At 43.0% G+C, this 57,671-nt stretch carries 46 protein-coding genes and 1 pseudogene (1 of these 47 running past the window's edge); 29 read left to right on the top strand and 18 right to left on the bottom strand.

From position 1 onward, the window contains the following. The 3 genes in view from LZF95_RS06690 to LZF95_RS06680 are tightly spaced (at most 3 nt apart) and all read left to right on the top strand, a layout consistent with a single transcriptional unit that may run on beyond the window. A protein-coding gene (locus LZF95_RS06690; RefSeq protein ID WP_233754208.1) for an ABC transporter substrate-binding protein crosses the window boundary here: on the top strand, nt 1–1,012 show its 3' portion. The gene continues 149 nt to the left of window position 1, outside the view; only the last 1,012 of its 1,161 coding nucleotides appear in the window; its start codon lies beyond the left edge, outside the window; the stop codon is at nt 1,010–1,012. Next, on the top strand, nt 999–2,030 hold the full coding sequence (locus tag LZF95_RS06685; RefSeq protein ID WP_233754207.1) for an iron ABC transporter permease: 1,032 nt from the start codon (nt 999–1,001) through the stop codon (nt 2,028–2,030). The genes LZF95_RS06690 and LZF95_RS06685 overlap by 14 nt, the downstream gene beginning before the upstream one ends. A 3-nt stretch (nt 2,031–2,033) precedes the next feature. Continuing rightward, a complete protein-coding gene (locus LZF95_RS06680) occupies nt 2,034–2,999 on the top strand; it encodes an ABC transporter ATP-binding protein (RefSeq protein WP_233754206.1) in 966 nt (321 codons plus the stop codon). A gap of 114 nt (nt 3,000–3,113) precedes the next feature. Here LZF95_RS06680 and LZF95_RS06675 read toward each other — a convergent pair whose 3' ends face one another. Both LZF95_RS06675 and LZF95_RS06670 read right to left on the bottom strand, forming a co-directional pair. Next, nucleotides 3,114–3,452, bottom strand: a complete 339-nt coding sequence (locus tag LZF95_RS06675) for a type II toxin-antitoxin system PemK/MazF family toxin (protein ID WP_233754205.1) — start codon at nt 3,450–3,452, stop codon at nt 3,114–3,116. Between the two features lie 103 nt (nt 3,453–3,555). Beyond that, on the bottom strand, nt 3,556–3,801 hold the full coding sequence (locus LZF95_RS06670) for a hypothetical protein (RefSeq protein ID WP_233754204.1): 246 nt from the start codon (nt 3,799–3,801) through the stop codon (nt 3,556–3,558). A 201-nt stretch (nt 3,802–4,002) separates the two neighbouring features. On the opposite strand from LZF95_RS06670, the gene LZF95_RS06665 reads away from it, so the two are divergent. From LZF95_RS06665 to LZF95_RS06655, 3 genes are all read left to right on the top strand, one after another. Further along, nucleotides 4,003–5,496: a DUF5687 family protein gene (locus LZF95_RS06665; protein ID WP_233754203.1), complete on the top strand. Its 1,494-nt coding sequence runs from the start codon at nt 4,003–4,005 to the stop codon at nt 5,494–5,496. Further along, nucleotides 5,493–6,188 (top strand): ABC transporter ATP-binding protein, encoded by a 696-nt coding sequence (locus LZF95_RS06660; protein ID WP_233754202.1) that lies wholly within the window; start codon nt 5,493–5,495, stop codon nt 6,186–6,188. Before LZF95_RS06665 ends, LZF95_RS06660 begins: the two co-directional genes overlap by 4 nt. A 239-nt stretch (nt 6,189–6,427) precedes the next feature. Continuing rightward, nucleotides 6,428–7,540 carry a Fic family protein gene (locus tag LZF95_RS06655; RefSeq protein ID WP_233754201.1) on the top strand — a complete coding sequence of 371 codons (1,113 nt, stop codon included), beginning with the start codon at nt 6,428–6,430 and terminating at the stop codon, nt 7,538–7,540. 87 nt (nt 7,541–7,627) lie between these two features. Here LZF95_RS06655 and LZF95_RS06650 read toward each other — a convergent pair whose 3' ends face one another. From LZF95_RS06650 to LZF95_RS06605, 10 genes are all read right to left on the bottom strand, one after another. Continuing rightward, nucleotides 7,628–9,067 (bottom strand): TolC family protein, encoded by a 1,440-nt coding sequence (locus LZF95_RS06650; protein ID WP_233754200.1) that lies wholly within the window; start codon nt 9,065–9,067, stop codon nt 7,628–7,630. Further along, nucleotides 9,060–12,227 (bottom strand): efflux RND transporter permease subunit, encoded by a 3,168-nt coding sequence (locus tag LZF95_RS06645; protein ID WP_233754199.1) that lies wholly within the window; start codon nt 12,225–12,227, stop codon nt 9,060–9,062. The genes LZF95_RS06650 and LZF95_RS06645 overlap by 8 nt, the downstream gene beginning before the upstream one ends. Nucleotides 12,228–12,257: 30 nt before the next feature. Then, nucleotides 12,258–13,346, bottom strand: coding sequence for an efflux RND transporter periplasmic adaptor subunit (locus LZF95_RS06640; RefSeq protein WP_233754198.1), 1,089 nt, complete (start codon nt 13,344–13,346; stop codon nt 12,258–12,260). A gap of 170 nt (nt 13,347–13,516) precedes the next feature. Next, nucleotides 13,517–13,927 (bottom strand): hypothetical protein, encoded by a 411-nt coding sequence (locus LZF95_RS06635; RefSeq protein ID WP_233754197.1) that lies wholly within the window; start codon nt 13,925–13,927, stop codon nt 13,517–13,519. Nucleotides 13,928–14,138: 211 nt separating this feature from the next. Beyond that, complete coding sequence (locus LZF95_RS06630; RefSeq protein ID WP_233754196.1) at nt 14,139–14,606, bottom strand: GAF domain-containing protein; 468 nt, start codon at nt 14,604–14,606, stop codon at nt 14,139–14,141. A 313-nt stretch (nt 14,607–14,919) separates the two neighbouring features. Further along, a complete protein-coding gene (locus LZF95_RS06625) occupies nt 14,920–15,999 on the bottom strand; it encodes a 6-bladed beta-propeller (RefSeq protein ID WP_233754195.1) in 1,080 nt (359 codons plus the stop codon). Further along, nucleotides 15,956–16,960 (bottom strand): YncE family protein, encoded by a 1,005-nt coding sequence (locus LZF95_RS06620; protein ID WP_233754194.1) that lies wholly within the window; start codon nt 16,958–16,960, stop codon nt 15,956–15,958. The genes LZF95_RS06625 and LZF95_RS06620 overlap by 44 nt, the downstream gene beginning before the upstream one ends. A gap of 248 nt (nt 16,961–17,208) precedes the next feature. Then, complete coding sequence (locus LZF95_RS06615) at nt 17,209–17,418, bottom strand: hypothetical protein (RefSeq protein ID WP_233754193.1); 210 nt, start codon at nt 17,416–17,418, stop codon at nt 17,209–17,211. Between the two features lie 166 nt (nt 17,419–17,584). Continuing rightward, nucleotides 17,585–18,751, bottom strand: coding sequence for a sugar MFS transporter (locus LZF95_RS06610; RefSeq protein ID WP_233754192.1), 1,167 nt, complete (start codon nt 18,749–18,751; stop codon nt 17,585–17,587). A 141-nt stretch (nt 18,752–18,892) separates the two neighbouring features. Beyond that, nucleotides 18,893–19,351 (bottom strand): DUF1330 domain-containing protein, encoded by a 459-nt coding sequence (locus tag LZF95_RS06605; RefSeq protein ID WP_233754191.1) that lies wholly within the window; start codon nt 19,349–19,351, stop codon nt 18,893–18,895. A gap of 328 nt (nt 19,352–19,679) precedes the next feature. Between LZF95_RS06605 and LZF95_RS06600 the strand changes: the two genes are divergently transcribed. The 6 genes and pseudogenes from LZF95_RS06600 to LZF95_RS06575 all read left to right on the top strand — a co-directional run bounded on the left by LZF95_RS06600 (nt 19,680) and on the right by LZF95_RS06575 (nt 22,602). Then, nucleotides 19,680–20,456: a DUF3050 domain-containing protein gene (locus LZF95_RS06600; protein ID WP_233754190.1), complete on the top strand. Its 777-nt coding sequence runs from the start codon at nt 19,680–19,682 to the stop codon at nt 20,454–20,456. Nucleotides 20,457–20,477: 21 nt separating this feature from the next. Continuing rightward, nucleotides 20,478–20,915, top strand: a complete 438-nt coding sequence (locus LZF95_RS06595) for a GNAT family N-acetyltransferase (protein WP_233754189.1) — start codon at nt 20,478–20,480, stop codon at nt 20,913–20,915. After that, the gene (locus LZF95_RS06590) at nt 20,905–21,351 is read left to right on the top strand and encodes a GNAT family N-acetyltransferase (protein ID WP_233754188.1); all 447 of its coding nucleotides are present in this window, start codon (nt 20,905–20,907) and stop codon (nt 21,349–21,351) included. Before LZF95_RS06595 ends, LZF95_RS06590 begins: the two co-directional genes overlap by 11 nt. A gap of 42 nt (nt 21,352–21,393) precedes the next feature. Beyond that, nucleotides 21,394–21,579, top strand: coding sequence for a hypothetical protein (locus LZF95_RS06585; protein WP_233754187.1), 186 nt, complete (start codon nt 21,394–21,396; stop codon nt 21,577–21,579). Between the two features lie 12 nt (nt 21,580–21,591). Then, nucleotides 21,592–21,972 (top strand): annotated as a pseudogene (locus LZF95_RS06580) (serine hydrolase domain-containing protein); the annotation flags it as partial. 51 nt (nt 21,973–22,023) lie between these two features. After that, nucleotides 22,024–22,602, top strand: a complete 579-nt coding sequence (locus LZF95_RS06575; RefSeq protein WP_233754185.1) for a YdeI family protein — start codon at nt 22,024–22,026, stop codon at nt 22,600–22,602. Between the two features lie 210 nt (nt 22,603–22,812). Here LZF95_RS06575 and LZF95_RS06570 read toward each other — a convergent pair whose 3' ends face one another. Beyond that, nucleotides 22,813–23,541, bottom strand: coding sequence for an RDD family protein (locus LZF95_RS06570; protein ID WP_233754184.1), 729 nt, complete (start codon nt 23,539–23,541; stop codon nt 22,813–22,815). 108 nt (nt 23,542–23,649) lie between these two features. On the opposite strand from LZF95_RS06570, the gene LZF95_RS06565 reads away from it, so the two are divergent. The 6 genes from LZF95_RS06565 to LZF95_RS06540 are packed head-to-tail and all read left to right on the top strand — an operon-like array spanning nt 23,650 to nt 29,701. Then, nucleotides 23,650–24,630, top strand: coding sequence for a stage II sporulation protein M (locus LZF95_RS06565; RefSeq protein WP_233754183.1), 981 nt, complete (start codon nt 23,650–23,652; stop codon nt 24,628–24,630). Then, on the top strand, nt 24,606–25,436 hold the full coding sequence (locus LZF95_RS06560; RefSeq protein ID WP_233754182.1) for a hypothetical protein: 831 nt from the start codon (nt 24,606–24,608) through the stop codon (nt 25,434–25,436). Before LZF95_RS06565 ends, LZF95_RS06560 begins: the two co-directional genes overlap by 25 nt. Continuing rightward, nucleotides 25,429–26,181, top strand: a complete 753-nt coding sequence (locus tag LZF95_RS06555; protein WP_233754181.1) for a DUF4129 domain-containing protein — start codon at nt 25,429–25,431, stop codon at nt 26,179–26,181. The genes LZF95_RS06560 and LZF95_RS06555 overlap by 8 nt, the downstream gene beginning before the upstream one ends. Continuing rightward, nucleotides 26,178–27,404: a DUF4350 domain-containing protein gene (locus LZF95_RS06550; RefSeq protein ID WP_233754180.1), complete on the top strand. Its 1,227-nt coding sequence runs from the start codon at nt 26,178–26,180 to the stop codon at nt 27,402–27,404. The genes LZF95_RS06555 and LZF95_RS06550 overlap by 4 nt, the downstream gene beginning before the upstream one ends. Further along, nucleotides 27,376–28,365 (top strand): MoxR family ATPase, encoded by a 990-nt coding sequence (locus tag LZF95_RS06545; RefSeq protein ID WP_233754179.1) that lies wholly within the window; start codon nt 27,376–27,378, stop codon nt 28,363–28,365. The genes LZF95_RS06550 and LZF95_RS06545 overlap by 29 nt, the downstream gene beginning before the upstream one ends. Before the next feature lies 1 nt (nt 28,366). Continuing rightward, entirely contained in the window at nt 28,367–29,701 is a 1,335-nt protein-coding gene (locus LZF95_RS06540; protein WP_233754178.1) for a DUF58 domain-containing protein, read from the top strand. Nucleotides 29,702–29,750: 49 nt separating this feature from the next. Here LZF95_RS06540 and LZF95_RS06535 read toward each other — a convergent pair whose 3' ends face one another. Continuing rightward, on the bottom strand, nt 29,751–30,086 hold the full coding sequence (locus LZF95_RS06535) for a HopJ type III effector protein (RefSeq protein ID WP_233754177.1): 336 nt from the start codon (nt 30,084–30,086) through the stop codon (nt 29,751–29,753). A 298-nt stretch (nt 30,087–30,384) separates the two neighbouring features. After that, nucleotides 30,385–31,518: a VCBS repeat-containing protein gene (locus LZF95_RS06530; RefSeq protein WP_233754176.1), complete on the bottom strand. Its 1,134-nt coding sequence runs from the start codon at nt 31,516–31,518 to the stop codon at nt 30,385–30,387. Nucleotides 31,519–31,723: 205 nt separating this feature from the next. Here LZF95_RS06530 and LZF95_RS06525 point away from each other — a divergent pair, with 205 nt between their 5' ends. The 3 genes from LZF95_RS06525 to LZF95_RS06515 all read left to right on the top strand — a co-directional run bounded on the left by LZF95_RS06525 (nt 31,724) and on the right by LZF95_RS06515 (nt 34,897). Beyond that, nucleotides 31,724–32,695, top strand: a complete 972-nt coding sequence (locus tag LZF95_RS06525; RefSeq protein ID WP_233754175.1) for a GlxA family transcriptional regulator — start codon at nt 31,724–31,726, stop codon at nt 32,693–32,695. 65 nt (nt 32,696–32,760) lie between these two features. Beyond that, a complete protein-coding gene (locus tag LZF95_RS06520; protein ID WP_306422285.1) occupies nt 32,761–33,825 on the top strand; it encodes a DJ-1/PfpI family protein in 1,065 nt (354 codons plus the stop codon). Between the two features lie 22 nt (nt 33,826–33,847). Then, nucleotides 33,848–34,897 carry a hypothetical protein gene (locus tag LZF95_RS06515; RefSeq protein WP_233754173.1) on the top strand — a complete coding sequence of 350 codons (1,050 nt, stop codon included), beginning with the start codon at nt 33,848–33,850 and terminating at the stop codon, nt 34,895–34,897. A 373-nt stretch (nt 34,898–35,270) separates the two neighbouring features. Here the strand turns inward: LZF95_RS06515 and LZF95_RS06510 are convergent, their stop codons facing one another. The 3 genes from LZF95_RS06510 to LZF95_RS06500 form a co-directional block, all read right to left on the bottom strand. Further along, nucleotides 35,271–38,420, bottom strand: a complete 3,150-nt coding sequence (locus LZF95_RS06510) for a PVC-type heme-binding CxxCH protein (protein ID WP_233754172.1) — start codon at nt 38,418–38,420, stop codon at nt 35,271–35,273. Between the two features lie 431 nt (nt 38,421–38,851). Continuing rightward, nucleotides 38,852–40,354 carry a RagB/SusD family nutrient uptake outer membrane protein gene (locus LZF95_RS06505; protein ID WP_233754171.1) on the bottom strand — a complete coding sequence of 501 codons (1,503 nt, stop codon included), beginning with the start codon at nt 40,352–40,354 and terminating at the stop codon, nt 38,852–38,854. 18 nt (nt 40,355–40,372) lie between these two features. Beyond that, nucleotides 40,373–43,474 carry a TonB-dependent receptor gene (locus tag LZF95_RS06500; protein WP_233754170.1) on the bottom strand — a complete coding sequence of 1,034 codons (3,102 nt, stop codon included), beginning with the start codon at nt 43,472–43,474 and terminating at the stop codon, nt 40,373–40,375. A gap of 431 nt (nt 43,475–43,905) precedes the next feature. Between LZF95_RS06500 and LZF95_RS06495 the strand changes: the two genes are divergently transcribed. The 8 genes from LZF95_RS06495 to LZF95_RS06460 all read left to right on the top strand — a co-directional run bounded on the left by LZF95_RS06495 (nt 43,906) and on the right by LZF95_RS06460 (nt 57,510). Then, a complete protein-coding gene (locus LZF95_RS06495) occupies nt 43,906–47,004 on the top strand; it encodes a TonB-dependent receptor (protein WP_233754169.1) in 3,099 nt (1,032 codons plus the stop codon). 45 nt (nt 47,005–47,049) lie between these two features. Continuing rightward, entirely contained in the window at nt 47,050–48,558 is a 1,509-nt protein-coding gene (locus tag LZF95_RS06490; protein WP_233754168.1) for a RagB/SusD family nutrient uptake outer membrane protein, read from the top strand. Nucleotides 48,559–48,846: 288 nt separating this feature from the next. Continuing rightward, the gene (locus LZF95_RS06485; RefSeq protein ID WP_233754167.1) at nt 48,847–51,528 is read left to right on the top strand and encodes a c-type cytochrome; all 2,682 of its coding nucleotides are present in this window, start codon (nt 48,847–48,849) and stop codon (nt 51,526–51,528) included. 8 nt (nt 51,529–51,536) lie between these two features. Beyond that, nucleotides 51,537–52,340 (top strand): DUF1080 domain-containing protein, encoded by an 804-nt coding sequence (locus tag LZF95_RS06480; protein WP_233754166.1) that lies wholly within the window; start codon nt 51,537–51,539, stop codon nt 52,338–52,340. A 261-nt stretch (nt 52,341–52,601) separates the two neighbouring features. Continuing rightward, entirely contained in the window at nt 52,602–53,660 is a 1,059-nt protein-coding gene (locus LZF95_RS06475) for an aldose 1-epimerase family protein (RefSeq protein WP_233754165.1), read from the top strand. Between the two features lie 84 nt (nt 53,661–53,744). Next, on the top strand, nt 53,745–54,956 hold the full coding sequence (locus tag LZF95_RS06470; RefSeq protein WP_233754164.1) for a hypothetical protein: 1,212 nt from the start codon (nt 53,745–53,747) through the stop codon (nt 54,954–54,956). Between the two features lie 208 nt (nt 54,957–55,164). Continuing rightward, on the top strand, nt 55,165–56,193 hold the full coding sequence (locus tag LZF95_RS06465; protein WP_233754163.1) for a sugar phosphate isomerase/epimerase: 1,029 nt from the start codon (nt 55,165–55,167) through the stop codon (nt 56,191–56,193). Between the two features lie 150 nt (nt 56,194–56,343). Next, the gene (locus LZF95_RS06460) at nt 56,344–57,510 is read left to right on the top strand and encodes a Gfo/Idh/MocA family protein (protein WP_233754353.1); all 1,167 of its coding nucleotides are present in this window, start codon (nt 56,344–56,346) and stop codon (nt 57,508–57,510) included. Nucleotides 57,511–57,671: the final 161 nt, after the last annotated feature.

The raw sequence follows: 57,671 nt of genomic DNA, 5'->3' as shown, positions 1-57,671 counted from the left end.
GGGAAATGGTTTTTGGCAGCTTGATGTTACACAGGCTTGGACTGGATCGGATAGGATATTTACCTATTTGGTTTTGGAAGAAAACACCGAAAAACCTGAAGGTGATTTCGATGGGGTCATTCAACTTCCTATCGAAAAAGTCATTCTGACTTCCACTACTCATATTCCGCATTTGGATATACTGAATGTGACTGAAAAATTGATAGGGTTTCCAAATTTAGATTTGATTTCTTCTGAGAAAACCTGGGCACAGATAGACGCAGGTCGAGTGGAGGATTTGGGAGCCGGACCTTCGGCAAATACGGAAATGGTGATCGATTTAGATCCGGATTGGATTATGATTTCCACCACGGGAGATAACCTGAAGTATCTGGATTTGCTGGAGCAAGCTAAAATCCCTGCAGTGATCAACGGTGAATATGTGGAGCAGCATCCCCTGGGCAGGGCTGAATGGATCAAGTTTACGGGGGTGCTGTTGGGAAAATACGAGGAAGCTGCGGTCGCTTTTGATAAGGTTGAAAAGGATTATTTGGAAGCTGAGAAATTGAGTGATTCCATCATTGACTCCCTTCGTCCTACGGTACTGAGTGGAGTGCTTTATCAGGATATTTGGTATGCTCCCGGAAGTGAAAGCTGGGGAGCGAATATCCTCGAAAATGCCGGAGGGAACTATATTTTCTCAGATCAGAAAGGAACAGGAAGTGCGCAGTTGAATTATGAGTTTGTGCTGGAAAATGCACTGGAAGCTGATTTTTGGGTAGGTTCTGCTGATTTTCCTGATTTGAAAACCATGGGGGATTCGGAGCCCAGATACAAAGCTTTCAAAGCTTATCAGTCCGGTAATGTGTTTTCTTATACTCAGAAGCGGGGGAGAGCAGGCGGACTGGAATATTTTGAGTTGGGATACATGCGGCCGGATCTGATCCTCAAAGATCTGATCAAAATCCTTCATCCGGCTTTGCTTCCAGGCTATGAGTTGTATTTTTATCAACAACTCAATGAAACTAAATAGTCCATTTCTTCTGCTTATCGCCGCACTGATTCTTTTGGTGGTCAGTTTTCTGCTGAATGTCAGTTTGGGATCAGTTTCGATTTCGCCAAGTGAGATTCTTACTGGCATTTTCACCGGAGATTGGGTAAAAGCCTCCAGGGAACAGATAATTATGAACTATAGAATCCCCAAGGCTTTGGTGGCAATCTTGGCTGGAGTTGGCTTAAGCATCAGTGGCCTTCAGATGCAGACTTTTTTTCGAAATCCGCTTGCAGGTCCATTTGTACTGGGTATTAGTTCCGGTGCAGGCCTTGGTGTGGCGATTTTAATGTTGGCCGGCTCGGCCTTTGGCTTGTCTGCCTTTGGCGGGGCTATCAATCCTTGGGCGATTGCGACTGCGGGTACGTTAGGCGCAAGTTTGGTATTGCTTACCGTGAGTTTGGTTGCCTGGAAAGTCAGGGACAGCATGACCCTTCTGATCGTTGGGTTGATGTTTGGATCTGCGGTTTCGGCGGTTATTTCGGTCTTGTCGTATTTCTCAGGGGCCGAGGCACTGAAACTGTTCACTATTTGGTCTATGGGAAGTTTAGGAGGCTTGGTTTGGAATCAGGTGTTGGTGTTGGGATTGGTAATGTTAATAGGGATTATTCCCGTCATTGCTTCGGTCAAATCCTACAATGGAATGCTTCTTGGAGAAAGCTATGCGAAAAGCATGGGGGTCAACCCTGATCGTCTGCGCTGGTTGATGATTCTCAGCACGGGCTTATTGGCAGGGAGTATTACTGCTTTTTGTGGGCCGATAGCATTTATAGGAATTGCAGTGCCACACTTGGCTAGGATGGTCTGGAAGACTTCAGATCACAGGATACTTTTTCCTGCTTCAGCGCTGATCGGGGCAAGTTTGTTGCTCTTGTGCGATGCAGTCGGTCAGTTGCCGGGATCTGCTCAGACGCTGCCTATCAATGCGGTGACATCACTGGTAGGAGCTCCGATAGTGATCAGTTTGGTGCTTCGCAAAAACTTCAGCAAAGAATTTTAGGCTATGGCAAAGGCATCAATCATCGGTAAGAATCTAGGTCTTGGATACACCAAGGGAAAAGCGAGGAAGGAGATTTTAAGCGGATTGAATTTTGAACTTTTGGTAGGTGAAATGACCTGTTTGCTTGGCCCGAATGGGGTAGGAAAATCAACTTTGGTCAAAGCTATTTTGGGACAGTTACAGCCATTCCAAGGGGAAGTGCAGCTGAATGGAAAGCCTATTCTGTCCTACGCTAAGGAAGTCTTGGCCAAAGAGCTGTCGGTCGTGCTGACGGAGCCCTTTCTTCCCGGTAATATGACAGTGGGCCAGTTGGTGGCGATGGGGCGGATTCCGCATACCAATTGGACAGGAAAGCTGACAGACGGCGATCGGGAAGTAGTCGAAAACGCACTTACGGCCACGAAAATTGAATATCTACGTGATGAGAGACTTTCCGAAATAAGTGATGGTCAGCGGCAAAAAGCATTGATCGCAAGGGCTTTGGCGCAAGATGGAAAGGTGATGGTATTGGATGAACCCACTGCTCATCTGGATTTGGTGAATCGCTATGAAATCATGCACTTACTTCGGGAGATCTCCAAGAGCCAGGTGAAGTCAATTCTTGTGGTAACACATGATCTGGAGATTGCACTGGAAACAGCCGATAGATTTTGGTTACTCAATTGCGGGACACCACTGATTTCAGGTTTGCCGGAGGATCTGGTGATTTCGGGACAGATCAATCAATTATTGCCTGGAGAGAATTTTCGGTTTAGCGTGGCAAAAGGAAGAATTGAATCGAAAGCTGAAGAATTGAAATTTGAGATTTCCGGGTCAAGTGAATTGGCTACATGGATTTCAAAAGCACTGGAAAAAGCAGGGGTTAAGGAGTTGTCGGGTACAATAGAAGTTAGTGGATATCCGTTTTCTTTAAATTATAAGGGAGGTATTTATAACAGTGTTGAGGAGTTTATCGAGGATAACCTTTGAGGTCTTTTTTTGACCTCGAAGGTTTAATGTTTTGATTTTACTTATAGTTTCGAATGACGAATGGCCAATGATGAATTTCGAAGTTTCGAAAACTAACCGCTTTCTAATAGTAGTCTAGAAATCCAAAACCGCTTTTATTTTGCTTCTAATATCTACAATTTCTTGTTGGCCTAATTCGCCTATCTTTTCTAGGAATCTGCGGTTGTCCAAAGCTCTGATTTGATCAATAAGAATCTCAGAATGCTTCTCTAGCCCATAATTTCCTTCATTTACACGCACACGAAGAATATTCTCCTTGGGAGTTAGCTGTGTGGTAAGTGGACACACCATTGTAGAAGGGTGATCAACTTGATTGAGGAGATTGGTTTGAACAATTACGACTGGACGGATCTTGCAAGGCTCAGTTCCTTTGGAGGGATTCAAATTGGCAAGCCATATATCATATTGTTTCATGTGTTTATAATTTGTCTTTCAAAGGCCACATGGAATCTCGCACGGTAAATAATCATCCCTCCGTGTGACGATTAGGTCATGCCTGTGTGTATTCTAAAGGGTCTCAGGTAGGCTCGATTTCATCTTCCTCGATTAAGGCATCAAATTCTGCGATAATTTCAGAAGAGCTTTCATGGGCTAAGATGGAAGCTTCGGCAAATTCAACACTCAATTTCTTTCGCTTTTGATACCTGTTATAGAATTCAAGTGCCTGATTGATATACCTGTTTCTTGGAACCTTTTTATCCTTAATGATTGCCTCCGTTTCTTCGAAGATATCCCTGTCCAGTTTTAAAGAGAGTGTTTTCATAATCATGAGTATATACTATAAATATATACTATTTTCAGACAGTTCCTTTTTATTTGATTTAACAGTTTTATATATCACCTTCCAACAAAATTCTCCTCCAAATCCCTTCAAAACTCATTAATTGCATATTAAGGCTATGATTGAAGCATCTTTTTCCTATATTTTGGGTTAAAATTTAGACTGTCAATTATTTAAGACTTTATGTTATTTGAACTGATCCGTCTGGAACTCCTAAAAAGTTTCCGATCTACGGCATTTGCCAAAAGCCTGATGGTGGCTATTTTTCTCGGTTTTCTGGCAATTATGTTGTTGGGATATCTGTTGATGGCCGGGATTTTTCTGAGCAAAATTTTGGGAGAGCTTGCTGAGGGCCAAGACCCTATTCAGGTGCTCAACGCAGGTTTGATTTTCTTCTTTTTGGTGGAGTTTATGTATAGATATTTTCTACAGCAACTTCCTGTAATTGAGCTGGAAAGTCTCTTACACCTTCCTATTTCGAAGAAAAAAATCATGCATATGCTTTTGGGAAGATCGTTTTTCTCCCCACTTAGTATCATAGCCTTGGTGCTTTTCGCTCCATTTGCATTTTCCGAAATAGCTGCTGGGTACGGTATTTCAGGCGCAGTGTCTTGGCTGGGAACGGTGGTGTTTACCAGTTGGTCTTTGCATTGGTTTATGCTTTGGTTCAAACAGCGTTTTGAGGACAGTCTGATCGGCGTGGTGATTGTATTTATTATTCTTCTGCTGGGTGGAGGATCCACTTACATGGGTTGGTTCAATCTGGGTGAACTGGTAGCTCCGTTTTTCACATTTGCCATGAGTAGTTTTCTTCCCTTGGCTGTGATGCTGGTTGTTTGCTTAGTGGGGTATTATCTCGCTTTCTCTTATTATCTGAACAATGCTTATCTGGAGGATTTGGCAAAGGAAGAAGAAGCACGTTTCGTAAACCAATCGGTAGGCTTCTTTTCGAGATTTGGAATGGCAGGCGAGCTTGCCAATCTAGAATGGAAGCTGATCATACGGCACAAAAAGAGCAGGGCTTTTTTGATGCTAAGCGCATTCTTTTTGCTTTACGGAATGATTTTCTACAACAATCCACAGTATAATGACTCTGCAGACGGTAGTTTTAGTTTTATTTTCATTTTTGTAGGAGTATTTATCACAGGGATATTTATGATCCAGTATGGCCAGCTGTTCTTGAGCTGGAATTCAGGTTATTTTGATTTTTTTCTTAATCGAAAAGACGGGGTAAAAAATCTGGTAAGAGGGAAATACCTGCTGCTACTATCGATCTCCTTATTGTGCTTTTTGCTGTCAATACCTTACGTCTATTTTGGATGGAAATTCTTATTGATCCACTTGGCCACCTTCCTTTTCAATGCGGGTGTTCTGATTCATTTGATTGTCTATCTGGCTATTTGGAAGCCCAAACCAATGGATCTGAATAAGGGAGCAATGTTCAATTACGAAGGGGTGGGAGCAGCTCAGTTTCTGATGATTATCCCTATGATGGTGGCTCCCTACGTGATATATGTTCCTTTTGCACTGCTTTTCAATTCCTATGTGGGACTGCTGGCTCTGGGTACCATAGGCGTGGTGGGAATCTTATTCTTCAACAAGCTTTCAACTATTAATGTAAATCGGGTATTGAAAAACCGATACGAAATTTCATCTTCATTCCGTCAAGAGTTATGATCCAAGTTACTGATCTCAAAAAACAATATAAAGAAGCCGTTGTCCTAGATGTTGCCAATCTAACCATTCCCAAATCTGAGTGCTTTGGATTGGTAGGGAATAATGGCGCCGGGAAAACAACTTTATTTAGAATTATGCTTGATCTTGTTCGGGCTTCACAAGGTAAGGTGGAAATAGACTCTCGGGATGTGAGTAAATCTGAAGAGTGGAAGAAAAGCACTGGAGCATACTTGGACGAGCATATGCTCCTGTCTTACCTGACTGCCGATGAATATTTTCAGACGCTTCGCAAAATCTATGGCCTATCCGAGGCTGATTTGCAACTTCACCTGAGCAAGTTTACAGAGCTGTTCAATGATGAGATCGTGGGGAAAAAGAAATATATCCGTGATCTATCGAAAGGTAATTTGAAGAAAGTGGGGATTGCGGCTGCACTGATGGGAAATCCTGAGGTAGTGTTTCTTGATGAGCCATTTGAGAACTTGGATCCCAGCTCTCAGATCCGATTGAAGAAGCTGATCCTTCAGGAAAAGGAGAATTCTCAGGTTACCTTCTTGATATCCAGCCACGATTTGAACCATGTGACGGAAATCTGTGATCGAATTGTCTTGCTTGAAAAGGGTAAAATCATCAATGACCTGAAAGACAAATCCGCCATGCTGGCTGAATTGGATGCTTATTTTACAGGCTGAATCGGGAAAACATGTTCATTTTAAAGTAATAAGATGAACATGATGTAGAAAAAGTCACTTTTTCTGAACAGGTTTCACATACGTGTCCATAATTTATTTAAATCTGGACATATAGTCAATATGTGTTCAGTAAATGGACTTATAATCGATATATGTCCATTTTTATGAAAAATATGAACATGTTTATTTTTTCATGTTCATATAATTGGTAAATTTGGACACGATAAAGAACGTGTTCTATGCCTTATGATCGAAATATTCCCTTTAATGACTTGCCTTTACTTCCTCTATCGAAGGAAGTGGAAGAAGATATTACGATTCTAAAAAAACTGGTTACTGCATCGAGAGCACTGGCTTCTGTGAATGCAAGCGTACTTCGCTTGCCAAATCCAACGATGCTGGTAAATACCATCGCCCTTCAGGAGGCCAAGAGTTCTACTGCCATTGAGAATATTTTCACTACGGAAGATGAGCTGTATAAAGCGGTTTCAGACTTGATCCAAGAGGAAAGAGCGGATTCGGCGACAAAGGAAGTGCTGCGGTATAGAGAAGCACTCTGGGAAGGATATGCAACCATGAAAGACAAGTCTAGTATTAATCAAGACGTCATATTGGGGGTGTTCAGAGAAGTGAAAAACACAAATGCAGGTTTTAGATCTCCTGCGACACAGACGATTATCAAGCGGGGGAATAGTGAGTTTCGGTCGGGCGAGACAGTTTATACTCCACCCAGGGGAGAGAAGCTGCTTCAGGACTTGATGGATAACTGGACGGAATATCTCGGGAATGACGATGATTTCCCGACTGATCCGCTGCTGAAGATGTGCATTTCCCACTATCAATTTGAAGCGATTCACCCATTTGCAGATGGAAATGGGCGAACGGGCAGAATATTGAATCAGCTCTATTTGGTCAACAAAAAACTACTTGATCTTCCCGTGCTGTATCTGTCAAAATATATCATAGTCCATAAAGAAGACTATTATTATCATCTGGGTGGGGTCACACAGCGAGGTGACTGGAAGACCTGGATCTTGTTTATGCTGGAAGCGGTGGAGAAAACTTCAATTCTAACTGAGGATTTAATCCGTCAAATCATTGTTCAGATGGAAGCTACGCTAGAGCATGGGAAGTCAAAAATCAAATGGTATTCGAAAGAGGTGAATGAACTGATTTTTTCCCAGCCGTATCTGAAATCTAAATCGCTGGGGGAATTGATGGGAGTGAGCTCAAGGACAACGTTGACAAAGTATTTCTCAGAACTGGCAGAGGCGAAAATCCTTTACCCTAAGAAGGATGGGAAAGAAGTGTATTATGTGAATGAAGAGCTGGTAAGAATATTAGGAGATTAAAAAAGTCCCTCCAAACGTTCAGAGGGACTTTCCACATTTCTATCCATATCATTGAATGGATAGCCGTTCAACCTTTAATCAACCAATTTATTTCCATCCGCCGCCAAGGGCTTGGTATATATTCACTTTGGCATTCATTTGTTTCATCTTGGTCTCGATCAATTCAAATTTGGATTCCAGCGCATCTCTTTGTGTCAAAAGCACTTCCATGTAATCCGCTCTTGCAGACTTGAATAATTCATTGGAAATGTCAACAGAAGAAGTAAGCGCCTGAACTTCCTGCGATTTGAGATTATAGGTTTGATCAAGATTCTGGATATTGGAGAGTTGATTGGCTACTTCTATGTAAGCGTTCAAAATGGTTCTTTCATAGTCATAGATAGCCTGAATCTGCTTGGCATTTGCTGTCAGATATTTTGCTTTAATTGCATTTCTATTGACCAGAGGAGCTACGAGTTCACCTGCAGCAGAATAAATCAGAGACTGGGGAGAGGTGAATATATAGCTAGGATTGAAGGCATTAAAACCTAGCCCTGCCGTGATAGCCAGCGAAGGATAGAAGTCAGCTTTTGCCACTGAGATGTCAATTTTAGAAGCTGCCAATTCGAGTTCAGCCTGTTTGATATCAGGGCGGTTTGCCAACAGTTGGGAAGGAATGCCAGCCTGAATTGTCTCAGGAATCAGGTCTCCGAAGGCGTTTGAATTTCTCTCCACCCGCTGCGGAAATCTACCTACCAGAAAGTTGATTCGATTCTCGACCTCTATGATATCTTGTTGAATGCCATATTGCAGGCTTTGGGTATTGAGTACCTGTGCCTGAAATCTACGCACCGCCAGTTCTGTCACCCGGGCTGCATCTTTCTGATATTTTACAATCTCCAAGGCATTGTTTTGAATCTCGATATTCTGCTTTACAATAGCCAGCTCATTGTCCAGTGCCAGCAATTCGTAATAAGAGTTGGCGATCTCCGAGACCAGATTTGTCACCATAAAGTTTTTGCCTTCCACACTGGCCAAATATCGTGTCATTGCAGCCTTTTTGGCGTTTCGGAGTTTATGCCAAGTATCAACCTCCCAAGTAGCGTATGCGCCCAGCATATAGTCTTGCAGTGGATCTGGCATTTCCTTTCCAGGTTTGATATCCGTGTTGGCATCGTTTGCGCCTTGGCTGGTATATCTTCCCACTTTGTCCACGCCCGCAGCTGCCCCGATATTTACCGACGGCAGGATTTCTCCCTTGCGTACCCTCACTTCGTTTTGGGCGATCTGAATTTCCTGTAAGGTGATGTTCAGTTCCTGATTGTTGCTCAGCGCAGTGTCGATTAGTGCCTTTAGGTATGGATCGGCAAAATAGTCTTTCCAATCTACAGATATTACAGTATTTGAGGAATCCTGAGAAGCATTTGGATAGCTCTGAGGCACTGCATTATTTACATCTTTCTGGATTAGTTCCGGAGTTTTGCAGCCAGTCGCCGCGGCCATGATAGCCGCTGCTCCCAGGCATATATATGTTATTCTCTTAAGCATGTGAATGGTGTTTTTGTTCGGACAATGGAGTCTCATCCTGATTCTTGATCATTTGACGTCCATCGGCAAGATTGCCGAATATGAAATACAGCCCTGGCACGATGATCACCCCGAAAACGGTACCGAATAACATACCGCCAAGTGCGGAGGCTCCAATGGTATGGTTACCGATAGCCCCAGCTCCCGATGCCAAAATCAACGGAATCAAACCTGCAATAAATGCAAAAGACGTCATTAAGATAGGTCTGAAACGCACCTTGGCACCTTCTATGGCCGCATCAAGAATACTTAAGCCTTCCTGACGTTTTTGCACTGCAAATTCCACGATCAGTACGGCGTTTTTACCCAATAGACCCACTAGCATAATCAGTCCGATCTGGGCATAGATGTCGTTGTCCAGTCCCATCATTTTCAGAAGGAAAAACGAACCAAAAACGCCAGCTGGAAGCGAAAACACCACGGCAAGTGGAATGATAAAGCTCTCATACTGGGCAGATAGGACGAAGTACACGAATATCAACACGATCATAAAAACATAAAGGGCTTCGTTTCCCCTGTTGGATTCGTCATATGAAAGTCCTTCCCAAGCAATGTCGTAGCCTTTAGGCAGCGTCTGGACAGAGACTTCTCTGATCGCATGGATCGCATCTGCGGTCGTGTATCCCGGAGCGGGCAGTCCTCGGATAGAGGCTGAATTGTACATGTTGAACCGGGTGATTTCATTCGGTCCCTGGGTCTTCTTCATGGTCATGAAAGCTGAGTAGGGAACCATTTCTCCTGAGTCATTTTTTACAAACAGATTCAATACATCCGAAGGAAGTCTCCTGAATGCAGGGTCTGACTGAACATACACTTTAAAGAATCTACCAAACCGGATAAATCCCTGCTCGTAGGTGCTGCCTATGAGAATGTTCAGGTTTTCCATCGCATCTCCAATGGAAACCCCTTTTTGCATGGCCTTATCGTTGTCTATTTCCAATTCATATTGGGGGTAGTTGGCTGCAAAGAAGGTGAATAGTCCGGTCAGCTCTTTTCTCTGGCTGAGATCATCCATGAACTTTTTATTGATCTCATCAAATTCCTGGTAATCCGTAGTGTTAGTCTGGTCAAGCAGGCGCATGGAGAAACCTCCAGATGATCCGAATCCTGGAATTGCCGGAGGCTCGAAGAATTCTATTACGGCTCCAAGCCCTCTGGATTCTTCTTCCAGTTCTTCCATGATTTCTTTCACGGTATGCTTTCGATCTCCCCACGGCTTTAAGTTGATCAGGCAAGTACCGGCATTGGAGCCACGGCCTTCTGTCATGATCTCGTAACCCGCCAGAGAAGAGACGGATTCTACACCGTCTATCTCTTCACATATTTTCTGTAGCTTCTGGGAGACCTGATTGGTTCTTTCCAAAGTAGCACCCGGAGGTGTTTGGATAATGGCATAGATGGTTCCCTGGTCTTCACTTGGGATAAAGCCCGAGGGTAGAATTTGGTTTTCGAAAACAATCCCTGCACCGAAGAGTAATAGGATCCCAAATGTAAGCCACCTTCTGCTTACCATGGATCTGAGCAAGCTTACGTATTTCCTTGTCAATTTATCAAAGCCGCTATTGAAGCTATCCAGCCCTTTCGTCATTAGATTTCCCTTCTTCTCTTTACCATGATTGTTTTTCAACAACATGGCGCAAAGTACCGGTGTCAGTGTCAGTGCAATGATGGCGGAAATCACTATGGAACTGGCCATGGTGATGGAAAATTGCCGATAGAATGTGCCCACAGGACCACTCATAAATGAGATCGGCAAGAACACCGATACCATGACAGCGGTGATCGCGATGATTGCTCCGGATATTTCCCCAAGCACTCTTTTTACCGCCTGATAGGGCGTCAGGTGAGGGAATTCCTCCATCTTGGCATGTACCGCTTCTACCACCACAATGGCATCATCCACCACGATGCCTATTGCCAAAACGAGGGCAAACAGGGTAATGATGTTGATGGAGAGTCCAAACATCTGGAGTACAAAGAATGCTCCTATGAGTGAGACGGGCACTGCAATGATCGGTATCAATGTGGATCTCCAGTCTCCCAAAAAGATGAATACGACCAAGGCAACCAGAATAAACGCATCGCGTAGAGTATGGATAACCTGCTCAGTAGAGGCATCAAGGAATCGGGAAACATCATAACTTATTTTGTAATCCATTCCTGGAGGAAAAGAGGCTTTCATTACCTCCAGTTTAGCCTTTACCTCATCGATAACATCACTGGCATTGCTGCCATAGTTTTGTTTCAATACTATAGCAGCGGATGGATGCCCGTCCAGGTTGGAATAAATATCAAAGAATTCACTGCCGAGTTCTGTTTTTGCGATGTCCTTTAAATGGATACTTTCCCCATCTGGGTTTGCCCGGATGATGATGTTGTCATATTCTTCAGGTTTATTGAACCATCCCTTATAGGTCAGCACATACTCCAGAGATTGAGCTTCAATACCAGAGCTTTGGCCTATTCTACCTGGCCGACCTATAATACTTTGTTCTTGCATTGCTTCCATCACCTCATCTACAGAGATATTGTAAGCCCGCATACGGTCAGGGTTTAACCAAACGCGCATGGCGTAGGTACGGCTTCCTAATATCTGAGATCTGGCTACACCTTTGATCCGGTTGATTTCAGGGATCATGTTCACATTGGCATAGTTGTACAGGAATTTTTCATCCATGTTTTCGCTCGTAGAATATAAGTTGACATACATCAACATGCTAGGTTGGATAGGTGTGATGACCACCCCTTCTCTCTGTACCAGTTCGGGGAGCAGGGGCATGACCTGATCTACTCTGGTTTTCACCCGGATTACGGCTTCATTGGGATCTGTACCCGGCTCGAAGATGATGTTGATGGTGGCTTCACCTGCACTGGTGGCATCTGTAGCCATATACCTCATATCCTGCACCCCGTTGATGGCGTTTTCCAGGGTGATAAGCGTGGACTTTACCAGTACATCCGCACTGGATCCAGGATAGGCTATGAAAATACTTACCGTAGTGGGGGCGATCTGGGGAAACTGGGAGATAGGCAGCTGCTTTATGGCAAGCGAACCTACAAACACGATCATAATAGAAATCACAATCGCCAGAACTGGTCTTTTTATGAATGTAGTAAACATTATGAATTCTGGTTTAGGAGAGAGAAAGGGTTACTCTGCATACAAGTCTAGCTGAGACAGCGCGGTCTTTGGCTGCACAAAGTCATATTGGATTTCGTCATTTTCCCGTACCAGTCTAAGCCCATCCAAAAGGATTTTATCCCCTTGTTCCAGTCCTTCGGAAATCACATAAATATGTGGCAATTCTGCTGCGATGGTCACTTCTCTGGAGCGGATTTTGTTTTCTTCATCCACCACATACACATATTTTTTCTCCAGCACTTCAAAGGTCGTTTTTTGGGGAATCAATAAGGCGTTCTTGAGCGGGGTACTCATTTCGATGTTACCAGTCTCCCCATGTCTCAACAGCCCGTCTGGATTTGGGAATGTTGCCCTGAAAGCGATATTGCCTGTTTCATTATTGAAATCAGCTACTATTGTCTCTACTATTCCTGAATAAGCGAAGTGTTTGTTGTTCGCCATTTTTAATCTGACTACCACGTCCCCATCATTTTTAACTTCGCTTTTGTATTCCAGATATTCTGCTTCCGGTACGTTGTAGTACACCCACATCTTACTATTGTCTGCAAGTTCGGAGAGCAATTCCCCTTCGTCCAGTAAACTTCCTTCTCTCACCCGAAAACGGCCGATAATGCCATCAAACGGGGCCCTGATTTCAGTAAACTGTAAGTGGACTTCTGCCAGTGTAAGCTCTGCCTGAGCTTTCGACAGCTTGGCTTTCGACATTGCCAGCTCATTGGGCGCTACAATATTTCTATCAGCTAGCGTTTTAGTGTTTTGATACTCGATTTCTGCAAACTCCACCTCTGCGGCAGCACGCTGCTGTTCTGCTTCATAAAGCTTAGGCATGATTTTGAAGAGTAGTTGGCCTTTTTTTACAAACTGGCCTTCATCTACATAGATCTTCTGCAGATACCCTCGCTCTTGTGCGCGAAGCTCAATATGCTGTATGGAATGGATTTGGGATACGTAGTCTTTGGTGATCAAGGTATCCATAATGAGAGGGCTCGTTACCTGAAAGTTGGTTTCTGCCTCATGATGCTCTTCATTGTGTGACTTGCAGCTTGTAGTCCACAATATGACGCACAGGCTTAAGAACATGAAAATTTGATTTTTCATAGGTTGATTTAGTAAAGGCGATACTTGTTTTCGAATGATTTTGAGAACTTGTGTATATGAAATACACAGATCCCATTGAACAGCATGAGCTTTTGGCTGATGGTTCTAGGTTTAAATAGGAATTGGGGGAGGTTTAGGCAAAAGTGTGTCTATGCCTCAAAAAAATGGTATTATATTCTAAATACCTGGATGATTACATGTTTACGGACTGAGCCAGTAGATGGGATATACTTGCTGAAATGCAAGTCATGGGAAGATTCTTTAAAAAGAAAATTAAATAGCTGCGTGAAATGAACAGCGTTTAAATGATCGCTATTTAAAAGACTCTTATTGGAGACAAATTCATCGTCTTCCTCCTCTACCTTGGAATTATTTACGGTGAAAATATCAGCTCCGTGTTCCTTAGCCTTGGATAAAGTAAGCGGGTGCTGGCGTGAGCTATTGGCGCCAACTGCGGTTCCAAATGAGTTTCCTAGGTCTTCAAAAGTAGATTCACTATCGAAACTGGCATAGATAGTACTATACCCACTTGATAGAAGGATACTAAAAGCTAAGATTAACCTGACTAAGTACTTTGTCATTTGGGGGCAAACTTAGAGAAGTCATTGGTGATTGTCAAGTGCTTTTGGTTAAATGTTCTCAATGATCTGTCTGTTTTTTGTCAGGAATGCCCTTTTGTTTCATTAAGTTCTTCCATTCACTAAATATATATGCGTACTTGACTTGGGGGTGAAAAGGTCATATGAGGCAAACCAAAAAATATAATCCCTTATAATTCAATAGGATTAAGATCTAGCTCTTAATGCTTCTGGCAATTTCCTCGCCTATAGTTAGCAATGCATCGCTTTCTGCCTTGGTGAAATCATAAGGTTCAGATTTTGCGATGCCTAAGGTTCCATACAGTTGCCCATCCAGTATCATTGGCACTGCAATGGATCCTTCCACTTTTGTTTCTTTTGCGGCTGGACGGGCTACCCCGGAATCATCGGTCTGCAAATTACACATTTCTACCGGTGCCTTCCGCTCAGCAGCGATTCCTGCCATTCCCTTGCCGATAGGAATTGAAGACATCTTTGGTAACAGGAAGTCTGGAATTCCTTTTTGGGATTTGAGCATCAATAGATTGGTAGTAAGGTCTAGCGTGTGGATAGTCCCTGTAGTGCAATCGAAGGATGAAATAATTGTTTCCAGCAATTCTTGCCAATTGGGTTCGCCTGATGTTTTTTTGATGGAATTGATGATGAAATCTGTATTGATCATGGGTTCAGTTGACTGGTTAGAATGTATTTATGGATCGGTTTCGGTTTTCAAAGATAGCTTTTTGCGCTTCTTGGGTTTACCTTGAACGGAATAAATCCAACTCAAATGAACAAGGGGATTACATTCATCCTGCTTCTACAGATCTTCGAAATTGGGAAAACATAGGCCGATTTTCAAAGAGTGGAAAGATGGTAAATACAGCAATTCGGAATCCTAATCCGGCACAAGCATCACTGAACTAAAAGACGGAGAGTTGACGGACGTAAAAACCAGAAATCAAAAGCTATCATTTTTTTACCTGGCCAAACAAAATTCAATTAAGGATTACGATCCCAATCATAGGATTCAATTCCTCTTCTGAAACATCAGAGTAATTGTAGGTTTTGACAAAATAGAATTGATCCTGAGATAAATCTAGGGGTCTTAAGACAACAGTTTCTCCATTATCAATAGAAATCCCATTATTCAAGTTGATCGAGGAATCATTCCTCCTGTCTCCAATGAAAAACATATTTTTTCCTTCTCTATTGTATTCACAGATAAGAAAATTTTTGGATAAGATCATATTCTTGATGAGAATGAGTTTATTGCCATCTTTATTGAGCAATGGAGGGGCAAAATCAAGCTTTGTTGATGGATTAAGCACTAAACCATCAATCTTAAATAAAGTGTCTCTAATTATACTTTCATTTGTTAAAACCGGGGTATAAATATATTTTTCTTCTTCAATAGTAGAAATAAAATTCTTATATGGATAGCTTGCTCCGGTCTGTTCATTCATTTCCCTATAAATAAGCGGAATTGAATCTACAATTTCCAAGTCGGAATTGATTTTAAACAATGAACGTTGGTTTACAAATTTGTCTCCGGATTTTACGCCATCTTCTCCTGCTACAAGATTTATGCTTTTGTCGATTATTTCTATATAGTCTATAAAAAAGGGAAAGGTTTTCTCAGTTATATATTCATTGTCCAGTGAGTAGGATATCAATCTTCTGCCGGAAGCTACAAGCAGTGTTTTTGAATCATCATCTATTGTGAATGAGGAGAGGTTATGGAATTCACCAGGCCCTTCTCCCTCGACCCCTATTTGCTGAATAAACTTGCCATCTTTATCAAAAACGAGGATTCTGCCGGGGAAATCCACTACATAGAGTCTATCCTTATAGGACTTTACATCTTGAACTAAACTTAAATAAGACGCTTCACTCGTTTCTAGAGAAATGTATTCAACTGACTTTGCAATCTCGGAAAGCTGAAATTCAGATTCCGCCTCTTTGGGCACAGCAAAAGATGTGAAGCCCTTATCATTTGAAGAAGAACATCCTAGGGGGAAAAGAAGCAAGAATTTAAGACTTGATCTTAAATAAAAGAACTGAGATTTTTTGATCATTTGAATTATGTCTTTTGTAGGAAAACATGTAGTCATTTGAATTGGTGAAGAAAGGCGTGTAGTAGCCGGAATTAGTTACATCATCATAAACGCCAGAGCTAATACCGGTTTTACTAAGGAATTGCTGGTTGGTTTTTTGATCATAAAAGTACACGTACTGATTATTTCTGTACCTGAACCCGGTAGTTACAAATTTCCCGACCATTCCCTGTCTTAAAGAAAATATAATATCACCATCAGTTGGTCTGTTTTTGTAGATGTTTTTGAAACTTATTGTAGGATCTTGGAAGCCATCATTCGAAGAGTAGATCTCATTGACCTCTCCCATGGATAATAATAAGTTATTATTACTTGTGGATAAAGTGGGGAATCTTGAAGCATAAAAATATTTGTTGTTTTCGGCCTTGTATCTCATTTCTTTTTCAATCTTTATCAGCTTTAAGCTTGAGGGATCATAAGATTCCAGAAAGTAGCTTTTTGATTTGTCTGAGGTTGCTAAACTTGCAAGGTAAAGTTTGTTGTTAAATATTTTTGCACCGTGAATACTCTTATCAAATTTGACTTCCTTGATTATGGAGTTATTGGTAAGGTTAATGGTTATAATCCTATCATTATGCGCTACGAATACTGTATTTTTGGAAGGATCATAAGCAATGTCCTGTATGAGACTCCCTTCTTTGGATCTATAAATCTCATTTATGTAATTGCCTGATTTGTCCAGTTTTGCTATTGAAGTCGCAAATCCCTTTGATTTTTCTTCACCGGGGGATATTAGGTAAGAATCCTTGCTGATTACCATATGTCTAATGTTGATATAATCCTTTTTCAGATCAAAAGTTTGGACTTGGTCAGCTATAGCCGTAGCATTGATGCGATCAAGATATAGGTGCTCGACGACAATTTCTTTTGGGTTTACAAAACTGAAAAGGCCGATTAGAAATGGAAGAATAAGGGATATCATGATTTTTATTTTAAAAGTGGAGGATTGATGATTAAAAACTAGATAATTATTTTATACAAGCTTTATTCGACTGACGCTTCAATTTACCTAAATTTATCTTTTACGCAATACGTGTTTTTTGAATTTATCTGTAAATTAACTGTATTACGTGTTCATTGAAATATGTCAATTTATCTCATTTATAATTTTTGATGTGTTAGGACTCAGACCAAGTGATGTAGTGGTTGGTCATCCGGGTAATTTATTTTCTACTTCAGTTTCTCCGCCAAATAAAGATATTGAACAGGAAGATGATGCTGCCAGATATTTTTAGTGTCTGCTTCGTTGGAGTACCAGTTGAAATACGCTTCATCCGGTCTTAGCACAAGGGTGGTTCCTGTTCTGACATAGTAATTTGACTGGACGTATTGTGGAGGCGTGAAGGCAGGAAGTTGTTTGGTTACACCTTTAGAGATCATTTTGCCCAAGTATTTTTCGTACTGTTTTTGGGCTTTCAGTCCCGATTTGCTGAGTTGATTGTATGCATGGTTTAAGGCTATATTCTTGGGGAACTTTTGTTTTTTGATCGGTGCTAACGCCGTGGTCTGTGGCTACACAGACCACAAACGAATTTCAAGATTCCAGTCAAGCCATTTTCTTTCCGGTTTTTTGAAATAAGACTCTAGTAAGAAAAGCCATGAGTAAAAGGAATATTCCCAAAAATGAAACTAAAGAAGCGTATCCCAACATCGTGGAGATTTTCCCGAAAAGGAAAGGCATCAGGGTAATTCCTACATAGGCACTGGCCATTTGCATTCCCATGATTTTATGGGAGTGGGTTTCTCCAAAATTCACCGGAGTTTCATGTAAAAGACTTGGAAAGATCGGCGCACACCCTAATCCGACCAATAGAAACCCCGGCAAAAGCGTTGCATTATAGGGCATAAACAATAACACCAAGCCAATGGCAATGATACCCTGCCCCAGATACACCAATTGACGGTTAGTGAAATAGGCAGTCATGAAGCCGGAAAACATTCTTCCGGCGGTAATACCCACGTAATAAAGCGAAACCAGTCTTGCCGCCTGATCTGCGGCGAAGCCTTTCTCAAAAACCAGGAAACTTGCTCCCCATAACCCGAAAGTTGCCTCAATAGTACAATAACAAAAGAATATGAAAAGCGCCTGCTTCAGACCTGGAGCTGTTTTCAATAAGGTGAACAGGTTTTTAGAGTTTCCTTGGGTTGTGTCATATGATGCCTGTTTTTTCGTCCATAGGGGAATCGATATTACCAAGATTATCACCAAGCTGATTTGGATCCAGGCCACCGTGTGATAGCCTTGCGTCCAGGATTCTCCTTTAGCTAAGTAGCTGGCCATGATCATTGGCCCAAGCGCAGCGCCCACCCCCCAAAAGCTATGAAGCCAATTCATATGCCTGGCTTGGTAATGAAGTGCCACGTAATTGTTCAGTGCGGCATCCACACTGCCCGCTCCCAAACCCAGCGGAATGGCCAGCAAGCAGAGAAATAGAAAGTGATGGGAATAAGCAAATCCCATAAGCGCGAGTGCAGTGAGGAGTACACTGAAAGTAGTCACTTTTGCTTCTCCAAACTTCTGGATCAGATGACCGCTGAAGAGGCTGGAAACAACGGTGCCTGCCGCTACAATCATCGAAATAATCCCCGCATAATCCGCAGGGACATTCAAATACTCAAACATGGCCGGCCAGGCTGAACCTAGCAATGCATCTGGGAGCCCAAGGCTGATAAATGCCAAATAGATGATGAGAAGGAGAAGTAGCTTTTTCAAGTTGATTAACGGTAGCTTAAATTATAAAAATCAATAAGAGGGAGGTAGCGCCTGGATCTTTAGCGTAACTGCACCTAGGCCTGTCGGCCGCAGACTATATTCTGATAATTTCCGGGCTAGCGGTTTAATCCTGATCCAGGTCTATACAGATAAATTGACCGCTTTCTCAAGTGTGTCTACAAAGTTGCTTTTGATCATTGGAAGCAGACGTGAATCTTCTAGAGCAGCTGTCCTATGCCCTGCATAGTTGAGGTATTCTTTGCTGTTGGCAAATTCCATAAACTTAGCTACCGACTCATGTTCGACAAGTAACACATCATCCCATTTCTCATCATCTGGGCCAATTAGGAAACTTCTACTAGACCCATAGAAAATGATTCTGCTTCCAGCTGCTTCCAATAGTGGCAAAGTATGGTCGAGATAGCGTCTGTAGGCCTGTTTTCCTGAAAGTTGTTTCTTTGGCCGCAATTCCTCTGATATGGAATAATCTGCTATCTGCCTATAGCGAAGTAAATTCAGCATAACAATTCTTCCTTTCTGATGGAAGTTCCGATAAAATTCTTTTCCCGAATCAGGGGTTGCTTCAATATACTGCTTCATGTAAGTTTTCCTTCTGATAGTTTATCTATGATCCATTTTTCCAGTTATCGGTATATCTGCTTTTTTACCAGTTAAGAAAGCAGAGCGACACAAGATATGGTAAACTTTAGCGGTAAGGCTACTTCGGTTACCGGTCTTCCAACTTACTTATAAAGTAAGAAAAATATCCTCTCAAAGCCTAGTTGTGAATAGTCGGAAAAGGAAGCAGAAGGGGAAAATTCATACTATTTTTTTGCAGTTTTGCATCCGTATAAATCAATTGGTCCGTAAGGAAATTTAACGAAACCGGACTCTTCATTTAGAGCTAAACGAATAAGATCAAACCGACATGGATAGAATAGCATATATTGAGCAGGAGATCTCAGGATTGAGAGAGGAGTTAAAATATCATTCACTTTATAAAAATCTTCAGAACCTGGGTGATATCCGGCTTTTTATGGAGAACCATGCCTTTGCAGTCTGGGATTTTATGTCCTTGCTGAAAGCCCTACAAGTCCAACTGACCAACGTGAAGATTCCCTGGACTCCGAGCCAAAATCCCAGGCTGGCACGTTTTATCAATGAGATTGTCCATGGAGAGGAGAGCGATATCAATGAACTCGGTGAGGCCAAAAGCCACTACGAAATGTATCTGGATGCCATGGGGCAGATTGGTGCCAATACCGATCAGATAGTGGATTTCGTCCAGCGTATAAAGCAAGGGGAATCAATCGATGAAGCCTTTTGCCAAATTGAGACTGATCGAAAAGTGGAGGATTTTGTGAAATTTTCCTTTCAGGTTATTGCCACCCAAAAACCGCATTTGATAGCCTCTGCATTTACATTCGGTAGGGAGGATGTGATTCCGGATATGTTTATTTCTATCCTAAAGCAGGCGGATGCAGAAAATGTGCGGTACAATAAACTGCGATATTACCTGGAGCGGCACATTGAGTTGGACGGTGATGAGCACGGCCCGTTATCGCTCAAAATGATCTCCGAACTCTGCGATAACGATGAGGAAAAGTGGGAGGAAACCTTGCAAATTGCCAAGCAGGCACTTCAGCAAAGAATCTCGCTTTGGGATTGCATTTCAGAGCAATTGGGTAAAGAAAATTTGGTTTAGGTTTTTCAGTATATATGGCAAATGGAAATACAGATGAATGGCTTTCTGATCTCAACAGACAAAGAAAAATTGGACAGAAAGCTTATCCACCGCTTTTTAAGTACCGAATCTGGCTGGGCAAATGGAATCAAGTTCGAGACGGTGAACAAGGCCATAGATAATTGCCTTAACTTTGGCGTCTATGACGGGGACGAGCAGATCGGTTATGCCAAGGTGATTTCTGATTTTGCGACCATAGCCTATTTGGGCGATGTTTTTATCCTGGATAAACACCGTGGTCTCGGTCTGAGTAAGTGGCTGATGGAGAGCATCGTTTCTCACAAAGAACTGCAAAATCTGAGGCGTTGGATTCTTCTGACCAATACGGCTCCTTGGCTCTATGAAAAATACGGTTTCACCAAACTTGCCAATCCTGATTTCTATATGGAGCGACACAATCCCAAAGTCTATGAAGTATAAGATTACTGAAATTACCTTATCCGAATATCCAGAAGTGGTGGAATTGTGGGAAGCCTCCGTGCGAGCCACCCATGATTTTTTACCGGAAGAGGATATCGTGTTTTTTAAGCCATTGATTCTGAATGAATATTTAAAAGCAGTAGAGTTGAACTGTGTGCGAGCTGACTCAGGTAAGATCCTGGGCTTTTCCGGAGTGGCAGAAGGAAATCTGGAAATGCTCTTTGTCCATCCTGATCAAGCTGGAAAAGGTATTGGAAGAGCGTTGTTGAGCAATGCTATTGAAAATCAAGAGGTGAGCAAAGTGGATGTCAACGAGCAAAATCCTGAGGCTTTGGAGTTTTACCGCAAAAATGGTTTTAAAATAATCGGCAGGTCAGAATTAGATGGTCTAGGCAAGCCCTATCCGATTTTGCATATGGAGCTTGAGCCGGAATAGAACCAAAATCAGGTATTAATTGAATAACTTAAAAGCTGTCTAATGAAATTGTATATCCCGCTTTTCCTCCTGCTGTTTTCAAATTCTTTTCTTTCCAAAGGACAGGGTGAAAATGGAGACTATTCTGAATTATTTGCAAAAATAGACATCATTATCGATGACAGCGATTTTAATGGTACCGTACTTTTAACCGTGGGTACTGAGACTGTTTTCCATAGGGCTAAATGATATTCCGATTTTGAGGAGAAAGTCTTGATGGAAAAAGCTGATCAATTTGTCATCGGATCAATAAGCAAGCAAATAACGTCCGTCTTGGTGCTGCGGGAGTATGAAAAAGGAAATCTTAGCCTGAATGATAAAATCGCGACGTATCTGCCTTCGATTGATCAAAGCTGGTCTAAAAGTGTAACGATTCATCATCTGCTGACACATACACATGGGGTAGTGGATGTGAACCAACCGTTGGGATTTGAGCCGGGAGCCCAATTCCAATATTCTCAGCTGGGCTTTGCTTCCGCTTGTTACTATTATCCTCATGCTGATTTGAGTTTAGTAGTGTTGGAAAACACGACTAGAGACTTGGATGATATCAAAAAGACTTTTAAATACACACCCAATTAATGGAAGTGGCAAGGAGTGAAACATTAATAATTGAAAATTCTGACCAATAAAATGAACCCTAAAGTTGATTTCTTTTTCGATAAACCCACCCAATGGCAGAAAGAATACAGTCAATTGAGAGCCTTGGTTTTAGACTGTGGACTGACTGAAGAGCTGAAATGGGGTGTGCCCTGCTATACATTCCAAGGCAGCAATGTGGTGTTGATACATGGCTTTAAGGAATACTGTGCGTTATTGTTTCATAAAGGTGCCTTGCTTCAGGATGCTGAGAGTATTTTGATCCAACAGACTGAGAATGTGCAGTCGGCACGACAGATTAGATTTACAGACGTGAAGGAGATCGTAGAAACGAAGTCCATTTTGAAAAGCTATATATACGAGGCTATTGAAGTGGAAAGAGCGGGATTGAAAGTAGCATTGAAAAAGACAAAGGAATACCCTGTTCCGGAGGAATTTCAGGTGAAATTAGATGGGAATCATGCGTTGAAAAGTGCTTTTGAGGCACTGACACCGGGACGGCAGCGGGGTTATCTCTTACATTTTTCGGCACCTAAGCAAGCCAAAACCCGCGAGGCAAGAGTGGAAAAGTTTATTCCACAGATTCTCGACGGAAAGGGATTGAATGATTAGCCATCGTTCGGAGGCACGATTTTCATATGTGACTGATTAGTTAGGTGTTTTTCAATCGGGAAAGGCCAAAAAAGCTACTTGAAGTTCTCCTAGTTTCTTATAGCCAACCTCATTCATAGGAACGCAGCGGACATTTTCCGATGTCAATGCCTGGGGAATTTACCTTTTCCTGAAAGGGAAGGTTTCGAGTATAAAGTAGGCAGAAGTAATTTATATTTCTCCATATTCTTTTTGGGCGAAATATTCATAATCCAGAATTAGCCGGTCAATGAACTCCAAGGGTTTTGTATCATAACTGATTTGAAGGAGGTTGCTAGCTTTTTCGGCTAACTTGCTAATCAGTTCAAAATCATGCGATTTCAGTGCTTCCAGTCTGATTTTTTTGATCTGTGTGATCTGAGAGTCGTTCAGATTGACGACTTGTGGATATTTTGGCTCATGATCGGCTATTACTTGAGTCAACAAATCCGCCCGTTTTATAGCTTCTTGTTTTAGGGAAATAACAGTCGTCCCTGCAGCTATGTCTCCAAGTCTTTGGCCTTTGCCACCCATCAATATACTTAAGACCGCAATTCCTCCGGAACTGATCGTGATATCCACTGGTCGGAGCAACCATCGAATCAGGTAACTGCTTATTGTTGCCTTGGTTCCATCAAGCTGAACTACCCGGATCTCCATGGCAAACTTTCCAATAGACTGGCCATTCATGAATATTTCAAACAGCGGATGATATACCAGAAATGGTAAGACAAATAAGGTAATCATGGCAACAGAAGTATCTTCTACCTTCATAATTCCAAAAACAGTGATCGATACTAAAATAATATAGATTCCCATGACAAAGCCATCGATCAATTGTGCCAATATTCTGGAACCCAAAGTTGCCGGCCGCTGCCTGATTTGGATATGTTGGGCAGTTTCAAAATAAATTCCTTCCATCTTCTATATCAGTATTCTACTTTTGAAATAAAGTTATCAGGAAAAATACCCATCTCATATCATATAATAAAATAATTCAATAGTTTTAGGTACGCTTACTTACTTTTAATGAGGGAATCACTTTTTATCAAAAAAAACCAGATGAAGTGGAGCAGTTTTGAACTGCATTTGGCCAGTAAAACTGCGCTTCCCCCATCTGATTTGGCAGACTTATATTTGGAGATTTCGGATGATCTCAATTATGCCCGGACGTTTTATCCGGAAGGAAAAGCTATTGTTTACCTCAACCACTTAGCCTCCCAATATCATCGTGAAGTCTATCGTGACAAAAAAATGGGAATCAAGGGAGTGATGGATTTTTATACCAGGGATTTTCCATTGATGTTTTACAGATACCTTCCCCAGCTAGGAATTTCTTTCTTTGTATTTGCTCTTTTTGCGTTGATGGGAGCCTATTCTGCCCAAACAGACATTTCTTTTGTACGCTCTATTCTTGGTGACAGCTACGTCAACCAAACGCTGGCCAATATCGACTCTGGTGATCCAATGGCCGTTTACAAGAAAATGAACCAGATGGATATGTTTATGGGGATCACCGTCAATAACATCCGGGTAGCCATCATCGCTTTTGTAGCAGGGATCTTTCTGGGTGTGGGTACGTTGCTTGTATTATTGTACAATGGGGTGATGCTGGGCTCATTCCAATATTTCTTCCATGCCAAAGGACTTCTTTGGGAGTCCGCACGTACGATCTGGATTCATGGCACGATAGAGATTTCAGTTATTGTCATTGCGGGGTGTGCCGGATTGGTTTTGGGAAATGGAATTCTTTTTCCTGGCACATTCAGCCGCTTGCACTCCTTCCGCCGAGGGATGAAAGATGGCCTGAAAATCCTCATGAGTACTATCCCATTCTTTGTGATTGCGGGGTTTTTGGAATCTTTTGTCACCCGACTTACCCAAATGCCCGACGTACTCAGTGTCCTGATCATCTTGGGTTCTTTGGCCTTGATTGTATTTTATTATGTTTATTTACCGGTCAAACTATTTAAAAAGCCCAACGTATGCAGCAGCCCTATCTCGAATTAAGAACCAAAAGGGAATTAGGAACTATTCTTTCGGATTCCTTTACATTTATTAGAATCAACATCACCCCGCTTTGGAATGTTCTTTTAAAGACATCAGGGGTTTTCTTTGTACTGACAGTGCTGCTGTCGGGGTTGTATCAGTATGTTTATACAGCATCCTATATGACTACCGATCCACTCTACTTTTTTGTAGTGCTGCTTCTCATGATGTTGGGTAGCGTACTTTTTTATGCATCGGTGTCTTCTGGGGTTTATGCTTTTATGCAAAACTATATAGAGACCAAGGGGAATATACAGGAGGAAGTTATCATACAGAATGCCCGCACTAAAATTGGGCACCTAGTTTTACTCTCGGTCATGTGCTATATGCTCATTGTTCTTGGGTTTTTGTTTTTCGTTATTCCCGGGATCTATTTTATGGTGCCGGTATTTATGGTTTTTCCAGTGTTTTGTTTTTTGGGAATGGGGAAAATTGACAGTATCCGTGCGGCATTCAAATTGATTTCAGGGTACTGGTGGGTGACTTTCGGGACTATTTTGGTGTTATCCATTGTGATTGGGATAATTTCCTTTGTATTTCAACTTCCAAGCACAGTTTATTTAGGCACCAAGACATTCTTTTCGGCGGTTGATGGAAATGGAGAGGTCTCTGGAGACTTTATTTATTTGCTTTTGGCTACCATCAGCTCCGCTGCGAGCAACCTGATTTCTATAGTTATGGTGGTTGCCTTTGGGCTGATCTATTTTGACCTGGATGAGGAAAAAAACAGAACCGGAATTAAGGCGAAACTCGAGGAACTTGGCTAGGACTGCGCTGATCGCTCTTCTGTTATTTTTATTCCAATGCGGAATGGTACTGGCTATGGTGGATAGGCTGCAGGCTCAGGACAGCGTGGATACAGGATTGGATTCACCTGGTTTTATCTACCACAAGGCTTGGTCATTTGAGGCAGGTTATGAGGATACTTATCTTTCTCAAGCGGAATACGATTATGAGGAAATCAGGCAAGAGAAGAACTGGCTGCAGCGTGCAAAGTTGTGGTTTACCAATGCATGGAATAAATTTTTGGATAGGATATTAGGAGGATCGGCTCTTTCCGGATTTTGGCAGGTCTTTTTCCAATTAGCACCTTATCTCTTGCTAGTAATGCTGATGAGTCTGCTTGTCTGGATCGCTATGAAATACAGTTCGGGAGGCAGCCAAGATGGTAAAATCGGACTTTCTTCCTTGAGCGCTGACGAAGTACTGCTCGAAAGCGACAATTTAAGCGCACTCGTGGAAGAGGCATTGGGGAATCAGGACTTCCGGTTAGCTCTGCGATACCGATACCTCTCAGTACTACAGCAGCTAATCAGGCGTAAGCTGATCGCCTGGAAATCATCCAAAACAAATTTTGATTACCAAATCGAACTGCGGGAAACCCCGTTTGTTGAGCCTTTCACCGAAGTTACGAGAATCTATAACTTCGTGTGGTATGGGCATTTTGATTTAGATGCCGAGGCTTATGGGGCGTTGGAAGGAGCTTTTAACCATTTAGAACAGCTGTCATGAGTAAAGGCCAAAAAATTCTGCTGACGCTACTTTCCTTACTGATTTTGGGAGTGCTTTTACTTATCCATTCCAGCCCTCCCGCTGTGGACTGGTCGCCAAGTTATGAGCAAAATGACAGTCGTCCTTTGGGATCCAGAGTATTCTATGATCTGGTGAAAAAACAATCAGGAGATTGGAATGCTATTCATATACCGCCTTTTGAGGCGATAGGAGAAGTGCCGGAAAAGGCAACTTATGTGATTATCAACAAGTATTTTTCTACTGATCCCGATGAGTGTGAGCTATTGTTGGATTGGGTGCGTAGCGGTGGTCATTTGTTTGTGTCGGCTTCAAGTATATCTTCTGTGTTGTTGGATAGCCTTGGAATCAGCGAGGACATCTTTCCTGAAAATCTTGAAGCTGAGCGGCTGTTTACCTTGAGTCTGGAAGACCCAATGAGCTTGTCACAATCCATCACTTATGATCAATTCCATTTTGGGGAGTATTTCAAATGGGAAGATTCCATGCAAGTGCAAACATTGGGAAAGATCCGGGACAAGAGCAGTCTGGACACGGTAGGGGCGCGGCCAAATTTCATCCAACTCAGGAAAGGAAGAGGACTTGTCACATTACACGCTTTTCCGGAGGCATTTTCCAATTATTTTCTTTTGGACAAAACCAATAAATCTTATACAGAACAGATTTTGGGGACTTGGGATCTGAATTATCCTGTCCTACTGGATCACTACGTCAAAGAAGGAAAGATCCACCAATCTTCTCCCTTATATTTAGTGTTGGGTAATCCTTACCTGAAAGCTGCCTATTATACGTGTTGGGTCCTGCTGCTGCTATGGGTAATATTCGAAGGGAAACGTCAGCAAAAAGCCATTCGGGTCATCACACCACCCCAAAACCAATCGCTGGAGTTTGCTAAAACAATTTCCTCGATTTACCTCAATAGCAAAGACATGACTGAGCTGGGGAGGCTCCAGCTTAAGCTGTTTTGGGATTATTGCAGAAGAACCTTACACCTTCAGACAGGTGAGGATAAGGAAGAATTTGCACTTTCCTTGGCAAACAAAAGTGGAGTTCACTTAGACGAAACCTTGCTTTTGGTAAGGCAACTAGACCTACTGGAAGCAAAGACGCAGCTGAACGCTGATGATATTCAGCAGCTCTATCAATTAATTGAAGACTTTAAATCAAAACAACAGCATGGAAGAAACCTCCAACCCGCAGGATAGCGGCATGCCCTTTGGGAACCGTCTACCGGTGGAACAGATCGCAGAGGGAATAGAGAAAATCCGCCGGGAAATCAAAAAAACGATTGTTGGGCAAGATGAAATGATTGAACTCATGATCGTGGCACTCCTCAGTAAAGGACATATCCTGCTAGAAGGTGTTCCCGGAATTGCAAAAACCCTTACAAGTAAATTGTTTGCCAAGTCAGTCCATACCGGATTTAGTCGGATTCAGTTCACTCCTGATCTGATGCCGGCGGATGTCCTGGGTACCTCTATATTTAAATCAGGGGAGTTTGAATTTAGAAAAGGTCCTATCTTCTCCAATATAGTCCTTATTGACGAGATCAACCGGGCTCCGGCCAAGACCCAGGCTGCGATGTTTGAAGTGATGGAAGAACGTCAGGTAACAATGGATGGGGATACGTATCCGATGGCTTCGCCCTTTATGGTTTTGGCCACACAGAATCCCATTGACTCCGAAGGAACCTACCGATTGCCTGAGGCACAAATGGACAGGTTTCTGTTCAAAATCCAGCTTGGATTGCCCAATCTGGAGGAAGAAATTTTGATCCTCAAAAACAGAGGCTCCGAAACAGAAAGTGAACCTAATGTGGTTGCTGCAATTTCGGGAGAGGAAGTTCTGAGGTTTCAGGAATGGGCCTCTGCCGTAAGGGTTGAAGAAAAGCTGCTCCACTACATCGCCACTATGGTGGTCAAAACAAGAAATCATCCCAGCCTGTATGCAGGCGCTTCACCGAGGGCTTCTTTGGCGATTTTCCGTGCTTCCCAAGCGCTGGCTGCGATGGATGGGAGGGACTTTGTCATTCCTGAGGATATCAAAAGAGCGGCTGTCCCAGCCATGCGACACCGGATCATCCTCAATCCGGAGAAGGAAATGGAAGGCATTTCCCCTGATTTGATTTTAGAAGGAATCATTCAATCCATAGAAATCCCCCGCTGATTTGCTCACGTTGTTTAAACAGTTGTTTCTGGGGAAAAGGCTATATGTCGCACTGGCGATAGTAGCCTTGGTCTTCTTTTTGTCGTATTGGTTTTGGGTGCTGTACCCCATTGCCCTCTTTTTTGTAGCCATGCTTTTGGTACTGTTTGTGGTCGATTTTTTATTGATTTTTGGGAAAAAGGCGGGGATCACAGCCAATAGAAAGCTCCCAGAGAAGTTTTCCAACAGTGATGAGAACAAAGTGGAAATCACCATTGCCAATGGGTACGGCTTTTCTGTCCGGCTGTTAGTAGTGGACGAAATACCGGAACAATTTCAAAAGCGGGATTTTGGGTATTATATAAGCTTGGCTTCAGCCGAAACCCGGACGAGTTCTTATGTCCTCACTCCAAAACAGCGTGGAGAATACCGATTCGGAAGCCTTCACTTGGTTGCTTATGGGCCTCTGGGGTTGGCAGCAAAACGCTACAGTCTCGATGACGGCAAAATGGTCAAGGTATATCCCTCCTTTTTGCAAATGAGAAAATACGAGTTTTTGGCATTCAATGCGCTGAAGCGGGAGCATGGCCTCAAGAAGCTGCGGAAATTTGGACAAAGCAGGGAATTCGAGCAAATCAAGCCCTATGTCACCGGAGATAACCTTCGCAGTCTCAATTGGAAAGCGGCTGCCAAATCGGGGAAATTGATGACCAATCACTATCAGGAGGAGAAATCCCAGCCGGTGTATTCCATTATCGACTTAGGAAGGGTGATGAAAATGCCCTTCGAGGGACTAAGCTTGCTGGACTATGCGATCAACAGCAGTTTGGTTTTTACCAACATAGCGCTTAAAAACGGGGATAAAGCAGGTTTGGCCACTTTTTCAGATCAGATAGGCTCTATCTGTGAAGCCAACCACCGACCCACCCAGCTCCTGACCGTAATGGAATTGCTGTATAGTATCAAGACGGGTTTTCCCGAGTCGGATTTTGGCAAGCTGTACAGATGGGCAAGGAAAAAACTGGGACAAAAATGCTTGCTGATGATTTATACCAATTTTGAGCATGCGGGAGCTATGAGGAGGCAATTGCCATTTCTGAAAGCCCTGGCCAAGCATCATTTGGTTCTGGTCGTGATTTTCGAGAATCACTTGCTGGAGGAATTCTCTGTCCAGCCGGCGGAATCTCTTTCAGGAATTGTGGAAAAAACCATCGCTGCCAAGTTTGTTTATGACAAAAGACTTATTGCCAAAGAACTGAATCGGCATGGGATTCAGACGATCCTCTGTGCTCCACAGGATCTGAGCATGCAGACCGTCAATAAATACATGGAGATAAAAGCCAAAGGGTTGATTTAATAAATGCTAAGGGATTCCCTGTCTCGCAAATGATGATAGCTCCTTTTAACTATATAGGCCTTAAAGCCTCACCCTCAAATTTGATTCCTTCCCAGCCAGACTGCATAAAATTCCGGATGTTTTGATGGTCCGTTCCATTGGGATTTTGCAAAACGTCTTTTCGGTAAAAGTCTCCAAAAAGTGCCAAAGTCTCTATCGGAGTTAAGTCATGGAGTTTTGCAAAGGAAAAGATCTTGCAACTGCCGTTGTTTTGACCTGCTTCGTTTATTGTTGTTCCATTCAAAAATCTGGTGGGTGTAAATTCGTAGTGGGAATCTATGTGCGCAATCACCTCCGAAAAAGAAATAGCGGCAGGGGCGTTTTTGATCTGGTCTAAAAGAGTCATAAAATTCAATATTTACCGCAAGATGGGGATTTTTTGGAAAATGCCATTTATACTCCTCCGAACTGTAGATCATGGGTAGAATAGAGAAAATAATGAAATTGCGCCTTTGCACCTTAGTGGGAGATGCTTAATCCCGAAATATGCATTAGCAATTCTATTACAACCATTAATTGCTTCAAAATCAGCCATTACATTGCTATTTTCGACTTCACAATAACGGTGCTATGCCTCAGTCTCCAAATAGCCTGATTTTCTTGCAATTAATGTCTTCATGACAAAATCTAATGCATAATCCGGGTTAATTCTCAGGCCTGCCCAGATTCTCAAAGACCACCAATCCATCCTTTCCTGCCACTACAATGTCTTTCCAGCCATCCTCATTTAGGTCAGCAATCGAAAAATATAGTCCAGATCCTTTTCCTTCGCCTAGCGGTCCATAGCTGATTATATTTTTGGTGAATGATTCTCCGTTCCATTTGAAATAATATAATCCTGCATAGTCTTTTCCTCCAGGGTCTTTACCGTTATGTGCCCGATAGCGCTTGCCTGTGACCAGTTCATTTTGACCGTCATTGTCTATATCTACCCATTCCATGGTGTGGTACTGGGATTGGAATGGATCTATTTCATGCTTTACAAAGCTTATTTTGTCTCCTTCTTTCTTTTGCTCCAGCCAAAACAATCCGAATCCATGTGCCTGACCGACGATGATATCGTTCAACCCATCTTGATTTACATCTGCGACGATCATCGGAATACTTGCATCCCCCAACTCAAAATCGGCATGGTGAATCCATTTTCCTGTTTTCAGGTCTGCAGGGGCCTCTAGCCAGCCGTCGGAAATAATCAGATCGCCCCGTCCATCTCCATTGATGTCGCCGAAGCCCAATCCATGGCCTTGGGTGTCATGGACCGGGAATTTTTCGAACTGGTTTGCGCCCACTTTTTTATAGTAGGCAAGAGGTTTGCGCGGAGTATTGGGGACGATTTCTAAGAGACCGTCCCCATCAATATCAAAGCCCCTGCTGGTTTCTATATTTCCTGTGCCAGCGATTTCATGTACCGGCCATTCGCTACCATCCCCCGGATTTTCTCTCCAGACCAACATGCCTTCAAACCAACCTCCGGTCACAAAATCCATTTTCCCATCTTCATTCACATCCATGGGAATGGTGGAAAAATCCTCGTAATATTCTCCGTAGCGTTTGACTTGTCCGATTAAAAAGCGATCGAGGAATTTGGGGCCTTTATACCAATAGCTTCCCGAAACCAAATCCAATGTGCCGTCATTGTCTACGTCCATGGTTCCTACTGACTCGTAGCTTTCGTAGGCGACCATTTGCTTTTCGAAGTTGATATTTTTGGATTGAGAAAAAGCAGGGACAGTTCTCAGGAGAGCAAAAATGGCAATTGGCAGGTAGAGTAATTTCATATGATTATAATTTGATTTTTAGAGGTTATATGAAATGCTAAGATTTCGTAGAAAGTAAATTGGAGGAAATAAACAATATGCAACAAGGATGGTCGGTCTAATTTTGGCAAAAAAACAAAGTTAGCTGTCCTGCTCTCTTTGTTTTTCGAATTGGGATTTTGGTATTCGCTTTATTACTCCTAATCTTTAGCAAATTTTGAGACACATGGATGTTTTGGCAGACCAAAAATACAGGGCATTTTTCGCAGTTCCCATACAGGTTCAATTGTTGGATTTGAGTGGGCCTGTCCATGTGTTTTATGAAGCCAAATGTCTAAATTCTGCAGTGTCTTCTTATTTCATTTCATTGGAGGGAAATAGGGAAGTTGATTCTTGTGCTGGTCTTAGCCTCACAAATCTGCAGAATTTCAACGATTTTGAACTTTGCTCATCAGATTGGTTAATTATTCCCGGATTGGAGTCTGAAGTGTTTTTCGGGCAGCAGTTTTTTCAAAAAATCCAACCCTTTTTGGATTGGGTTAAAATCCAGGCTGATCGAGGTGCGAAAGTTTGCTCGGTTTGTACCGGTACATTTCTCCTGGCAAAGTCAGGAGTCCTGGAGGGGAAATCCTGTGCGACACATTGGAAATATTCCAAGGTTTTTCAACAGCAGTTTCCTAAATCCAAACTGCTTGCTGACAGGCTCTTTGTCAAAGACGGAAACATCTATTCTAGCGCGGGAGTGGCTTCGGGGATTGACCTATCGCTTTATCTGCTGGAAGAGGTTTTTGGGTCACTGTTTGCGATTCAGGTGGCCAAGGAGATGGTTATATATCTGCGTCGGACATCTGACGATCCTCAGTTGAGCATTTTTTTGCAGTTTCGGAACCACCTCGAAAACCGCATCCATGAGGTTCAAGATTTACTCTCAAATCATCTGGATCAAACAAATTCTTTGGAGGATTTGGCAGAAAAAGTAAATATGAGTTCCCGCAACTTGAGCAGGCTTTTCAAGAAAACCACAGGAATCACTTTGGGTGAATACAGGGACAAGCTCCGCTTGGAAAAGGCCGTCCAACTCCTTGCACGAGGCGAGAAAGTGGAATTAATCGCACTGGGTTGCGGACTTAAAAGCCCCAATCAGCTCCGTGCTTTGCTCAAAAAACACAAAGGAGTTCTTCCTCGGCAATTGTCCTGATCTTGCGCACGGTTGTCCTTTTATGGAGGAGCACTTGACTCTAATTTTGAAAAAAAAATCAAGATATGACACGGCTTTTCTATTCGATATTAATCTGCATGATGATTCAATCTTCTCTTTTGGCACAAAGCACAAGTGATGCACCAGACTATGTCTGTCCCCCCTGCGGCAGCTCATGCGACTCTGAGATTTTTTCAAAGCCTGGGACTTGCCCACATTGTAATATGACTTTGGTAAAAAAGAACCAGATCAAAAAGATTGCTTTTTACCTGCAGGACGGCGTAGAGGTACTGGACTTTGCCGGGCCTATGGAGGTGTTCTCCTATGCGGGTTACGAGGTGTTTACCGTTTCCAAAACCAAGGACCTTATCAAGTCTCAGGGGATTTTGAACGTGACTCCTGACTATTCGATTGATGACGCACCCAAAGCTGATATTTTGGCTTTTTTTGGGGGGAATGCCTTGGTGGCTTATCAGGATTCGGCGGTGATCGATTGGATCAAAGACCAAACGGAAGTAGAATACCACTTTTCCGTTTGTACGGGAGCTTTTATGTTGGCTGAGGCGGGAATATTGGATGGAAAGACAGCGACAACTTTTCATAATTCTTTGAATAGTCTGGAAGAAAACTATCCAGAAATTGAAGTGCTACGGGAAGTCCGTTTTGTAGATAATGGAAAGGTGATTACCACTGCCGGAATCTCGGCTGGTATCGACGGGGCCCTGCACCTGGTGGCCAAGTTTCAGGGTTTGAATGCGGCGAGAAGAACTGCTTTTTACATGGAGTATGACAATTGGGTGCCTGGCGACGGATTAGTTCTTTCAGGTGACAACCCCTACCGCATTGCTTACTCTAGCCCAGAATTGAGCGATTTTGTAGGAACTTATTCGGGTAGGGGAAGCACAACCTTTGAACTGACTTTTAATCCGAATGACCAAACACTCTATGCCAAAATCCGTGGGGTAAACTATCCTATATTCCAGGAATATGAGGACGTGTTCAGCGATGTTGAGGGAGGGGATGCGATCTACTTTCAGAGGGGAGAGAAGGGAGAAGTCATTGGCTATAAGGTAGAGAAAAATGGAGAGGTCTTTAGTAAGATAAATTGTTGTACGCAATTAGAAAAATGATCAATCAAATAAATTAAAAACTATGGAGTCAAAATTTTTATTCGGGCTTATTTTATTCGGGCTTATTTCTTGTAAAGAACAAGTAGGAGAGTATGTATGCAAACCTTGTGATTTACCTTGTGACGAATTGAATTTCAATGAATCTGGAATTTGTCCCCATTGTAAAATGGATCTTATTAAAAAAAGTGCTTTAATTCCTGAAAAGGAACTAATTGTAAATGAAATAAAGATTCAAGACGGAAGTGGGAAATTTTTAATTGATGGAGGTTTACAAGAAGGAAAACAAATAGTCATTCATTATTATAAACCACGGAATCTGAAATCCGAATCGCCTGTTTTGATGGTTTTGCCAGGTGCTGGACGAGATGGAGATGAATATAGAGACGCTTGGATTGGAAATGCAGAAAAATATAATATTCTGGTTCTTTCACCTGAATACCCTGAAAGATATTACCCTGGATTTTGGAGTTACAATCTTGCAGGAATGATTACAGCCGTGGAAATAAATGACGAAAGAACAGCTATGGCAAGTTTCAAAATCGTTAAAAATCCAAATGAATGGATTTTTAACGATTTTGACAGAATTTTTAACTTAACAAAAAACAAGCTTAATCTGAAAACAGATACTTACGATTTGTTCGGTCATTCTGCTGGTGGACAAATTTTACATCGACTTGCAATTTTTAAATCAGATAATAAAGCCAATAGAATTTTATCATCAAATTCTGGTTGGTACACTATTCCAACAGATATAGAGGATTTTCCATATGGACTTAAAAACAGTTATAAATCCGGAAAGGACTTAGATTTTAGCAAGAATCTTGTTTTATTTCTTGGAGAAAAAGATGATGCTAATGAAACAAGAGGAGATTTAAGGAGTTCATCAGAAGTTGATAAACAAGGTCTTCATCGATTAGAAAGAGGGGTGTATTTTTATAATGAATCAAAGAAAATCGCATCGAAACTAAACTCTGAATTCAATTGGAAATTAGAAATCATTTCAAATATTGGCCACGACTTTAGAGAAATGAGTAAGGCAGCTGCTGATTACTTATATAACGTGGAAAAGTAACTGCGGACATCACCTATACGCAAGCAGGGGTTTCCCTCTTAGGACTGGAAAGTGCTAAATTGAGAGTTTAGTTCTTCGTAGGAAGTTGAGCGGTTAAAATCCCTGTCTGGGCATAGCTGAGAAACGAAGTAGGAGGCTTTTTCTGGAGTTTTGGGTGGTCGCAGAATCAATCATCCAACAATTGGAGGCAAGCCATTTTAAAGCTTTACCTACTTCAGATTTTCGAATAAAAAAGACTTCGACTCCGCTCAGTCTGTCATCGGTGTCGCCCTGAGCGGAGTTGAAAGGCTCCCGATCATTCAATATCTCAATAACCAATAACCCAAATTTCGAACACCGAATCAAATCAGTCATCCAGCAACGTACAAAACTCCTACTTCTCCATCGGATGTGCTTTCAGTAAATCAGAAGGCTGGAAGAATCCCGTGTGATCTTTGACTTCTTCCCTTACTTTCTTCACCAGATCCGGAGAGACAGCCGAAGCGGAATTTCCAAAGGAATTTCTCACGAAAGTCAAAACGGCCGCCACTTCAGAGTCGTCCAACATGCCTTCAAAAGGTGTCATCGGCACCTGTCCCGGATAGTCTTTCCCAAGTACTGTGATAGGCCCCATCATGCCTTTGAGCACAAGTTTGATCAATCGCTCTTGACTCCCTGTTACCCAAGGAGTGCCTGCAAGTGGAGGAAAGCCTGATGCGGAAAGTCCTTGTCCATCCGGCTGGTGGCAAGTACTGCAGAATCCTTCTCTTGCGTAAATCTCTTTACCCAGTACAAAAAGTTCTCTGTCTGATCCCGTCAAGGAGGACTTGATGTCTTCTTCTTTTTTATCATTCACAGAAAGCCCTGAGATATGTGCCACCGCAGTTTCATAAGCAGGGGTAATCCATTCTTCCATCTCCGTGCCTTCAGCAGCTGAAAGCACCTCAAGACCTTCTTCACGCGGCATCCAAGAAGCCGCCACAATTGCTTCAAGTCGTACCCGGCCATTTTCGTCTTTGATTGCTTCGGCCATCAATTCTTTTTGATTGGAAACCTGATGACCGGTGTAGCGGAGCACTCTCACCGCAGCCGCTCTGGCTCTGTAATCTTTGGCTTTTAGAAGCTGGTTTAGAAGGTCTTGGTTAACCTTGTTGATGCCCCAGCTTACCCATAGTGCCTCCAAGAGATGGTGCTCATAGTGTGGGTCATTCTTATCCAACTTGCTTGCCCAATCAGCCACAGCTTCCGAAACTTCGGTTTGGTCTCTTCCACGCAATTCCCTTCGTGTTCTGTAGCGAGATCTGTACTCGGGCAGTTTTAGGTTTTCCATCAATTCCGAAATGCTTGCCCCGTCTATTTTAGCCGGAGTTACCAGAGGCCTGGAAGGATAGGTGATTCTATAAATTCTTCCATGCTGATGATCCCGCAGAGGATCACGGGCATTGTGCTGCATGTGACCGATCAGGATATTGTGCCAATCGACTACATACAATGAGCCGTCAGGAGCGATTTCCATATCTACAGGGCGGAAATTTCTATCCGTAGAAGTAAGAAGATCCTGTCTCCATTTAGTCGAAAACCCGATTTCTTCATCGATCATTTGGTGCTGCTTGGTACCAAGAAACCCAATGGTATTATTGATGATCAAGTCGCCCTGCACATCGTCAGGGAAATGCCTGCTGGAGATAAATTCCAAGCCGGAGGTAGGACGTACCAAATGATCTCTCTGAATCAGGTTTGCACCTTTGTTTGTGGCATTTCCATAGCGCGGTAAAACGGATCCCGGTTGCATCCAGTTTACATTCGGCCCGGAAGTCTCCGCGTAGAAGTTTTGTCCCCATTCGTCAAAGGCGATCCCCCAAGGATTGGGAATACTCACCTGAGCTACTCGCTCCAGTTTGTGCCTGGTTGGCGTATATCGGTAGAAACCGCCATTTGTCGCACGGACAGGGCCATAGGAAGTTTCCACATTACTATGAAGGAATACTCCCTCTGCCATATAAATCGCTCCGGATTCATCGGTGGTAAAAGCTGAAATCGCATGATGTGTGTCGTGATCGTCAAACCCGCTGAGTAAGATCTCCTTTCGATCGGCTTTATCATCCTTGTTGTCATCGTATAGAATGATTAGGTTGTTTCCCTGAGAAACGTAAACGCCTTCCGGAGCCAGTTCAAATCCCACCGGAATGTGGAGGTCATCCGCAAAAACCGTTTCCTTATCAGCTTTGCCGTCATTGTCAGTGTCTTCATAGATCAACAGCTTATCTGCCGGTCTGGAATCCCCGGGCTTGTAATGTGGGTAACTTGGCATGGTAGCCACCCAAAGCCGGCCCTTGTTGTCAAATGAAAGCTGGACGGGATTTGCCAGATTTGGCCAGTCTTCTTCGGAGGCGAAAAGCTCGATTCTATATCCCGGAGCTACTTTTAACTTGGCAAGGGCTTCTTTTCCATATAGATATTCCAAACTTCCGTTTTGCTCAGGATTATAGTTGGTTTCCACTTCAGGGAGCTTCTTGGTTTTGGCATCGGCAGCAGCAAGATCTTTCTTCTCTCCTCGATTTGCCATCCAGATCGCTGTGTCCCGTATCGCAGTCATCTCCCGGATTTTTTCCAATTCAAAAGGGTAATTGTCAGGGCCGAAGGGGTCGTATCTTCTACCGAAGACATGAACACCGTTTGGTATTTTGTAGTCATTTCTCCAAAACCAGTTTTTCTCCTGCACAGCTTCATGTACCAATGCACGATTTGCTTCATTTTTGATCTTTTGCTTTCCAAAGATCTCATCTGCCAGCAATACGGCCAGTTTCTGATATCCGGCCTCATTCAACTGCGAACCGTCGATGGTCAGGTCTTCATCAGTTTCCAGGTACCATTGTTTGCTTGGGGTGTATGCATCCACAAACATCACATGGTTTTTTTCCGCTATCTCACGCATCGCAACCGTATAGAGATTTAGGTTTTCATTTTCTGTTTTTCCGTTAGGCACATCTATCTTTTCGGACAAGTCTTCGAAAGCAATCGGAGAGACGATGACTAATTTGGGAGAAAGTGTGTCGTGGTATTTCTGGTGAAGTGTATGCTTGATGAACGCATCCAGTTCCGCCTTGTAATTTTCCAAACCTTCTACTCCTTGGAAAGACTCATTGTAGCCAAAGAACGAGATAATAATGTCTGCTTGCAGTCTGGTCAACCATTCGTCAGGTTTTTCCAGATGGCCTTCGCTGCCTGAAGGAGTGGCATATTCATCCTGAAAAGCTTCCGCTCCTGGGAAAGCCCAAGGGTCGTTGGTTCCGGATCTAGGTCTAAAGCCCGGGGTGTCCCCGGGATCCGAAAGATTTCTGATATACAGATTTTTGTCTGGATTTCTGAGTTGCATCTCAGTCTCAAAGCTCCCGTAGTCCATCATTCTTGAGCCCAGGTTGTTCCCGATCAAAGCGATTCGGGCGTTAGGCTTTAATTCAATGGTCTCTTTTTGGGTGCATTGAACGGCGAGAGCTCCTAGAATAAGTAGGAGGCAGAGTGGGAAGGGATGTTTTTTGAGCATGGGGTACAAGTTGTTGTCACTTCTTCTTTAGTGTTGGACTGGATGAGTCAATCCAGGGATTCAATTGGTTTCGTAAAAGTCCACAATAGAGTGGCTACTACATATTTCCAGTATAAATCAATCCAATGATATTATATCCTTTTTGTGGAAGTACAAAGTTTATTTTGAATGTAGTGTTTTTTTGCAAAGCAGATGGTAGGATTATCCCTTATGCCCGCTAAGAAATTATTCTTTTTGTCGGTATTCATTATCATCTTCTGGGAAACTATCATGTGCTTTTCCGCATTCATTTGTTTCGCAGATTGTAGGAAGATTTTGACAGATAAGTCAAAATCTTCCTTTTAAGTACAGCCTGCCGGATTATAGGAAAATAGCTTTGAGAATGCTTTTTAAAAGAAAATTCAATTTATGAAATTACATTTTACAGTTCCTTAATATCCGGGGTTTTGGACAAGATTCTTATTGTTCCTAATCTCAGCAGTAGGGATAGGGAACAGTAGTTCACGTTCTTTTAGTGTAGGTCCATATACAAATTGGTGACCCACATAGTCCTCAAATTCCAATGTTTTGACATTAAAGCCTTTTCTGATCCTGACCATGTCAAACCAGGTTTTGTTCTCATAGGAAAGCTCGTGGAATTTTTCTCTCCAAACGGCTTCTCGTAAAGCTTCTTTTGAAAGTCCGGTTAAAGGTGCTAATTCAGCTCTCTCTCTGATTTTATTGACAGCATTGTACGCATCGCTGTTAGGTCCGTTTGCTTCATTGGAAGCTTCTGCAAAAATCAAAAGAACCTCAGCAAACCTCAATATTGGCCAGTTCATCCCACTACTGGTGGTACTCGTTTGAGCTACTTCATCAAAATGCTTGTAGATGTAATAATCTCCAAGTTCCAGTGTTTGGGTTCTATCATCCCTGAGCGTATAGCTTGTGTAGTAAAATTCCTTTTCAGCAGTTCTTTTGTCACCTGTCTCGTAAGATTTCACAAATTCTTCCTGGGCAAAAATCCCTCCTGTCTCGGAGCTGTAATTTGAGATCCCCCTATTATAAGGAATAATAGATACTTGCCAGCTAGAGGGTAAAATATATGCGGCAAACTGAGCCATAAAGATGTTTTCACCTAGGTTTTTCATAGATGGTTCATGAAGATCATCATAGGATGTAAATAAGGAAAACTCGCCAGAGTCTATCACTTCTTTTGATTTGGCTGCTGCCAATGAGTAGTATTCAGCTCCTTTCTGAAGAGGGTATCCCGCCATGGTCAGATAGACAGACGATAGCAGGGATTTCACGGCTCCCAAAGACGCTCTCCCACTGGTATCTCTCATTGGGAGTCCGGAGTCTTCTGCGTCCTTTAGATCCAATACAATTTGATTATAGACATCTTCCGGATTGGCAGCAGGGGCAAAAAGATCCTCAGAAGTCAGATCGATAGGCTCTAAAGTCAATGGGATGTTCCCAAATATCCTTACTAAATTAAAATAGTAGTAAGCTCTCAGGAATTTGGCTTCACCGATTAGTTTTTGTTTTTCATCCTCATTCATTGTGATTTCCGGAATCTTGGCAATGGCGATATTGGCGTTGGCGATGCCCTTGTAATAACTTGTCCAGATGGTTTGTCCATATCCATTATCGGAATTGTTGACAAGGTCTTTTACGAAAAGACTATTCTGGGCTTGTCCCAATTCTGTGTCGGCAAGACCGGTTGCGAATTCTACCATCATCCATGGGCCTCCGCCAAATCCGCTGGACATGACGGGTTGTAAACTTTCATAGATGGAGTTTACTACACTTTTTGCATGCTCGGGTTTTGTGAAATAATTGTCCAGGGTGAAGTTTGATTTGTCACTTTCATCCAGAAAATCAGCACAGCTGGCTGCGGATATCAACAAAGCGGCAAGGGATATTTTTTTTATATATAGTTCTATGCGTTTCATAATTCTGCTAATTAAAATTTACAATGTGATACTTACGCCAAGCATAAACACTCTGGGCTTAGGGTAGGCGTAGAGGTCAACTCCCTGATCAAACGCAGCACCGGAGGTGGAGACTTCAGGATCATAGCCGTCATACTTGGTAGAGAGAAAGAAATTCTGCACAGATAGGTAGGCTCGCATTCTTGCCACGTTTATTTTCTCCAAAGTCTGAGGCAGGAAGTTGTACGAAAGCATCAGATTTCTTCCCCTGATAAATGAACCGTCCTGAACACGATCAGAATCATTGTTCGTATTATATCCCGCAGTTAGAGGTCGGATTTGGGCGATGTTGGTGTCCTGGTTTTCTGGTGTCCAGGCATTTAAGACTGTCTTGAAACTGTTGGCAATACCTGTTCTATCCTCAGCGGAGTGTTTACTTGCAAAAAGCACGTCGTTTCCGTAGGTGTATTGGATGTCTACCAACAATTCAAAATTTTTGAAAGTAAACGTATTGGCAAATGTACCAAAGCCGTCGGGAATGCCTTTTCCGATGATTACCCTGTCTGAGTCATTAATGACTCCATCCTCATTTACATCTTTATACTTGATATCGCCTGGCCTTTTATTGTATTGTGCAGCGGTGGATTCTTCACTTGTATTCCAAGTGCCTTCATGGATAAATCCAAAGAAAGACCCTACCGATTCGCCTTTTCTGACTATGGTGGAGCCTAGAAAAATATCTGAACCACCGGCTAGCTCCAATACTTCATTCTTATTGTATGAAAAGTTAAAATTCGTGCTCCAGGAGAAATTGGCCTTTTCATAATTGACAGTGCTTAAACCTATTTCAACTCCTTTGTTCACCATACTTCCGATATTTTGGCTCACTACCGTATAGCCGCTACTCGATGGTACAGGGGCACTTAGGAGCATATCGTCAGTGACTTTTCTATACAGATCAACCTCAAACATTACACGGTTTTGGAACAATCCCAATTCAGCCCCTATATCCACTTGAGTTGTTTTCTCCCAGCGCAGATCTGGATTGGCCAGTCTGCTGATACCAATTCCGATTTCCCGTTGGTCATTGAATATTACCGAATAATTGCCCATACCGGCAAGGGCTTGATAGGCTGTGATTTCTGAATTCCCGGTTACTCCCAAACTGGATCGGAATTTCAGATTTGAGATCACGGGGCTGTTTATCAGGAAGTTTTCGTCAGAGGCTCTCCAGGCAAATGCAGCTGAAGGGAAAAATGCATATTGATTGGATTCCCCAAATTTGGAAGAACCGTCCACCCTGCCTGTAAACGTAAATAGATATTTATCTTTTAAGGTGTAATTTAACCTGGAGAAGTAAGAATTAAGGCCATATGCCACACTACCTGATTGGGGTTGAATGGCATTTGCTCCAGCTCCCAGGTTGTTGAACATGAAATAATCATCCTGGAAATTCTGTGCCCTAGCCGTGGAATTGAATCTGTCCACATGCTGCCATGAAATACCCACCATTGCATTTAGGGCATGATTTTCGTTGAAGTCTTTAACATAAGTCAGGTAATTCTCAAATTGCCAAGAGTTAAGTCTGTCATTGGAAATAGAGGCATCACCACCCTGGTTTCTGGCAATGTAATTTAGTTCTCTGCCCCCATAATAGTCAATCCGCTGATTCACGATGTTGGTCGATATGTTAGACCTCAACTCAAGTCCTTTCGCCAGAAAAAAGTTGGCATAAATATTACCCAATACGGTCTGGGTGTTTACCAGATAAACCCGTTCTTTTGCAACTTGAAGCGGGTTGTTTCCACCTTCCATTCCTGGATAATCTGCATTTCCTGCCCAGTTTCCGTCGGGGTATCTTACAGGAATGATCGGCAGCGCTTCCAATACTTGACGCATGGCTATGATTCCTCCATTTCCCAAAGGATCCACCTGACTTTCTTTTTGGTCGTTGTAACTGAGTCCGCCCCCTACGGTAACCCAGTTTTTCAGCTTGCTGTCAAAGACAAGTCTGCCAGAAAATCTTTTCATCCAAGACTCTTTCATCAAGCCATCTTCATTTCTGTAACCTAGGTATGCTCCGTAACTATCGTCCTGATTTCCCCCGGTTAAGCTAAGCTGATGGTTTTGTGTGAACGCTCTTTGAAAGGATTCATCTTGCCAGTCCGTATCGTACAGCGGATTTCCATTTGCGTCAAAAAGGTTCGGATCTGTTCTTTTCAATTTGGGATCCCTATAGATCCCATTAGCCCATCCTGTCGGGTCATATTTTTGGGCATTTTGGTATGCCAAATCTTCTGTTGCCAAAAATTCCGCAGAATTCAAAAGAGGGATCTTTTTAGGAAGCACTCCTATGTTGAAGTCCCCGTCGTATGTAATTGTCCCTCCTGTTTTGCTGCCTCGTTTAGTGCTCACTAAAATCACACCATTTGCCCCTCGGGCTCCGTAAATCGCGGTTGCCGAAGCATCCTTCAGAACTTCTATAGAAGCGATGTCATTTGGGTTAATATAATCAATGGGAGTGCTCCCGTTGGCCAATCCTGCTGAGTGCAAGATTACCCCATCAATGACATACAATGGGTCATTTGCGATACTTACAGAAGTATTGCCTCGTATTCTAATGTTTGCACGGCCTCCGGGACGTCCAGAATTGACAGAGACATTCACCCCTTGGACTCTCCCCGAAAGGTTCTGGCTCAGAGATGCGGATGGTCTGTCCTTGAGGTCTTTTTCACCTACAGAGCCCACAGCTCCTGTCAAATCCGACTTCTTTTGGGTTCCGTACCCGATGACTATCACTTCATCCAGTTCTGCTTCATCTACTGCCAAAGAGATGTTCATTGTCTCTGATGTGCTTTCAATCAGCATTTCTTTTGTAGTATAACCAATGAAACTGATTACTAGTGTTTCGGATGAATTCGCTTCGATACTGAACGTCCCATCGTTTTCAGTGACTGTACCGCGTTGTGTGCCCTTGACTATTATAAGTGCTCCGGGAATTGGCTGTTGAGAGCCTTCTTCAGTTACTTTTCCTTTTAATAAAGTGGTCTGGCCATATCCTCCAAATCCAAATAGCAATAAGGGAATCAATAGGAGGTAGGATTTGCCTTTCTTCATTAAATAGCTGTTGTGTTTTAGCATGGGTAGTGGGGTTTATTGTTGTTACAATTTATAATTTGCCAAAACCTCCTCTATCCTGTTGAGTCCTGTTGAAACAATGTTTTATATTAAGTGTGTTGCTATTTTCATATTTTTTATTTTATCTGTTCAGTTTTTATGTTTGAGGGGAGATTAAGAGGCAATGGAAAAAATAGGATCACATTGTACTAGTATTGTTTCGATGGGTTTTATTTAGTGTTATGAATGGTTTAAAATATATTTGTACGGCGTGTCGGTGTGCATTTTTTATTTCTATATATAACATTCTTTTATATATCCATCCCGCTGTGTCCTGATTGCTTTACATGGTTAATGTTACGGATTAAAAGCCTGTAATTCAGGATTGTGCAGGATGCGTTGACGGCTTAAATAGATTTAATTGCGCGAAATTACTTAATAATAAACCCACTTCTATGCTAAACTATTATCAAAGGAGAGTAAAAATACCTTTTGTGGTATTTTTACTCGTATTACTTATGTCGTCTGTTTCCTCCTATGCTCAGACTGTTGCGGTTAAGGGGACGGTAATTTCTGAAGGGGACAAGGAGCCCGTCCCAGGAGCTTTAGTTACGGTAAAGGGTACCCAGAGAGGGACAATTACAGATATTGACGGCGGATTCAGCCTAGACGCTTCTGTTGGGGAGACTCTCGTTGTTAGTTTTATTGGATTTACTACCCAGGAACTTGTCGTGACTTCAAATTCCAGTGAAATTCAGGTGACTTTGGCTTATTCTACTTCTGATCTTTCGGAAGTAGTGGTAGTTGGCTACGGTAGCCAAGTCAAAAGGGAAGTAACTGGCGCTGTCCAATCTGTCAGTGAGACGGAGCTCAAGGATATGCCTGTTTCTTCTGTCGCTCAGAAACTTCAAGGAAGAATGGCTGGTGTACAGATCAACCAGACTACCGGAAAGCCGGGTCAGGGAATGAATGTCAGGATCAGAGGGCAGCTTTCCGTTTCAGGAGGTAGTCAGCCACTGTATGTGGTGGATGGGTTTCCGATCACCGGGGATATCAACCAGATCAACCCTGATGAGATCCAGGAGATATCTGTATTAAAAGATGCCGCATCTACCTCTCTTTATGGGTCAAGAGCTGCCAATGGGGTGGTTTTGATCACTACTAAAAAAGGAAAAGCAGGACAGACGAATGTGAATCTAAATGTATTTACAGGTTTCCAGACCGTGCCACAAAATGGTCGACTGGAGATGATGGATGCAGAAGAATTTGCCACATTCAAAAAAGAGTACTATGAAGCAGCAGATCAAGAAGTTCCTGGGATTTTCCAGGATCCTTCACAGTATATAGGCCAAACCAATGATTGGTACGGTGCTATGCTTCAGACTGCACCTATTTCCTCTTACAACCTTACCGTAACTTCAAATAAAGAAAAAGTAAATACGGCAATCATACTTGGGGTTTTTGATCAAGATGGCGTAGTTGTGAATTCTGATTATACCCGGTTCTCATTGAGAATGAACACTGATTACCAGGTTTCTGATAAAGTGAATATTGGAGTAAATGTAGCTCCTAATTATGTGGTGGATAATACGCCTAGGACGGATGGCACCAGAGGCACAGGGATATTATTCAATGCTCTCCATACTTGGCCGATTATGCCTATTTATGAGGAAAATGGAGAATTAACCTCCTTTAATCAGCTTCCCGCCAATACGGGTAATATATATGCTTACCCCAACTGGGTGAGGTCTGCCCAGGAGATCACCAATCAGACCAAGCAGATGAATGTCCTTGCAAATACCTATGTGGAATGGAAGCCGATTAAAGGGCTTTCCCTCAAATCCACATTCAATGCTGAAGTCAGAGATTCCAAATATTTCTGGTTTAATCCTTCTACTGCAACTGCCAATATCAATGTCTCCATCCCTACAGTGGCTGTCTCCATCCGTGATCACTATTCAAGTTTGTCATGGCTAAATGAAAATATAGCTACCTATGACAAAGCTTTTGGAGAGCATAATTTCCAGATCCTGGGAGGGTTTTCTAATCAAAGATTCCGAGATGAAAGTACAAGGGTTCAGGCTGATACCTATGCAGATGACCGTATTCCCACGATTCAGGGGGCTATCAATATAAACCGAAACGGTACCAATTCTGGAGTAGGAGAGTGGTCATTAACCTCATTGTTTTCCAGACTGACCTATAATTACAAAGGGAAATACTTGTTTACTGCATCTGTACGAGGTGATGGTTCTTCGAGATTTGGAGAAGATAATCGCTGGGGTATCTTTCCATCTACCTCGGTGGGATGGGTGCTGTCTGATGAAGGATTCCTGAATACTAACTCTACAATTTCCTTTGCCAAGCTAAGGGCAAGCTATGGTGTGACAGGGAATAACAACATCGGTAACTATACTTCCTATGCGTTGGTAAATAACACTATCAATGCGGTATTCGGCGAGACAGTGGTCGCAGGTGCTGCGGTCACCACGTTGAACAACAGGAATTTGGGTTGGGAAACGACGGCACAGCTAGATTTGGGGTTAGAAATCGGACTTTGGGACGATAGGCTGTTGTTTACCTATGACTATTATACCAAAAACACCACCAACCTACTCTATGCAGTACAGATCCCTCAAGAATCAGGTTTTACCAACTATAATGACAACATAGGAGAGATACACTTTTGGGGGCATGAATTCTCTTTAAATACGGTGAATACAACAGGGGCTTTTCGCTGGACATCCAATGCCAATTTTTCAATCAACAGAAACAAGGTGCTTGAACTGGCAGATGGAATAGATAGGGTGTATGGCAGCTTTCACATCACGCAAGTAGGGCAGCCCTTTGGCCAGTTTTATGGGTTGAAAAAACTGGGCAACTATATGAACGAGGAGGATTTGGCAAGTTCGCCTATCATCCCAGGAAGATCTACTGTGGGAAGTATTAAGGTGGAGGATGTGAATGGTGACGGAGTGATCACTTATGGAGGTGACAATGATGATCGTACGATCATCGGCAATCCATTTCCTGATTTTACCTATGGTCTGATCAATAATTTCAACTGGAAAGGATTTGATGCAAGTATAGCAATTTCAGGGTCTCAGGGAAACCAGCTTTATATGAGACATCTGTATTCTACAGCGAATCTGGATGGAGTATTCAACATGGTGGAAAAAGTCTCCAGGAGATTCAAGTCTCCGGAAGACCCGGGAGACGGCATCTTTGGGACATCCACGGGCGGTGGCAATGTTACAGGTGTGGAGCGTGATTGGAACAACAGTAATTTTGTATGGGATGCTTCTTATTTAACTATCAGAAACATCACCCTTGGCTACACCTTCAGCAATCTTCCGAAAACCATCAAATCACTCAGACTTTATGCTTCCGGGCAGAACATGTGGGTATTCACGAATTATTGGGGGGGATCAAATCCTGAAGTCAGTATGCAAGACAATGGAAATGGAGACGGCGGTAACCTGAGTCCTGGAGTTGACTTGTCGGGATATCCGGTTCCTCGTACGATTACTTTTGGAGCAAATATCAGTTTTTGATTTTGCCTGAAAGAGTCTAACTATTCACATTAACCTGTATAAAAAATGAAAAAATATATAATAGTATTATTGATATCATCTTTGGGACTTGCCAGTTGTGATGATTTCCTTACGGTGGTTCCAGAAACACAGTTGAGTTCTGCTACTTTCTTTAAAACAGAATCTGATTTTGTCCAGGCGGTCAACTCTGCATATGTACCGTTAAGAGCCATAGTAAATGATAGAGCCTGGAAGCTTGCAGAGATGCATTCAGACAACACTTATTATGGAAGAAATGAGCTTTTTGGTGCAGTGGATCCACAGGAGGACTTAGCTGATTTTGCCGTACCCACTGCTAATGGTGTGACCGCCAATGAAAATGTCCTTCAGCAGTACAGGCTGGATTATCTGATCATTGCAAGAGCAAACCAAGTTTTGGCACTGATAGATGAGGCTGACCTAAATCAGGAAACTAAAGACAATGTAAAAGGCCAAGCCTTATTTCTTCGTGCCTATGCTTATTTCGAGTTGGCAAGATATTTTGGAAGTGTACCACTCCATCTTATACCGGTAGCTACCAGAGAGGAGTCGGCTTTACCTCTTTCCTCTGAAGACGAGATTTACGCACAAATTATTACTGACCTGATAGCTGCGGTTCCTATTTTGCCTCCAAAATCAGAGCAGCAGCCAGGGCGGGTGACCTCCGGGGCAGCTAGGACATTGTTGGCAAATGTTTACATCAATCTCCGACAGTGGTCGGATGCCGAAGCCATTTTGACCCCCGTGATAAGCAGTGGAGAGTACACCCTGATGCCAAGCTATGAAATGGCCTTTTCGGATAATGCAGGAAATAAAAACAATGCAGAGTCCGTTTTTGAAGTGCAGTTTTTAGAAGGTGCGGCTGGGTTAAATGGTAATTTTATATACCAGATGATGCCTCGGCCCCTTTTGGCTGAAGAACTAGTGGAAATAATGGGCACAAGTAATCCTCAGGATCTAGATGGGGAAGGCAATAACATACCTACTCCGGACATTATTGCAGCATATGAACCGGGTGACCAGAGAAAAGATGCGTCGATAGCATATGTTTTTCTATCCAACAGCGCAAGAGACAATAAAACCTATCCTTACATAAAGAAATATGCAAAAAAACACTCTCAGCATAATAATACAGGAACAAATTTCCCGATCTATAGATACTCAGAAGTATTGCTGTTTATGGCAGAAATTCTAAATGAGCAGGGAAAAGATGGGGAAGCAAGAGTCTATCTAAATCAAGTTCGAGAACGCGCTGGACTAGAGCCAGTTACCAGTAGTGGGGCAGATTTGGCAGATGCGATTTTTCGGGAGAGAAGAGTGGAACTGGCTTTTGAAAACAAACGCTGGTTTGACATTCAAAGAAAGGATCTGATCGAGGAAATCATCATCCCTTATGGTGAGCGGATCGTTGCCAATCCTCAGGACTATTATTATCCTCCTACTGCAACGGGTAAACCGAGACCGAATGTGTTTACCAATCTAGATAAATTTTATGGATTACCAGCCGCAGAGTCAGATATAAGCCCTTATTTCTAAATTGAAATAAACCCCAGTATCTGCGGTACATCCAAAGGTGCTGGGTTTTTATATTTATGAAAGCTGCTAACCAGTAAAGAACCAAGAGTAGCGGTGTTTCTAGACTATAGAAAATGAAATCAGCTATTAAAATGAAGGAAACATGGCAACTGATGTCAATTCCAATTATGGTTTTGATAGATTCCAATTACTAGTATAAAACGTTATAATATTTCATGAGTGGTTTTATTATGGCGGATTTAATCCCCAACTTATATTTCTAAAATTGCTATACATAACAATCGCCCTATGCGCCTAAAACGATTAATCCGAAATGTGTTTTTTTATTCGGCAGCGTTTCTTCTGACTGTCGCTTGCTCTAAGGAGGAACAATCAGATTACAAACGAGAACTGACCGGAAATCCAAAACTGGATAAGCTCAAGCTTCCCGACAGGTTTGTGGCTGAGCACATCTATAGTCCAGGTGAACATGAGGACGGGTCCTGGGTCGCAATGACCTTTGATGACAAAAACCGTCTGATTACTGCGGACCAATATGGTTTTCTCTACAGGCTGGAAATCCCGGAAATAGGCAGTGACTCCGTGGCACCTAAAGTAGAGAAACTCATCATCGGAAATGTAGCCGAACCCCAAGTGGGGATGGGCTACGCCCAAGGTTTACTCTATGCCTTCAATAGTATCTATGTCATGGTGAACCACCATGGAAATGAGGAGTTTGCCGAAAGTACTGGGTTATACAGAATCCAGGATTTGGATGGAGATGATCAATATGAAACAGTGACCAAGATCAAAGGTTTTACTGGCCAGCCCGGAGAGCATGGCCCGCATAGTATTGTGCTTTCTCCAGATGGGAAGTCTCTGTATATAGTAGCAGGAAATCATACAGACGTGCCGGAAATGGATGCATATAGACTGCCTAAGGTGTGGCAGGAAGACAATCTTTTTCCTCTGATCAAAGACCCTAGAGGGCATGCCAATGACAGAATGGCTCCAGGAGGATGGGTGGCGAATATAGATCCGGAGGGAAAGCACTGGGAACTGATCTCGGCCGGTTATAGGAATCCGTTTGATATTGCATTTAATGAAGTTGGCGATTTGTTTACCTACGATTCAGATATGGAATGGGACTTTGGGATGCCGTGGTACCGTCCTACTAGAATCTGTCATGTGACATCTGGTAGTGAGTATGGCTGGAGAACTGGAAACCAAAAATGGTCGCCCAATTATCCGGACAACCTGCCTGCGATTTTAAATATAGGACAAGGCTCACCCACTAATGTAATGTTCGGAACTGGAGCTAATTTCCCGGAAAAGTATAGAAAATCACTCTTTGCGTTCGATTGGAGTTTTGGGATCATCTACTCTATGACACTTACTCCAAGTGGCGGGACTTATGAAGCTAAAGCGGAGGAATTTATTTCAGGATCTCCATTGCCACTGACAGATGGTGTGATTGGGCCAGATGGCGCTATGTACTTTATGACCGGAGGTAGAAGATTGGAATCGGATGTCTATCGGGTTTATTACGATGGGGATGTGGATGCTTCAGATAAGCCAGTCTTAAAAGTGGCTGAGTTGCCTGCTGAGGCGAAGCTTAGAAGAGATTTGGAATCCCTTCATGTGGCTGGGGCTCCCGCATCAGGACTGGATTTGGCTTGGGAAAATCTAGATCATAAAGATCGTTTTGTTCAGTATGCTGCTAGAATAGCAGTAGAGCATCAGCCAGTAAATTCTTGGAAAGCTAAAGCTCTGGAAGAAACTAATCCTGTTAAAATGACCCAAGCCATGATTGCCCTGGCTAGACATACAGATAAGGGACAAAGTACGCCCATGCTCCAGGCCTTGATGGGTATAGATTACGACAAATTGGATGAAAAAGGCAAGCAAGACCTTTTGAGGGCTTTCGAGTTGATTTTAGCCCGGCAAGGAGAACCTGTGGGTTCTGTTAAATCTGAGCTCATAGCCTATTTGAATGCCAATTTTCCTGCAAAAAACAACAATTTGGATAGGGCACTGGCTGTGCTTCTGGTGTACTTGGATGCCCCGGATGCAGTAGAGAAAACGCTGGGCTTATTGGAGTCTTCAAAAGATGATCCTAACTACCAGAAAACATTTTCTGCTTCCTCAGACCTGATCATGAGAAATCCCCAGTACGGCTTGGATATAGCCAATATGCTGGCCAATGTGCCTCCTGCCCAGCAGACTTATCTTGCTACTGTACTAGGAGGGGCAAAATCGGGCTGGACACCAGAACTTCATGAAAAATATTTCACATGGATACAGGGCGCATTTAAGTACAAAGGGGGTAGAAGTTATGTAGGCTTTATCGATAGAGCGAGAAAAATGGCTCTTTCGAATGTGGCCAAAGCAGATTTCGACAAGTACAATGAGCTGTCCGGAGCGGCGATGTTGACAGGGAATGGAAACGACTTGGTGAATTCGGATGTGCAGCCAGAAGGCCCTGGAAGGAGATGGACTGTAGAAGAAGCAGAGCCTCTGATGGTGGATTTGGTTGGTAGGGATTTAGCTAGAGGCAAAGCAATGTTCGCTGCCAGCCAATGTCAATCATGCCACACCATCCAAAGCGAGGGGGGGATAATAGGCCCTGATCTGACCCAATTGGGAACCCGCTTCTCACCAAAAGACATCCTGGAAGCCACAATCAATCCCAGCGATGAGATCTCAGAGCAGTACGTGGCCAGTGTGATCGAACTGAAAGACGGAAGCTCTGTGATGGGCAGGATCATCAACGAAGACGACAACAGTTATTCAGTATCTCAAAATCCATTTTCTCCGGATGTGCTGCGTCAAGTGGAAAAAAGCAATGTGGTCTTAGTCAAAGATTCTAAGATCTCAGTCATGATGCCAGGCTTGATCAACCGACTGAATGAGGAGGAACTGAAGGATCTGATGGCTTATCTCATTTCAGGAGGAAATCCAAATCATCAAGTATATCAAACGAAGAACTGAGCGGGAAAATGAAAAATCTTATGAAATCCAAGCTGTTGAGAATTGAATTGCTAGGCATAGGGGCAATGCTTATGATAGGTTTTGTGAATTGTAAGCAGCCGGCTGATACTTCGAAATCTTCTCTAGATCCGATTTCTGATGTTGAGGGAAGTTTTAAGCCTATCTTTGATGGAGAGACACTCCAAGGATGGAGAGGGGATCCTGTTTATTGGTCTGTAAAAGACGGCTCCATAGTGGGAGAGATTACGCCTGAGACGCTATTAAAAGCGAATACCTTCCTTATTTGGGAAGGAGGGCAACCTGGGGACTTTGAGTTAAAAGCAGATTTTAAAATTTCTGAAGGAGGGAATTCCGGGATCAATTATAGAAGTGAGTTAGTGGAGGATGTACCGTTTGCTCTAAAAGGCTACCAGGCTGACATAGATGGAAAGAACACCTATACTGGGCAGAACTATGAGGAGCGTAAACGGACTACCCTTGCATATAGAGGGCAACAAACGAAAATCACTACTCAGCCTGACGGAATAGGAGTCCGGGACTATGTAGAAAGGAACGCCTGGAAAGGACTCAATCTAGAGAAAGAAATCGGTGATCGGGCTGAACTTGGGGCGATGATAAAGGCAGGTGACTGGAACAGTATCCATATCGTGGTAAAGGGCAATGTAATGAAGCACTACGTAAATGGGCAGCTGATGTCAGAAGTGCATGATGAGGATACTAAGAATAGGATGGAGTCAGGCTATCTGGGGGTGCAGGTTCATGTAGGCCCACCTATGAAGGTCGAATTCAAAAATGTGATGCTGAAGCAGTAAATCTTCAACTAGTATAGATTACCAATGGCCCATGTTGAAAAACTTGGGCTATTTTTTTGTTTCTGATTGTTCTAATTCAAGCTCTTAAGTCTTGGACTTAAGCTGCCGCAGTCTCCTTACTGCGACACTTTTTTATCAACGGCAACGTTCTCACCCACAATTTTCCTAACTTATTCCCGGGCTTTTTCTTCCAACCCATATAGGGCAGGATAGTGTCAGAAGGTCTTTTTTATAGCTTAGGAGTCAGACCAAATACCCTTAATGAATCTCTCAGATCCATCCAGTTGGAAACAAAAATTATCCAATTCCCACCAGATAGGTGGTATAGAAACTTCAGTTCTCGACAATGGGACAGGCCGTGGAACCCGTATCGCCTGGGTCAATACCGGAACCGGACTACGTTACAAAGTAGTCCTGGACAGGGGTATGGATATTTTGGATGCGTTTTACAACGAGCATAGCCTGGCTTGGCTCAGCAATGCCGGACATGTTTCACATCAGCCATTTTCCAATCAGGGAATAGACTGGCTTCGCACGTTTGGAGGTGGATTGCTGACTACCTGCGGCCTTTCTTCTATAGGCCCACCCAATGAAGATGAAACAGGTCAACGAGGTCTGCATGGAAACTATAGCAACACATCAGCGGAACTGATTTCTATCAAGCAGCCTGATATTTATATTGGTAACCTTGATTTTGAAATCGTAGGGATAATCAGGGAGACGACTACTTTCGGGCCGAGTTTGGAACTGAAAAGAAGCATCTCAGGAACTTTAGGTTCATCCAAAATCAAGATTAATGATGTCGTGAGCAATCGAGGAAATACACCCGCACCACATATGGTTCTTTACCATATCAATTGCGGCTGGCCACTGATTGATGAGGGCACACGGATCGTGTGGAAAGGGGAGCATCAAAAAAGAGATTCCGACCATTTACTTTCGGACTTTAATAAAAAACACAAGTTCAGCACATGTGCTGCGCCACTAGACGGTCATTCCGGTTTTGGGGAAGATGTGGCTTTTATTGATCCAGAAGCTGATCATATGGATCAAGTCACCTGCGGGTATATGAACGATCAATTGGAGTTGGGATTAGGTATTTCCTTTTCCAAGAAGCAAATGCCGTGGCTGATCAACTGGCAGCATTGGGGCAAAAATGAATATGTAACAGCCCTGGAACCTGCGACGAATCCTCCGATCGGTCAGGCAGCTGCCCGTGAAAATGGAACGTTGATTTTATTGGAACCAGGAGAAAAAAGAAATTATGACATCGAGCTGGAAGTACTCAGGGGGATGTCTGTCAAAGAATTTAACCTTTAAAAAACATGATGTTGATGTGGTTTGGAGAATTTTCAAATCTTTCAATCTTCCAATTTTCAAATTATATCTTTAATCAATAAACCCATGAGTTTAGCAAAAAAAGCCCTAGAGCAGGGCGAAGGAATTTTAAGATTGACCCCGACTTGGGTGCCACGCTCTTTTTGTGTGCCGGGGCGAAGGATCAAATTGCATCCGGATGACTATTACAGTCTGGGGGGCAACCGGGGCGGGATCGATGAGCGCTGGTTTTCATCTACTACCCCTGCGGAAAATGGGCCACTGACCAGCAAAAACGAAGGCCTTAGCCATATTGCCTATGAAAACGGAGGCAAAACAGCGTTGTTTTTGCTCAAAGATGCAATTGATGAATTAGGAGGGGAGATCATTGGTGATCGGCTTTGGGACAAATATAAATCCTGGCCTATGTACTCGAAGTTTTTTGACAACATGGGGCCGTTGCCACACCACATTCACCCAAGTGACGAATTTGGTAAACTGACTGGTCAGAACGGCAAGCCGGAAGCTTATTATTTTCCGCCCCAAGTCAATAACCATGGTGGTGATTATCCTTACACTTTTTTCGGGATTGCTCCGGGAACTTCCAAAGAGACTATACTGGAATGTCTAAAGAATTTCAATAAAGGAGATAATAAAATCACCAATTACTCTCAGGCATTTAGACTTCAGCCGGGTACAGGCTGGAATGTGCCTCCGGGAATGCTTCATGCCCCAGGCAGCTTATGTACCTATGAACCTCAAAAGGCCTCCGATATTTTTGCCATGTACCAATCCCTGGTGAATGAAGCGATTATACCGGATGAATTACTTTGGAATGCCACACCAAAAGATCGTTGGGGCGACTATGATTTACTCGTGGAGATGATTGATTGGGATCTGAATGTCAACCCAAATCTGATGGATAACCATTATATGGAGCCTATTCCTGTAGAAGATAGAGCTGAAATGAACTCCAAAGGATATGACGATAAGTGGATTTGTTATCGTTCACATGATTACAGTGCCAAAGAGCTGACAGTATTCCCTGGGCAAACCGTGACGATAAAAGATGCTGCTGCCTATGGGATGATCATGATGCAGGGCTATGGAAAAATGAACGGTTGGGATATTGAAACTCCAGCTCTTATCCGCTTTGGACAATTAACACATGATGAGTATTTCGTCAGTGAGAAAGCCGCACAGGCAGGTGTCAGAATCACCAATCTTTCTAAAACTGATCCAATCGTGATGCTGAAGCATTTCGGCCCGGATAACCCGGATCTTGAGGTGGTGGAGTGATACTGATTTACGATTTAAGATGTGCGATTGACGACGTCCAGACTAGAGTTAGTCACTAGGTTTGAAATCAATGATCTTGGAAAAAAACTAATTCATTAGATAGAATTAAAATAATAAACATCGAAAGCTGAATTTAGAATCGAGAACCACTTCCGTCTTCGGTCTCCCAGCTTCGGTCTTTCTATAAAAACTAAAAACCCACAGAACAATGAGCCAAAATAATTTCCCAAAACTACATAATGCTACCTGGCCCGGAATCGTAGGCAAAGGAGCGGATTCAGAACCGGTAATTCCATTTGATTCGCTTTTGGCAATGACTGCCGCTGCGGAAGTTGATGGAGTGAAATTTGACGGAGTGGATTTAGGATTGCTGGAACCTCATTTCTCGCTCAGCGATCCTGATGAAGCTAAGATTCTGGCAGAAAAACTACAAAAGCATAACCTTGTCGCAGGTTCATTGGTCGCACCGATTTGGGCGGGCTCTGCAATGGGAACACCAGATCAACGAAAGACATTTGTGGATATGGTCCGTAAAGCCTGTGAATTTGGGAAGCAGCTCAATGAGCTGGGAGTCCGTCACTATGGTGTAGTGAGAATTGATTCGGCCGCCGGAGTCGAAGACTGGGCAAAAGACCCAGCCGGTAACACCAAAACCATAGCGGAAACGTTCAGGGAAGCATGTGATGTGGCGGCTGGTTATGGAGAAAGATTGGCTACCGAGGGGGAAATCTGCTGGGGAGCTATGCATAGTTGGAAATATATGGTAGAACTACTGGAAATGGTGGACAGACCCAATATAGGGTTCCAGGCAGATATGTCCCATACGTTCCTTTACACCATGGGGTACAATGCACCTGAGCATAGAATCCTTCCAGCAGATGCGGACTTGAAGGATAGAGAAGCTGTAAAAGCAGCTTTGAAAACCGTAACTGATGCACTTCGTCCATGGACTATAGATTTTCATGTGGCACAAAATGACGGTTCTGTGTTTGGGTCTGGCTCACATGATAAAACAGGAAGGCATTGCCAGGCCACTGATCCTAACGGGGTTTTGGATATAACCCATGATGCAGGCTACTGGCTGCGTGATGAAAATGGTGAGTTGACCAAGGCATTCAAACATATATGTTGGGATGGATGCATGTTCCCAAACGCGGTTATGAATAATCAGCAAACTTGGAATGATATTCTGGCTGCGTTAGTGAAAGTAAGAAATGCCCATGGATGGAAAGGGTAAAGTATTAATAGAATAGAGTTGTGAAGTACGAAATACGATTTACGAGGGGATGGGAAAGATTAGTCATTATGCCCAAATCAAATCTTCTATATTACAAAACTTTACAACCTTCCAACTTTATACCTGATTTTCTAATTTTAAAATTTTACGATCATGAATAAAAAACATATCAGAATAGGTCTTATCGGTACAGGTCTGATGGGACGGATCCATACCAATGGATACAAAAGAGTACCGGACTTTTTCCCAGAATATGAATATGTGCCTGTGTTGCAGGCTTGCTGTTCCAGACGTAAGGAAAAAGCCCAGGCATTCGCAGATCAATGGGGCTATAAATCTGTAGAGACGGACTGGCGGGAATTACTGAAACGAGATGATATCGATGCCGTGGATATCTGCACCCCTAACGACATGCACGCGGAGATTGCCATAGCTGCTGCCGAGGCGGGCAAAATGATTCTTTGTGAGAAACCTTTGGCAAGAACTGTGGAAGAAGCCAAAGGGATGGTAGAGGCAGTGGAAAAGGCAGGCGTGAAAAATACGGTTTGGTATAACTACAGGAGAGTGCCTGCCGTAACGCTGGCAAAGCAGATCGTTGCCTCAGGGAAGCTTGGCAAGATTTTCCATTATCGAGCTAATTTCCTGCAGGATTGGACTATCAGTCCCGATCTTCCGCAAGGCGGAGATGCACTATGGAGACTGGATGCGGAGGCGGCAGGATCTGGAGTCACGGGTGACTTGCTTGCCCACTGTGTAGATACCGCGATGTGGATCAATGGGGGGATTAAGGATGTCTCTGCCATGACCGAAACCTTTATTAAGGAGAGGGTTCATCAAGGAACCGGTGAAAAGAAACAAGTAACCATTGATGATGCCTGTGTGTTTCATTGCCATTTTGACAACGGTTCTTTGGGGTTATTCGAAGCGACTCGATATGCAAGAGGCCACAAGGCACTTTACACCTTTGAGATAAACGGGGAACATGCATCCATCAGATGGGATCTTCATGATCTGACCCGCCTGGAGTATTTTGACCATGATGATGAAGGCCAGGTTCGTGGATGGAGGTCTATTCATGTGACGGATGGGGATCATCCCTATATGGGCAGGTGGTGGATTCCTGGAACATCCATTGGTTACGAACACTCTTTCATTCATCAGGTGGCGGATTTCTTCCATAGCTTGGAGACCGGTGAATCCTGCCATCCGACCTTCCGGGATGCCTTCGAGACTCAGAAAGTATGTGAGGCAGTGATCAGTTCCGCAAAAGAACGGGCTTGGAAAGACACCGGAGTGGAGTGGGTGGAGAAAGTCTAAAGGCTGAACGATAAAGTCTAAAATCTCAAAAAACAAAGAGGCTGTCTCAAAAGTAGCTAGTTTAAAAGGCTAGTCGATTTCTCGGCTAGCCTTTCCTGTTTTAACTCAAAACATGTATTTTGAGGTGTGCAAAAACAAGACTTAAATGTAGCCTTTAAGGA

Source organism: Algoriphagus sp. AGSA1 (assembly GCF_021390545.1).
Lineage (GTDB): Bacteria > Bacteroidota > Bacteroidia > Cytophagales > Cyclobacteriaceae > Algoriphagus.
This window is presented reverse-complemented; position numbering and strand designations above follow the sequence as displayed.

What these genes read in the sequence shown, in the direction of transcription:
- LZF95_RS06685 (WP_233754207.1), top strand. Translation starts at nt 999, where the DNA reads ATGAAACTAAATAGTCCATTTCTTCTGCTTATCGCCGCACTGATTCTT.
- LZF95_RS06680 (WP_233754206.1), top strand. Translation starts at nt 2,034, where the DNA reads ATGGCAAAGGCATCAATCATCGGTAAGAATCTAGGTCTTGGATACACC.
- LZF95_RS06675 (WP_233754205.1), bottom strand. Translation starts at nt 3,452, where the DNA reads ATGAAACAATATGATATATGGCTTGCCAATTTGAATCCCTCCAAAGGA.
- LZF95_RS06670 (WP_233754204.1), bottom strand. Translation starts at nt 3,801, where the DNA reads ATGAAAACACTCTCTTTAAAACTGGACAGGGATATCTTCGAAGAAACG.
- LZF95_RS06665 (WP_233754203.1), top strand. Translation starts at nt 4,003, where the DNA reads ATGTTATTTGAACTGATCCGTCTGGAACTCCTAAAAAGTTTCCGATCT.
- LZF95_RS06660 (WP_233754202.1), top strand. Translation starts at nt 5,493, where the DNA reads ATGATCCAAGTTACTGATCTCAAAAAACAATATAAAGAAGCCGTTGTC.
- LZF95_RS06655 (WP_233754201.1), top strand. Translation starts at nt 6,428, where the DNA reads ATGCCTTATGATCGAAATATTCCCTTTAATGACTTGCCTTTACTTCCT.
- LZF95_RS06650 (WP_233754200.1), bottom strand. Translation starts at nt 9,067, where the DNA reads ATGCTTAAGAGAATAACATATATATGCCTGGGAGCAGCGGCTATCATG.
- LZF95_RS06645 (WP_233754199.1), bottom strand. Translation starts at nt 12,227, where the DNA reads ATGTTTACTACATTCATAAAAAGACCAGTTCTGGCGATTGTGATTTCT.
- LZF95_RS06640 (WP_233754198.1), bottom strand. Translation starts at nt 13,346, where the DNA reads ATGAAAAATCAAATTTTCATGTTCTTAAGCCTGTGCGTCATATTGTGG.
- LZF95_RS06635 (WP_233754197.1), bottom strand. Translation starts at nt 13,927, where the DNA reads ATGACAAAGTACTTAGTCAGGTTAATCTTAGCTTTTAGTATCCTTCTA.
- LZF95_RS06630 (WP_233754196.1), bottom strand. Translation starts at nt 14,606, where the DNA reads ATGATCAATACAGATTTCATCATCAATTCCATCAAAAAAACATCAGGC.
- LZF95_RS06625 (WP_233754195.1), bottom strand. Translation starts at nt 15,999, where the DNA reads ATGATCAAAAAATCTCAGTTCTTTTATTTAAGATCAAGTCTTAAATTC.
- LZF95_RS06620 (WP_233754194.1), bottom strand. Translation starts at nt 16,960, where the DNA reads ATGATATCCCTTATTCTTCCATTTCTAATCGGCCTTTTCAGTTTTGTA.
- LZF95_RS06615 (WP_233754193.1), bottom strand. Translation starts at nt 17,418, where the DNA reads ATGATCTCTAAAGGTGTAACCAAACAACTTCCTGCCTTCACGCCTCCA.
- LZF95_RS06605 (WP_233754191.1), bottom strand. Translation starts at nt 19,351, where the DNA reads ATGAAGCAGTATATTGAAGCAACCCCTGATTCGGGAAAAGAATTTTAT.
- LZF95_RS06600 (WP_233754190.1), top strand. Translation starts at nt 19,680, where the DNA reads ATGGATAGAATAGCATATATTGAGCAGGAGATCTCAGGATTGAGAGAG.
- LZF95_RS06595 (WP_233754189.1), top strand. Translation starts at nt 20,478, where the DNA reads ATGGAAATACAGATGAATGGCTTTCTGATCTCAACAGACAAAGAAAAA.
- LZF95_RS06590 (WP_233754188.1), top strand. Translation starts at nt 20,905, where the DNA reads ATGAAGTATAAGATTACTGAAATTACCTTATCCGAATATCCAGAAGTG.
- LZF95_RS06585 (WP_233754187.1), top strand. Translation starts at nt 21,394, where the DNA reads ATGAAATTGTATATCCCGCTTTTCCTCCTGCTGTTTTCAAATTCTTTT.
- LZF95_RS06575 (WP_233754185.1), top strand. Translation starts at nt 22,024, where the DNA reads ATGAACCCTAAAGTTGATTTCTTTTTCGATAAACCCACCCAATGGCAG.
- LZF95_RS06570 (WP_233754184.1), bottom strand. Translation starts at nt 23,541, where the DNA reads ATGGAAGGAATTTATTTTGAAACTGCCCAACATATCCAAATCAGGCAG.
- LZF95_RS06565 (WP_233754183.1), top strand. Translation starts at nt 23,650, where the DNA reads ATGAGGGAATCACTTTTTATCAAAAAAAACCAGATGAAGTGGAGCAGT.
- LZF95_RS06560 (WP_233754182.1), top strand. Translation starts at nt 24,606, where the DNA reads ATGCAGCAGCCCTATCTCGAATTAAGAACCAAAAGGGAATTAGGAACT.
- LZF95_RS06550 (WP_233754180.1), top strand. Translation starts at nt 26,178, where the DNA reads ATGAGTAAAGGCCAAAAAATTCTGCTGACGCTACTTTCCTTACTGATT.
- LZF95_RS06545 (WP_233754179.1), top strand. Translation starts at nt 27,376, where the DNA reads ATGGAAGAAACCTCCAACCCGCAGGATAGCGGCATGCCCTTTGGGAAC.
- LZF95_RS06535 (WP_233754177.1), bottom strand. Translation starts at nt 30,086, where the DNA reads ATGACTCTTTTAGACCAGATCAAAAACGCCCCTGCCGCTATTTCTTTT.
- LZF95_RS06530 (WP_233754176.1), bottom strand. Translation starts at nt 31,518, where the DNA reads ATGAAATTACTCTACCTGCCAATTGCCATTTTTGCTCTCCTGAGAACT.
- LZF95_RS06525 (WP_233754175.1), top strand. Translation starts at nt 31,724, where the DNA reads ATGGATGTTTTGGCAGACCAAAAATACAGGGCATTTTTCGCAGTTCCC.
- LZF95_RS06520 (WP_306422285.1), top strand. Translation starts at nt 32,761, where the DNA reads ATGACACGGCTTTTCTATTCGATATTAATCTGCATGATGATTCAATCT.
- LZF95_RS06515 (WP_233754173.1), top strand. Translation starts at nt 33,848, where the DNA reads ATGGAGTCAAAATTTTTATTCGGGCTTATTTTATTCGGGCTTATTTCT.
- LZF95_RS06510 (WP_233754172.1), bottom strand. Translation starts at nt 38,420, where the DNA reads ATGCTCAAAAAACATCCCTTCCCACTCTGCCTCCTACTTATTCTAGGA.
- LZF95_RS06505 (WP_233754171.1), bottom strand. Translation starts at nt 40,354, where the DNA reads ATGAAACGCATAGAACTATATATAAAAAAAATATCCCTTGCCGCTTTG.
- LZF95_RS06500 (WP_233754170.1), bottom strand. Translation starts at nt 43,474, where the DNA reads ATGCTAAAACACAACAGCTATTTAATGAAGAAAGGCAAATCCTACCTC.
- LZF95_RS06495 (WP_233754169.1), top strand. Translation starts at nt 43,906, where the DNA reads ATGCTAAACTATTATCAAAGGAGAGTAAAAATACCTTTTGTGGTATTT.
- LZF95_RS06490 (WP_233754168.1), top strand. Translation starts at nt 47,050, where the DNA reads ATGAAAAAATATATAATAGTATTATTGATATCATCTTTGGGACTTGCC.
- LZF95_RS06485 (WP_233754167.1), top strand. Translation starts at nt 48,847, where the DNA reads ATGCGCCTAAAACGATTAATCCGAAATGTGTTTTTTTATTCGGCAGCG.
- LZF95_RS06480 (WP_233754166.1), top strand. Translation starts at nt 51,537, where the DNA reads ATGAAAAATCTTATGAAATCCAAGCTGTTGAGAATTGAATTGCTAGGC.
- LZF95_RS06475 (WP_233754165.1), top strand. Translation starts at nt 52,602, where the DNA reads ATGAATCTCTCAGATCCATCCAGTTGGAAACAAAAATTATCCAATTCC.
- LZF95_RS06470 (WP_233754164.1), top strand. Translation starts at nt 53,745, where the DNA reads ATGAGTTTAGCAAAAAAAGCCCTAGAGCAGGGCGAAGGAATTTTAAGA.
- LZF95_RS06465 (WP_233754163.1), top strand. Translation starts at nt 55,165, where the DNA reads ATGAGCCAAAATAATTTCCCAAAACTACATAATGCTACCTGGCCCGGA.